Raw genomic sequence first — 57,368 nt, forward strand, 5'->3', positions numbered from 1 at the left:
GCCGGTCAGCGCCACGTACGAGGTCAGCGGCGGTTCGGCCAAGCTCGTCGTCGCCAACAACGGGACGGCCGCGCTCAACGGCTGGACGATCGTGTTCGACCTGCCTGCCGGGGTCACCGCGAGCAACGCGCAGAACGGCTCGCTGACCCAGAGCGGCCGTACGGTGACGCTGACGCCCGCCCACTACAACACCACCGTGAACGCGGGCGCGACCACCGAGCCGTACAGCCCGTCCTTCACGCTCAGCACCGCGAACGCCGAGCCGACGAGTTGCCGGATCAACGACGTCAACTGCGACGGCTCCCCCGACGCCCCGCCGGGCGCGCCGGGCAAGCTGCGCTCCCCCGCCAGGACCACGAAGACCGTCTCGCTCGCCTGGGACGCGGCCGCTCCCGGCAGCCTCCCCATCATCGGGTACGAGGTCTACAACGGCTCCTCACTCGCCGCCTCCGTGACAGGCACCTCGGCCACCGTGCAGGGTCTGACGCCGTCGACCGAGTACACGTTCACCGTCAAGGCCAAGGACCGCAAGGGCACGTCGTCACCCGCCTCCACGGCACTGAAGGTCACCACCCGCAACCCGGCCGACGACACCCAGCCCCCGACGACGCCGGCCGATGCGCGCAGCACGGCGAAGACCTCCTCCAGCGTCACACTGGCGTGGGCGGCCAGCTCCGACAACTCCGGCATCGCCAACTACGACGTATATATCGGCTCTTCCCTTGCCACGACCGTCACAGGCACCACAGCGGTCGTCTCCGGCCTGTCCCCTTCGACCGAATATTCGTTCACCGTCAAGGCGCGGGACCTGTACGACAACGTCTCGGCCGCCAGCGCCATCGTCAAGGCGACCACGGCGGACATCGTCGAGACCGGCTACGCCCGCGTCGGATATTTCGTGCAATGGGGCATCTACGGCCGCCAGTACTTCGTCCGCAACCTCGACACCACCGGCGCCGCCGCGAAGCTCACCCACATCAACTACGCCTTCGCCAACATCGACCCGCAGAACCTGACCTGCCTGCAGGGTGTCACCAAGGGCACCACGGCCAACCCCCAGGACCCGAACCAGGGCGACGGGGCCGGCGACGCCGAGGCCGACTACAGCCGGCCGTTCAGCGCCGCGCAGTCGGTGGACGGGGTGGCCGACACGGGCTGGGAGAAGCTGCGCGGCAACTACAACCAGCTCAGGAAGCTCAAGGCCAAGCACCCGCACCTCAAGGTGCTGATCTCGCTGGGCGGCTGGACGTACTCCAAGTACTTCTCCGACGTGGCCGCCACGGACGCGGCGCGCAAGAAGTTCGTCTCGTCGTGCATCGACGTCTACATCAAGGGCAACCTGCCCGCCTACAACGCCGCGGGCGGGCCGGGGACGGCGGCGGGCATCTTCGACGGCATCGACCTCGACTGGGAGTGGCCGGGGGCCGAGGGGCACGCGGGCAACCACGTCAGCCCGGCGGACAAGGCGAACAACACGCTGCTGATCGCCGAGTTCCGCCGCCAGCTCGACGCGCTCACGACCACGACGGGCAAGCGTTACCAGCTCACGGCGTTCACCCCGGCCGACCCGGCCAAGATCGCCGCCGGCTGGGATCTTCCCCAGGCCACGAAATATCTGGACATCTTTAATGTTCAGGGGTACGACTTCCACGGCGCCGGCAGCGACAACTCCTGGGAGCCGAACCGTACCGGCCACCAGGGCAATCTCTACCTCGACACCGACAGCCCGTACAACTCGGACTTCAGCGTCGAGAAGGCCGTGGACGTCTACCTCCAGGCCGGGGTGAACCCCCGCAAGATCACCATCGGCCTGGCCTACTACGGCCGCGGCTGGCAGCAGGTCACGGACGGCGGCAAGTACGGCGAGTGGCAACCTGCCGTCGGCGCCGCCCCCGGCCAGTTCCAGGAGGAGGCCGGCACCCGCGGCTACAGCAACCTGCTGGCCATGGTGCCCGGCTGCACGGTCAGGCACGACGAACAGTCGGTGGCCACCTCCTGCTACACCGGCAACGGCGGGCAGTGGTGGACGTTCGACGACGCCTGGTCGATCGGCAAGAAGACGGCCTGGCTACGGGGCAAGGGCCTGCTCGGGGCGATGATCTGGGAGATGTCCGGCGACACCGGCACCCTGACCACCGCACTCGACGCGGGACTGCGCTGACACGGGGCGCTGGGGCGCGCGTTTCGCGCCCCAGCGCCTCCGCCCGGCCCCGGTACGCCCGCCCGCCGCCCCGGACCGCTGACACCTGAACTCATCGGTACGCCCGCCTGCCACCCCGGACAGCTGACACCTGAACTCATCCGCGCGTGTCGAATGCTCATCTGCGCGGCATCGCTGGGTTACTCTTCTCTCAACTTCAGGTCATGAGAGGTTGTCATCGTCGAGTCGTTGTCTCTCCCCCGCTGAGGAGACCCATTGTTCAGGCGACTCGCCGTCATCGTAGCGACCTCCCTCACCTTCCTATCCACCCCCGCCCACGCCGACACCATCACCATCGTCGCCCACCGGGGCGCCTCCGCGTACGCCCCGGAGAACACGATCGCCGCCTTCGAGCTGGCCGCCTCGCAAGGGGCCGACATGTTCGAGCTCGACGTCCAGGAGACCAAGGACCACCAGCTGGTCCTGATGCACGACACGACCCTGGCCCGGACGACCGACGCCGAGCAGGTCTTCCCGACCCTGTCCCCATGGAACGTCCGCGATCTGACGCTCTCCCAGATCCGCAAGCTGGACGCCGGCTCGTGGCGGTCCGGCGAGTACAAGGGTGAGCCCGTGCCCACCCTCGACGAGACGCTGAGCGCGATGAGCGGATCGGAGCTGGGCCTGCTGCTGGAGGTCAAGGATCCGGCGCTCTACCCCGGCATCGAGTCCCGGATCGCCGGTGAACTGCGGCGTCACTCCTCCTGGCTCGCTCCTGGGCGGGTGGTGGTGCAGTCGTTCGACTGGGGTTCGATGCGGAGGTTCGACCGGGTGCTGCCGCAGGTGCCGATCGGGCTGCTCGGCACGCCGACGACCGCCGAACTGCCCGGGCTGGCGAAGTTCGCCGACCAGGTCAATCCGCCGTACACCACGCTCACGGCCGCGTACGTACAGCGCGCGCACTCCCTCGGCATGAACGTGTTCGCCTGGACCGTGGACGACCCGGACGCCATGCTCCGCATGCTCACCTACCGGGTGGACGGCATCATCACCAACAAACCCGACGTCCTACGCGACGTGCTCAGCACGTGAGGCCGGCACGGCCCGCTCGGTGCGGGTCGCGCGCGCGTACGGCCCGATCCCACGCCCTGAGCAACGCCAGCCAGAACACCAGCGCATATCCGGCGAACAACCCCAGCATCGACACCACCAGGGCCTGCTCGGGCAGCCCGGTCGCGACCCACGTGTAGTCGATCACCGCCACATAGTCCCGCTCGGCCCAGTGCCACACCACGTACACGATGAGCTGCAACAACGGGCTCACCACGAACGCGGTCCCGGCGAGCGTCGCCAGCGTCCGCGCCGGCCCGCGCCCGGCCGCCAGCAGCCCGATGGCCACCCACGCCACCACCTGCGTGACGAGGACCCCGGACACGGCCACCAGCACGTTGCTCCAGGGGTCCTGCGTGTTCCTGTTGTAGTCGATGCAGCAGTCCAGCCCGACGATCATCTCCTTGTTCCCGAGCAGCCAGGCGACCACCACCATCCCCAGCCTGTGCACCCCGTACAGCAACGCCCCGAACACCACGGCCTGAACCGCGACTCGCCTCATGTTCCGGAGCATGACCGACCCGGCCCGCCCGATCCACGCCCTGTCCGCTACTGGACAAGGCTCCGGAAGTGCCGGGCGGTCTCGTCGTCAGCAGGGAAGTACGCCTCCACCGCGATCTCCTCCAGCGTGACGTCGAAGGCCGCGCCGAACGTCGTGATCGTGTTGAACAGGCACAACTCCCGCCCCCGGTGATGGAGCCGGATGGGCAGGACGATGTCGGTCGGCTCCGCCGCCACCGGTTCCCCCTCGCCCCCGTACCCCTGCAACTCCTCCAGCAGCGCGCTCAACCGCGGATCTCCGGTCCGCGCGACCTGCCTGGCCAGCCGCGGCAGCAGGAACCCGCGCACCTGCGGCAGATTCCGCAACCGCGGCGCGAACCCGCCGGGATGCAGCCCCAGCCGCATCATGTTGACCGGCGGCTCCAGCAGCACCGGATCCACGCCGTCCAGGAAGACCTCGAACGCCGGGTTCGCGAGCAGCAGATTCCACCGGTTGTCGACCGCCAGCGCGGGGAACGGCTCATGCGCCCGCAACACCTGCTCCAGCGCCGCCCGCGCCTTGTCCAGGTCGGGGTCGTCCAGCGGCCGCTCCCTGTAGACGGGCGCGTGCCCGGCCGCGACGAGCAGCCGGTTCCGCTCACGCAGCGGCACACCGAGATGCTCGGCCAGGTGCACGACCATCGAACTGCTCGGAACCGTCCGGCCCGTCTCCACGAAACTGATGTGGCGGGTGGACACCTCCGCCTGAATGGCCAGGTCGAGCTGGCTCAGCCCCCGACGGCGCCGCCACTCGCGCAGCAGCTCACCAACTCCCATCCCGCCGTTCTAGCCCATCCCGCCCGGCCGCCGCCATTACATCCCGTGTAATGGACAGCCCAGGACGCCCCCTGCGACGGTTCCCCCATGACGAGCAACAAGGACATCATCCTCACCGGATTCCGGGAGTTCGCCTCGGGGAACGTCGACATCCTGCGTACGCTCCTGCGCGAGGACTTCATCGAGCACAGCCCTGGCAACCCCTCGGGGCGGGACACCTGGATCGAGTTCACCAGGAACGCCCCCGTGGCCGCCTCCCGCCTGGAACTCAAGCGAGCCATCGCCGACGGCGACCACGTGGTGCTGCACTACCTCATGATCCCGCCGGACGGCGGGCGCGGAACGGCGGTCGTGGACATCTGGCGGCTGGTGGACGGCCAGGTCGCCGAGCACTGGGACGTCGTGCAACCCGTTCCCGAGCCCGCAGAAACCCCGAACGGCATGTTCTGAGCGACGGGGCCGGTCTCCCGGCCCCGTCACCTCTTGCGGAACCTCAGCTGCAACCGCTGGTCGAGCCGCACCCCTCGCAGACGTAGCAACTGCCGGCGGGGCGCATCTTCGTACCGCAGGTCATGCACAGCGGCGCGTCGGCCGTGAAGCGCTGGTGGCTCTCCAGCGTCAGCTCCGCCTTGCCCGACTGCTCCTTCGGCTGGGCGGGCTCGATGGGCGCCGACTGCGCCAGCGCCTCCCGGTCCACCGTCTCCTGCAGCGCCGCCGGGTCCTCGCCGCGCTGCTGCGCGGTCCGCTCGGCCGCCGAGAAGATGCCCAGCGCCGCCCGCTCGTCGTAGGGCAGGTGGTCCAGGGCCAGGCGGCGGAAGATGTAGTCCATCACCGACGTGGCCATCCGGATGTCCGGGTCGTCCGTCATCCCAGCCGGCTCGAACCGCATGTTGACGAACTTGCTCATGTACGTCTCCAGCGGCACGCCGTACTGGAGCCCGATGGAGATCGCCACCGAGAACGCGTCCATGACGCCCGCCAGGGTCGAACCCTGCTTGGACATCTTGAGGAAGACCTCGCCGAGCCCGTCGTCAGGGTAGGACGAAGCGGTCATGTAGCCCTTGGCCCCGCCCACCGTGAAGCGGGTGGTCATGCTCGGCCGCTGGTTCGGCATGCGCCGCCGGGTCGGCCGGTTGACCTCGATGACCTTGACCTCGGGCTCCTTGGGCTCCTCGCTCTTGGAGGCGTCCTTCTTGGAGCCGTCGCCCACCGACAGCGGCTGGCCCACCTTGCAGTTGTCGCGGTAGACCGCCAGCGCCTTGAGGCCGAGCTTCCAGCCCTCCAGGTAGACCTGCTCGATGTCGTCGATCGTGGCCGACTCGGGCAGGTTGACCGTCTTGGAGATGGCCCCGGACAGGAACGGCTGCGTGGCCGCCATCATCCGCACGTGCCCCATCGGCGCGATCGCCCGCTCGCCCATCGCGCAGTCGAACACCTCGTAGTGCTCCTGACGCAGGCCGGGGGCGTCGACGATGTGGCCGTGCTCGGCGATGTACTCGACGATGGCCTCGACCTGCTCCTGCTGGTAGCCGAGCTGCTTGAGCGCCCGCGGGATCGTCTGGTTGACGATCTGCATGGAGCCGCCGCCGACGAGCTTCTTGAACTTGACCAGCGCCAGGTCCGGCTCGATGCCGGTCGTGTCGCAGTCCATCATGAGCCCGATCGTCCCGGTGGGCGCGAGCAGGCTGGCCTGGGCGTTGCGGTAGCCGTTCTTCTCGCCCAGCTTCAGGCACTCCGACCACTGACGCGACGCCTCGGTGTGGATCTTCACGTCCATCGACCCGGCCGTGCGCAGGTCGTCGTTCGCCGCGGCGTGCTTGCGCATGACCCGCTTGTGCGGCTCCGCGTTCCTCGCATACCCGTCGTACGGCCCCACGACCCCGGCCAGCTCGGCGCTGCGCCGGTAGGACACACCGGTCATCAGCGACGTGATCGCTCCGGCCACCGCCCGGCCGCCCTCGGAGTCGTAGGCGTGACCCGTCGCCATGAGCAGCGCGCCCAGGTTGGCGTAGCCGATGCCGAGCTGCCGGTAGGCCCGCGTCGTCTCACCGATCTTCTCCGTCGGGAAGTCGGCGAACGTGATCGAGATGTCCATCGCGGTGATGATCAGCTCGGTCAGCTTGACGAAGTCGGCGACGTTGAAGGTGTTGTCGTCCTTGAGGAACTTCAGCAGGTTGATGCTGGCCAGGTTGCAGGACGAGTTGTCCAGATGGACGTATTCACTGCACGGGTTGCTCGCAGTGATCCGCCCGGTCTCCGGGGTGGTGTGCCAGTCGTTGATCGTGTCGTCGTACTGCACGCCGGGGTCCGCGCACTCCCACGCGGCCTTGGCCATCTTGCGGAACAGGCCCTTCGCTTCCACCTTCTCGATGACCTCACCGGTCAGGCGGGCTCGCAGGCCGAACTCCTCGCCCTTCTCCACCGCGCGCATGAACTCCTCGGAGACGCGCACGGAGTTGTTGGCGTTCTGGTACTGGACGCTGACGATGTCCTTGCCGCCCAGGTCCATGTCGTAGCCGGCGTCCCGCAGCGCGCGGATCTTGTCCTCCTCGCGCGCCTTGGTCTCGATGAACTCCTCGATGTCGGGGTGGTCGACGTCGAGCACGACCATCTTGGCCGCCCGCCGCGTGGCGCCACCGGACTTGATCGTCCCCGCGGACGCGTCGGCGCCCCGCATGAACGACACCGGCCCGCTGGCCGTGCCACCGCTGCTCAGCAACTCCTTGGAGGAACGGATCCTGGACAGGTTCACACCCGAGCCGGAGCCGCCCTTGAAGATCACGCCCTCTTCCTTGTACCACTCCAGGATCGACTCCATCTCGTCGTCCACGGAGAGGATGAAGCAGTTGTGAACCCGGAGGTTGCCCGAGAGGTATTCGCCGCTCTCGGTCTGGATGTCGTAGACCTCCATGGGACCGAGGTCCTCGATCCGGTCGATCTCAAGACGCTTGGTGGACCGCGTCGGATGACCCGGCTTGTCGAAGCCTCGCTCAAGCTTCCCGGCCTTGACGGGGTCGATGAAGCCGATCTCGTCGGCGAACGCGCGCCGGTCTCCGGCGGACTGGATCCGCAACGTCCAGCAGCCCTTGCGGTCCTCGCGCGCGTCCTTCTTGAACCCCACCCGCGCGTAGATGCCGAAGCGCAGGAGCAGTCGTTGCATGCCGCGGATCAGGTTCTCCGAGATCATGTCGACCTCGACGATCGTGGACTTGTCCCTGTCCGCGACGAACCCCTCGGCTTGGAAGACGCTCCGCAGATATGCGGCGACCGTCGGAAGCGGCGCGGTGAAGAGTTGCGCGGGCACCTCCATCTCCGTGCCACGCCGGCGAAGGTCCCACTTGTCCACGAAGCTCTCGAGGACCTTGCCGTACAGCCTGGTGCGACGGCAGTCGAGCGAGGTGTCCTGCGTCTCGACCGCGCTCTCCTTGCGGTGCACCTCGGGGAAGACGCTGTCGAGCGCCTTCGTCACCCATGCCAGCTCGGCGGGGGTCACGGTCATCGCCTCGATGGTGAGCGACTTGTTCGTGCCGTCGTACTGGCCGACGAATCCGTCCGACTGCAGCCAGCCGGCGAGCGCCGCCTCGGACACCTCGGCGAAGTCGATCTCGCCCTCGCCGAACGCCTCGCGCCGATGCCACTCGAGTTGGTCCCCAGACCGCAGCGTGCCTGCCTCGACGAAGTGCCCCGTGCCGTCACCGGTGGCCTTCCACACCAGGTGATCGGCGGTGACGTCGAGGGTGTAACCCGCCTTGGTGTGCAGACGCAGAACGTCCTTCACCCCGTTGGCCTTCGTGGCGAGGACACGCGTGAGCCCATGAGCGTCATAGACCTTCGCGCCCACAGCGTCGTCCTCGACCAGCTTCCCGATCGGAACAAGCCCGCCGGGGGTGCTGACCAGCGCGTCATACGGCTGGCAGGCGCTCACTTGCTGAGGTGACTGGGTGCCGACGTTGAACCAGACCGGCGAGTTGAACGCGAACACCTGGTGCGCCAGCGCGTGCTTCAACTCGTGGTCGAAGATCTCGGCGTCCTCGTCACTGGCGAAGTAGCCGTGCTCGATGCCCGTCTTCGTGTAGACCCCGACGACCCGGTCGATCAGCTCCTTGAGGCTCCACTCGCGCTGCGGCGTGCCCACCGCGCCGCGGAAGTATTTGGTCGTCACGATGTTGGCCGCGTTGATCGACCAGAACACGGGGAACTCGACACCCCGCTGCTCGAAGTTGACCGACCCGTCGCGCCAGTTCGTCATGACGACGTCGCGACGCTCCCACTGGATCTCGTCATACGGGTGCACGCCAGGCTTGGTGAAGATCCGCTTCATCTTCAGTCCCTTGCGCGGACGCTTGCCTCCACGCGCCACCGAACCGCTGGCCGTCTCCGTCATGACTCCCCCTTCTCCGCCTTCAACTGTGTGATCTCGGCCTCGAAGTCCGCCAGGCTCTCGAAACCGCGATATACCGATGCGAACCGCAGGTAGGCCACCTCGTCGAGCTCTCGCAACGGGCCGAGGATGGCCAGGCCGACCTCGTTGGACGGGAGCTCTGCCGCGCCCTTCGCCCTGATCGCCTCCTCCACCTGCTGCCCGAGCTGCGCCAGCGAGTCCTCGCTGACCGGCCTGCCCTGGCACGCCCGCCGCACGCCCGCGACGACCTTGTCCCGCGAGAACGGTTCCGTGACTCCGCTGCGCTTGCTCACCATCAGCAGTACGGTCTCCTGCGTGGTGAACCTGCGCCCGCACTCGGGACAGGTGCGACGCCGCCTGATGGCCGCGCCGTCTTCCGTGGAGCGGCTGTCGATGACCCTGGTGTCAGGGTGGCGACAGAACGGACAGTGCACGCTTTCGCCTCCAAGACCTGCGGCCACCACACGCGCCCAACCGCCCGTCGTGACGGGACGCTCGCGCACACTCCACAGATCTCCATGGAGCGGTCGCAGAAACACAAGGTGTGGTGAACTACATCGGTGTAACTACTAGATGTTGTGGTCCAACCGTAGAAGCGTGCGACCATGAACGCAAGTTGGGCGGGCCCATCCTGACGAAGTCGCTGATCAGCCCGCCGTCCCCATCAGCCCCGGGCGTGTCGCCCGGTCCCACGTGATCTTCTCGCAGGTGGAGACGTCACATCGGGTACGCGAGGCCCCTATGGCGAACAAACCTCACAAAGGTACCGGAGCCCACACACCCCACTCGCACCCCTCCCATCAGCTCTCATGCACACCGCGCGCCCAGGACTCGTTCCCATACCCTCCGGCCAGTCCCCGACCGCCAACCTGGAGGGTTTCATCGTCAGCCAAAGACGCCCCTTGAGCCCACTCCCAGAGAGTCCTCTGCCCGCCCACAGCCCTTCGCCCGAACGGCCTTCCCACTTGCTTCCAGAGGCCGTCGCCCTCAGCGGAACATCTTGCCGCGCGCCCAGCGCACCCGCCTGCACGCTGCCATTCGCCGGATCCCAGGCCACCCGCTTGCACGCTGTCATTCGCCGGATCCCAGGCCACCCGCCAAGGCTCTTGCCAGCGCCCTCGCCGTACCCTCGCCGTACCCCCGCCAAGGCTCTTGTCGGCACCCCCGCGCAAGGCACGTGCTGCACCTTCGCGAACGCTCTTGTCGGCACCCCGCCAAGGCTCTTGCCGCGTTCTTGCCCAGGCTGTTGCAAGCGGCCCTCACCAAGGCTCTTGCCGCGCCCCGACGAGGCACGTCCCCTCAACTTCTAGGGACGGTTGCCCGAAGCCCGGCAAGACAGCCTTTCATCGAGGGCCACGGCATGACAGCAGCGCCTCTGTGATGCGGCGATCAGCGTAAGGCGGCGGTGTCCCCCGGCACGTAGAGGCGGGTATCGGGCCGGATGAGGGAGTCGGGCAGGCCGTTCAGCCGCTTGATCTCCTCCACCAGAACTCCCGGGTCATCACCCTCGGACAGCACGTCGGCGATCTCCCACAACGTGTCACCCTCGTGAACCTCGACCCACGGCAGACCGGCATGGCTCGGCACCACGACCTTCACCGCCGCGTGCCCGACCGCCCGCGTACCCAGCCAGAACCCACCCAGCGACAGCAACGCCACGACCACCACCAGCACGATCCGCCCTCGCCGGGTCAACCGCACGGGAGTCCCGCCCCGCCGCACCGAAGAGCCACCCTGCCGCACAGAAGCACCAGGAGCACCAGCCCGCCGCACCGAAGACCCGCCCCTCCGCGCGGAAGAACCACCCCTGCGCATGAAACCACCGGCCCGCCGCCCGGAAGCACCATCTCTCCGCACGAGAGCACTGTCTCTCCGTGCGACAACACCGGCTTGCCGCCCGGATGCACCGTCCCTCTGCGCCAAAGCCCCTGCCCCTTGCGCGGGCGCAGCACGCCGCCACAGGGGGAAGCGGCTTCGCCGCGTGGACGCACCTGTCCACCGTTCGGCAGAACCGGCCCGCCTTGCGGAAGCGCTGTCCCGCTGCGCGAAAGCACCTTCCCCTTGCGGGGGAGCACCTGTCTCTTGCGGGGAAGCAGCGCGCCGCCACAGAGGGAAGCCACCTCGCCGCGTGGACGCACCTGTCCGCCGTTCGGCAGAACCGGCCCGCCGTGCGGAAGGAGCGATAACGGCCCGCCACCGAGCACCGATCTTGCGCCGCCCGCCCATAGCCGGCGATCGCCCCGCCATTGGGGACGATGGTCGCCTCCCCGTAGCCGACTGGTGGGCCGCAGCAGATGACTTGCTCCCGGCAGCCGATGCGCCGAGCCTGGCAGTCGCCGGTCGTCCCGGAGGTTCCGCCGCAGTTCCCGGCTGCCCCGGAACCGAGGGGATGCCTCTGGCTGTCCCGGAACCCGAGAGGAAGCCTCTAGCCCTGGTACCCGAGGGGAAGCCCCCTTCCGTCCTGGAACCCGAGGGGAAGCCCCTTTCTGTCCCGGAACCCGAGGAGAGGTACCGGGACGTCCCGAAACCCAAGGGGGAGCCCCGAGCCGTTCCGGACTCTCCTTGGCGGTCGCCGATCGCCCTGAAATCGCCGCAGGCCCTGAAATCGCCGCAGGCCCTGGAGCCGCCGCAGGCCCTGGAGCCGCCGCAGTGCTTCCCGGAGCAGCGTCCGGGCGGGCCGCCGTGGCATCACCCGGGTGGACCGGAGTTGCGGCGGGCGCCGGTGGGTGTGGTCTCTCTCTTCTTCCCCTGTCCCTCGGCTCGGTTCTGCGGCCCGTCACGGTGTCGTCGCCGTCCACCGAAGCGCCGCCCCCCTTCCCCCTACGCGGATTGCCCCTTCCCGGTGGCATGGTGTTGTCGGTGTCGCCGTCTGCGCGTGGTGGCGGGACGAGACGCAAATGGGATCTTCCCCCACTACTCGAACGGGGCCCCAACCTCTTGCCGGAATTCCCTCGGATCCCGGCGCCCGTCCGCGTATTGTCTCCCCGTCGTTCCTTACTCTGCGTGGCATCGGCGATCAGTGTGAGTCGCTTGGCATCTTCGCTGGTCATGTCCGTATTTGTGGGTGTTCGCATGGATGACCTCCTGCCGTGTGGCCCGAGGAAAGGCCAAATAAAGATCAGCGAATCGAACACGGTGTCGATCGAACTCCCGTACGATGTTCTACACCACACCGGCGATAATTTCGAGGAAGACTCGAACAATTGTTTGAAGATGATCTTCATCCGAGATACCGTCGCTGTGTGCGACATCAAGACCACGGACCGGGAGGTTCGCCGGTGAGGCGGGCCGCCAGGCGAGGAGGAAGAGCATGACCGAGCGGGATGACGCAAACGGGGTCAGCGACCTCGCGGTGCGCCGGCGAGACTCCCTGGGGTTGACCCCCAGGCAGCGCAAGATCCTTGAAGTGATCCGCGACTCGGTGCAACAGCGCGGATATCCGCCCTCCATGCGTGAGATCGGCGAGGCGGTCCAGCTGACCAGCACGTCCAGCGTGTCGCATCAGCTCACGGCGCTGCAGCGCAAGGGCTACCTGCGGCGCGACCCGCACCGGCCGCGCGCGCTCGAGGTGCGCCTCCCGGGCGAGCCCGTGCTGTGGGTCGACCCCGACTCGGCCAACGATGAGCCGGCCATCAACCGGCCCACTGCCGCTTATGTCCCGCTTGTGGGTCGTATCGCCGCCGGTGGCCCGATCCTGGCCGAGGAGAGCGTCGAAGACGTCTTCGCGCTGCCCAAGCAGCTCGTCGGCGAGGGCACGCTGTTCCTCCTGCAGGTCGCCGGTGACTCGATGATCGAGGCGGCCATCGCCGACGGTGACTGGGTGGTCGTGCGCCAGCAGCCCGTGGCGGAGAGCGGCGACATCGTGGCCGCCATGATCGAGGGCGAGGCCACGGTCAAGACCTTCAAGCGCAAGGATGGCCACGTCTGGCTCGTCCCTCACAACCCCAACTACGAGCCGATCCCGGGCGACGAGGCCAGCGTCCTGGGCAAGGTCGTAGCGGTCCTGCGTCGGTTGTAGCAACCAACCGTCGGTCCTGTCCCTGGCTTGGGCTTGGGTACGCGCTTAGCGATCCCCTGCGCCGCCAGGTCGTGGCCGACGGTTCCCTGCGAGGACATGGTCGGTCCTACGAAACGCTGTAGTGGTCTTGGTCAAGGTCGTATGTTGTGGCGACCCCGGGCAGGTCGTAACCGTCCCGCCCGGGGTCGTTGCCGTCCAACCCGGGCCGTAGCCGTCCGGCTCGGGGTGTTGCCGTCCGGCTCATGGCGGAGATGTCCTGCTCGGGGTCGCAGCCGTCCCGGGCGTAGCAAGGGGATGGCGTCGGCCGTGGGGTCGCACGCGAATAGGGCGCAGGAAGTCGTGGCTGGGCTCGTGAATGAGGTCTCCGTGCTGGTCAAGGTCGCCATGGTCCCGAGCGGGGCGCGCCGGAGCTCATGCCTCCCGGCCGAATACCCGCCGCACCCCTGAGATGTCGAGTGCCGTCTCACTCCAGGATGAAGCTCGCACTCCCCCGGAACCCGCTGGTCCCATCGTTCTGCTCCACCCACACCTGCCCCGCTCGATGCCGCACGAAGTATCCGGGGAAGTTCGCGGACTCCAGCGACACCGTCCCGCTCCCGGCCAGTCCGCTCCTCCGTACGAAACTGGCGTCCGTGTCGAACAGTCCGGACCCGTCCCGCTGCTGCACCCAGGCCTCGAAGTTGCGATGCCGCAGGTAGTACCCGGGGTAGTTGGTCGACTCCAGGGAAACGGTGCCGGAACCGGTCAACCCGGGAACGAGCCGGAACTGCGAGTCCGCCAGCGGGGTCACGTTGGCCTCCAGGCGCGCCCGGAAATTCCAGTGCCGTACCGCCGCCCCGGGCGTGTCGTACGACAGCAGCCGCACCGGCGTGAGCCCGTCGGGCACCGGGATGCCGAAGTCGGGGGTGCCATCGGCTCGCCAGTGCACCTTTTGTACGCGGGTTCGGCGGTTCGGGTCGTTCAGGGGGTCACCGGAGATGTCGCGGTAGCTGCGGTCGTGGTAGACGAGGATGTCGCTCTGCCCGTCCTCCGAGGTCGTGAAGGAGTTGTGCCCGGGTCCGTACTGGCTGGTCGCGGCGCTGGTGACGAAGACCGGGTTCGGGCTCTTCGTCCACGATGACGCCTGCGACGGGTCGGCGGAAGCGGCGGCGGTCAGCAGGCCGAGGCAGTAGTTGGCGTCCGTGGCGCTGGCCGAGTACGTCAGGAAGAGCCGCCCGTTGCGCTGCAGCACCGAGGGGCCCTCGGCGACCTTGTAGCCACGTGTCTCCCAGGCCAGTGCGGGCACCGTCAGCCGGGTCGTCGTGCCGGTGATCGTCCACGGGTTGGCGCCCATCCGGGCGATGTACAGGTTGGAGTTGGTCGCGATGCCCGGCTCCTGCTGGGCCCAGAGCAGGTAGCGCACGCCGTTCGCGACGAACGTGCTGGCGTCCAGGGAGAAGGTGTCCCAGGGCGTGGTGATGCGGCCGCGCTCGGTCCAGGCGCCGGTCAGGGGGTTGGCGCTGGAACTCTCCAGTACGTACATGCGGATGCGCCACACGTCGTCGGCCCGCCCGGCGGCGAAGTAGACGTACCACTTGCCATTGATGAAGTGGATCTCCGGCGCCCAGATGTGGGCGCCCATCTCGCCGGTGGCGTGCTTGCGCCAGATGACGCTCTCAGGGGCGGTCGCCAGGCCCTGGATGGTGGTCGCCCGGCGCAGCACGATGCGGTCGTACTCGGGGGCGGTCGCGGTGAAGTAGTAGTAGCCGTCGGTGTGGCGGAAGATGTGCGGGTCGGCGCGCTGGGCGGCCAGCGGGTTGGTGTACTGCACCGCCGGGGAGGCGTGCGCGGCCCCCGGCCAGAGCAGGTGGACGGTCACGGTGAGCAGCGTGACCAGGACGGTGAGGACCGCCGTCCGACGGAGTGGGCGTACGAGCATGAACGTCCTTCCCAGAGGCTGGTGCGCGGGGTCCGAACGCCTTCAGAACGTCCTCTGGATCACGCCAGCGGCGAGGTGACCGTGTACGAGGCGTCCGAGGCGAACACCGATCCCGACTCCCGCAGGTCCATCCGCAGCTCGTAGTTGTAGTGCCGCAGGTAGCGCCCTGGCAGGTTGTACGACTCCAGCGAGATCGTCCCCCCGCCCGCCAGCCCGGCCCGCCCGCAGAACGTGGCGTCGCTCTTGAAGATCGCCGAGCCGTCGTCGGCCTGCAGGGTCAGCCGCAGGTTGTAGTGCCGCAGGTAGGAGTTGCCCGAGCGGAAGGAGTAGCAGCCGGAGTTGGCCAGGCCGGCGGTGACGGTGAACGTGGCGGACTGGCGGTCGGCGAGCGGGCTGGAGGCCGACAGAGGTTCGACGTAGGCCAGACCGCTGCGGTGGCGTACGTACCGGTCGGGGAAGTTCGCCGAGCGCAGCGACCGGTTGCCGGTGGGCAGCGCGGTCGTGTCGCCGGAGTCCTCGCGCAGCACGGTGAAGTGCCTGGCTGTGCCGGACAGACCGGACAACTCGACCTTGGCCCCGAACGACGACAGGTTGGAGCTGTCGGTGTAGTAGTAGCGCCCGCCGGTGTAGTTGTCGAAGTAGAGCCGCCACCGGCCGTCGGGCAGCCGCGTCAGCGCCGGCCCTTCGAGCCCGGACCCCCAGCCCGCCCAGTTCCCGGTGCCGGCGAACGTCCACGGCCCGGTGAGCGAGGTGGCGGTGGCGTGCTCGATGTACTTGGTCGTCTCGTTCTTGAGGAAGTTGTGGTAGGTCGAGCCGACCTTGACCACGAAGCTGTCGATGTAGTTCGCCGGGATCCCGAGGGCCGCGGGGGCGCTCCAGGCCGACAGCGCGCTGTTGGTCGCGGTGATCCGGTACGGCCTGAACTGTCCCGCCGTTCCCGCCGTGGACGCGGAGTAGATCACGTGGACGCTGCCGTCGGAGTCCTTGAACCACTCCGGCGCCCAGGTGCTGCCGGTGGCCCCGTTCAGCCCGACGGTCACATTGCGGAGGAACGTCCAGGTCACGGCGTCGGCGCTGCGGGCGAAGCCGATGGTGTCGCCGGTCCAGTTCGTGGTGTAGACGAGGTAGTAGTAGCCGTCGGTGTGCCGGATCACGCTCGGGTCGCGGATCAGCCCGGACGGCGGTGTGTAGGCGTTGGCCCGGATGAGAGTGAATGCGGTGGCGTTGGCCGAGTCGTACACGTACATGTTGGACTGACTGGCGTTGGTGAAGGCCGTCATCAGGTAGTGCGGCGCGGGGCCGGCGGCGTGCGCGGCCGTGGCGGGCGCCATCAGGGCGGCCGCGATGGCGATGAGCAGCGCCGCGCATAACCTCGAAACGCTCGAACGTGTACGCATCCAGCGACCCTCCGGCGTGTTAGCGTTAACAGTTCACCGCGCCCGAAAGAGGAACGGTGAGAGCGTTCGTACCCCGGCGAGGAACGGCCCGTCAATCCCCGGTTGCCGCGTTTGCAGCCTGCGTGCAGCGATTCAGCCGTGCAGGGCGTGCCCCGCCGTGATCGCCTGGTCGGCGAAGTCGAGCACGTCCCGCTTGCGCTCGAACGGCGAGCCGTACAACGAGCGTCGTGGCGTACCGAAGTGGTCGCCGAGTCCCGACACGGCGCTCGCCAGCGTCGGCAGGGCGGCGTCCTCCTCGCGCAGCCGCAGCGCCTCGTTCACCACGCGATGCCAGCGCTCGGGGAAGGTCACCAGCGCGTGCCGCCCCGCCCCCGTCTTGGAGGTGATCTCGCCGGTCGCCAGCGTGTAGTGCAGCCGCGCGACACCGGTGACCACCCACACCGCACCGTAGCCGCCCAGGCACGTCAGCCCCCAAGGGGAGGCCAGGTTCGAGGCGCGGGTGACCAGACGGCGCCAGTAGCCGTCGAGGTTACGATCGGTCCAGGCGGCCAGGACACTGGGATCGTTCCAGATCTCCAGCTCCTCCGGTTTGGGTCCGCGGCAGGTCAGGCCGTGGCGGGCGAGGGTGTGCCAGGTGACCGGGTTGACCGCGCCGTGCCGGTTGAGCCGCCCGGCGCGCGCATGGGGGCGCTCGCCCAACTCGGCGGGGTCGCGGCCGAGGTCGTCCCAGGTGAGGTAGACGCCCTCGAAGGGGTGGGCGCCGAGTTTGGTGTGGATACGTTCGAGCACCCCGGCCGCCGGGGGCCTGGCGGTCACCGCCACGAAGTCGACGTCGCTCGTGCCGGGACGGTAGTCGCCCAGCGCCGCGGAACCCTCCAGGTAGAGCCCCTCCACCAGTCCGGGGGCCTCCGCGTCGGCCAAGGAGAGGTACGTCTCGACAATCGCGTCGATCTTCGGATGGGGCGTCATGGCCGCCCAGCCTGCCACAATCCGCGCCACCGCCTCTTCATATTCAACAATCCTAGAATGGCCGAGTGAACGACGCATATCCCCCTTTAGATCTTAAATCCCTACATGATGGGCTCAAGTGGGCAGCAGTCGAACCCGGAGTGATCCCCGCCTGGGTCGCCGACATGGACCTGCCCACCGCACCCGAGATCACCGAAGCCCTGCGCCGCCGCGCCGCCGGCGACCTCGGCTACCCCGCCTGGCTGCTGGACCCGAACGCCGGCCCGCTGGCCGAGGCGTTCGCCGAGCGCATGTCCGGCAGGTACGGCTGGCGCCCCGACCCCGCCCTGGTGCGCTCGTTCAACGACCTCAACCAGGCGCTCCAGGTGCTCCTCCAGATCTGGACCAGACCGGGTGACGGGGTGGCCGTGCACACCCCCGCCTATCACCCGTTCCTGACGACGCTGGACGTCATGGAGCGCCCCCTCCGCCCCATCCAGCTCGAACCGGACGGCGACACCTGGCGCTTCGAGGTGCCCGACCTGTCTGGCTGCCGGGTGTTGCTGCTGGTCAACCCGCACAACCCGACCGGCCGCGTCTTCACCCGCGCAGAGCTGACCGAGCTGGCCGAGCACGCCGAACGCCACGACCTCCTGGTCATCGCCGACGAGATCCACGCCGACCTGGTGTACGAGCCGCACCGGCACATCCCGTTCGCCACGATCCTCCCCGAACGCACGGTCACGCTCACGTCGGCGACGAAGGCGTTCAACCTGGGCGGCATCCGCTGCTCGGTCGCCCACTTCGGCCACGAGGGCGCCCGCAAGGCCCTGGAGGCACAACCCCCCTTCGTGTACGGCTCCGCGAACGTGTTCGGCGTCGAGGCCACGGTGGCGGCCTGGCGGCACGGTGACGCCTGGCTGGCCGAGACCGTGGCCATGCTCGACCGCCACCGGCACACGATCGCCGCCCGCCTGCCCGCCTGGGTCCGTTACCGGGTTCCGGAGGCGACGTACCTGGCCTGGCTGGAGGTGGGGCGGCCGGGGATGGCGGAGGTGTTCGAGCGCGAGGCCAGGGTCCGGCTGAACGACGGGGCGCACTTCGGTCCCGGTGGCGAGCACCACGTACGGCTCAACTTCGCCACCACCGAGGCCATCCTCACCGAGATCCTCGACCGCCTGACCCAAACCCACCCCACCTGACCCCCCGACGCTTCCCGACCGCACTTCGGCTGAGGTCCCTGAGGGAGAGCCCCCGCGAAGGACGGTCCCCGCGGAGACAGGCGACCCCGCGAAACGAGCCGCCACCACGGTGAGAAGCCATCACCGCAGAGCGGAACGTCCCAGCGGAGGCGGAGTCCCGAGGCGGGCATCCCGAGGCGGGCATCCCGAGGCGGGTGTCCCGAGGACGGAGGGTTCTCTGGCCGGTGGGGGGTGGGCCGGGGCGCCAGGCCGGAGGGGCAGGGGCTAGAGGGGTGGCAGGTCGGGCGGGGTGGCGGCGGGGTGCTCGTCGAGGGCGGCGAGCGCGAGCTCGATCGCCTTGTCGATCTGCGGATCCCGCCCCGCCACCCGATCCTGCGGCGTGATCACCACCTCGATGTCCGGGTCGACACCGTAGTTCTCCACCCCCCACCCGGGCCCGTCGAGCCAGAAGGAGAACCGGGGCTGCGTGACCCGGGTCCCGTCCACGAGCGAGTACCGGGAGTCGATCCCGATCACCCCGCCCCACGTCCGCGTCCCCACCAGCGGCCCGATCCCGCGGTTCTTGATCCCCGCGCTCACGATGTCACCGTCGGAGCCCGCGAACTCGTCCGTCACGGTCACCACGGGCCCGCGGGGCGAGTCGTCGGGGTAGCGCGACGGCTGGTACCAGCGGGCCCGCGCCCACCCGGTGACCTTGCGGGACAACTTCTCCAGCACCAGCTCCGACAGGTGCCCGCCGCCGTTCTCCCGCACGTCCACGACCAGCCCGTCGTAGCCCATCTCGGTACGCAGGTCCCGGTGGAACTGCGCCCACCCGGAGGCCACCATGTCGGGCACGTGCAGGTAGCCGAGCCGTCCGCCCGACGCCTCCCTGACGTAGGCCCGGCGGCCCTCCACCCAGTCGTGGTAGCGCAGTTGCGTCTCGTCGGCGATCGGGCTGACCACGACCCGGCGAACGTCCCCGCCGGAGGAGTGCCGCACGGTCAGCTCGATGGGCTGGTTGGCGGTGCCGGCCAGGAGGGGCAGCGGGCCGCGTACCGGATCGACCGGGCGTCCGCCGACGGCGAGGATCGCGTCGCCGGGGCGGACCGCGACGCCGGGGGCGAGCAGCGGCGAGCGGGCGGAGTGGTCGGAGGACTCGCCGGGCAGGATGCGCTCGACGCGCCACACCCCGTCGCCGTCGCGGGTGAGGTCGGCGCCGAGCAGGCCCTGACGGCGGCGGGGGTCGCCGCCGGAGCCGTTGGGCACGGCGTAGGCGTGCGAGGTGCCGAGCTCGCCCTGCGTCTCCCAGAGCAGGTCGATCAGCTCGGAGTAGGCGCCGATGCGCGCGACCAGTGGCTCGTAGCGGTCGAGCACGCCCTGCCAGTCCACGCCGTTCATGTCCTCGCGCCAGAAGTGGTCGCGCATGAGACGGCCGGCCTCGCGGAAGCCCTGCCGCCATTCGGCGACCGGGTCGACGTGCACGGTGATGCGGTAGAGGTCGATGGTGACGACCTCGTCGCCCTCGCTCGCGGCGCGGGTCTGCAGGCCGTTCTTGCCGTTGGTAACGATCCTGGAGCCGTCGCCGCTGACCTCGAACGCCCGCACCTCCTTGCCCAGTTCGGCCTTGGCGCGCTTCTTGAGGTCGTAGCGTTCGAGCACGGTCTCGGAGCTCTGCTCGGTGCCGTCGCCGAGTTGCCCGGCGAGCGGGTAGCGCAGCCAGAGCAGGGCGTCCTTGGCGGTACGCAGGTTGCCGTAGCGGCCCGCGGGCACCGGCACGGGCACCACGCGCGCGGCCATGCCCTCGGGGTCGACCTCGGTGCGCGGCGGCGCGTCGTCCTTCTTGTCCTCCTTGGCGGCCTTGTCCTCCTCGCCGTTGAACCCGCGCCCCTGGAGCGAGGGGTCGAACGGTGAGGGTGTGGTGGCTTGCAGGGGCACGATGTACGGCTTGCACCCGTTGGGGAAGGACAGGTCGAAGACGTGCACGTCGTACACGGGGTCGAACGTCCGCACCGACAGGAACGCCAGATGTTTGCCGTCCACGGTGAAGGCGGGATCGTAGTCCACGAAGCGCGGCGGCGTGACCTCGATGACCGAGGTGCCGTCCACCCGTCCCATCTTGATCTGCGTCAGCCGCCGGTGGTGCGGGTATTCCCAGGCCAGCCAGCCGGAGTCGGGCGAGAACGCCAGCCCGCTCACGTCCCCCTGGTCGGTCCGGTCGAGCTCGCGGATGTTCTCGCTCTGGAGGTCGATGACCAGCAGCCGCCCGTCGTGGGTGGCGGCGGCCACGTGTTTGCCGTCGGGCGCGGCGGTCAGTTCCAGCACGCGCCCCAACTGGCCGGTGGCCAGCGTCCTGACCTCGCCGCCTGGGGTGCCGATCTCCAGCCCGTCCTCCCCGTCGGCGTCGGACACCCACACGGCCTTGCCGTTGGCGTCGAGCACCTGCGGCAGCCGTACGCGGACGCCTGGCTCCTCCCGCAGCGCGCCCGCGGGCCCGTCGCGGTGGGTCACCCAGTGCGCGGTGCCGCGGATCTCGACCGCGCTGGCCCGCCCGGTGGCGTCCGGCGCGAACGCCCCTGCCCGCAGCGGCGCCGGCCGCCTGGTCCGCCCGGGCCGCGGCCCGCCGAGACGCACGTCCAGCCGGTACGGCTCCGCCTCCAGGCTCTCCAGCAGCCACAGGTCTCCCGCGTGGCTGTAGACCACCCGCTCCCCGTCACTGGCGGCGTGCCTGGCGTAGAACTCCTCGTGCGCGCTGTGCTTGCGCAGGTCGGACCCGTCGGGCAGGGCGGAGTAAAGGTTGCCGGCGCCGTCGATGTCGGCCAGGAACACGATCCGGTCCCCGACCCAGCTCACCGACCAGTACTGCGCCGCGCTGTCGGCGAACAGCCGGGTGAACTCCCCGTCCCCCTCGGCGTCCACCCAGATCTTGCCCGCCGTGCCACCCCGGTAGCGCTTCCACTGCGAGGGCTCGCGCCACATCGACGAGACGGTGACGACCTTCTCGCCGCTGACGGCCGCCTCGCTGACCCACCCGTACGGCAGCCGTGTGGCCGGCCCTCCGTCGAGCGGCACCGCGTACGCCCAGCGCCGGTTGTCCGAGCCCTGCCCGGCCGCGCTGACGGCGAGCACGTCACCGTCGGCGGTCCATCCGCGCGCCCTGGTCGTGCCGCTGCCCCAGTGGGTCAGCCGCTCGCCCTCGGGGCCGTCGATCCCGGCCGCGAACACCTCGGGCGCGCCCTCCCTGCTGCCGGTCCACGCGATGCGCGTGCCGTCGGGGGAGAACATCGGGTACGCGACAGGTACCCGATCGGCGGTGAACCGCCAGGCCCTTCCTCCCCCCAGCGGAGCGAGCCAGACATCGTCGTCGGCGACGAAGGTGACCAGGTCACCGTGCAGATGTGGGTATCTCAGGTATGCGCCAGTTGTCACAGCTGCACACTAATGCGCGAGGCCAAGTGCAGCCCACGAATTCTTCCGCCAGCGGACGCCCGGCGCCCCAGAACAGGCAAAGTCCGGGATGTGATGATATGCACGGGGAAGGTGTTGAACGCCCGACTCCGTGACGAACCGGCCTGGCGATCGAGGAACTACGTGCCCGCGGCCATCATTGATCTTCGATCCTTGGCAGCTAGCGTGGACAAAGTCGGGTAGCCCCGACGCATGGTACAAATCGGCTACACCTTGATGTCCGAGCAGACCCCGGCCCGCGAGCTGGTCGACTACGCCGCCACGGCCGAGCGGATCGGCTTCGACTACGCCGTCATCTCCGACCACTATTTCCCGTGGGTGGAGGAGATGGGGCATTCGCCCTACTGCTGGTCGGTGCTCGGCGCCGCGGCCCAGGTCACCGAACGACTGCCGCTCATGACGTACGTGACCTGCCCCATCATGCGTTACCACCCGGCCGTGGTAGCGCAGAAGGCCGCCACGATGGGTGTGCTCAGCGAAGGCAGGTTCACCTTGGGTCTCGGCGCGGGCGAGAACCTCAACGAGCACGTCATCGGCGAGGGCTGGCCACCCGTGGACACCAGGCACCAGATGTTCGCCGAGGCCGTACAGATCATCAAGAAGCTTTTCAGCGGCGAGTACGTCACCCACCAGGGCCAGTTCTACGACGTGGACTCGGCCAAGTTGTACGACCTGCCGGAGCGGCCCGTCCCCATCGGCATCGCCGCCTCGGGCGGGCAGTCGGCCGAACTGGCCGCCGAATACGGCGACGTGCTGGTCATCAACGACGCGATGCCGGAGGTGGTGCAGCAGTTCAACGCCGCCGGCGGGCAGGGCAGGCCGGTCTACGGGCAGCTCGCCCTCTCCTACGACACCGACCCCGAGGCCGCCAAGCAGCGCGCGCACACGTTGTGGCGCTGGGCGAGCGTGGGCGGCTGGAAGGTCATGGCCGAGCTGCCTGGCCCGGTGAACTTCGCCGCCGCCGCGGGCACGGTGCGCCCGGACGACGTGGCCAGGAGCGTGCCGTGCGGCAACGACGTGGACGCCGTCGTGGCGGGCGTCAGGAAGTACGCCGACGCCGGGTACACCCACGTGGCGCTCGTCCAGATCGGGCACGACCAGCAGCAGCCGTTCTTCGACTGGGCGGAGAAGGAGCTGCTGCCGGCCCTGCGCGCGCTCTGACTAGGGGACGATGTTGACCAGCTTGGGCGCCCGCACGATCACCTTGCGCGGCATGCCCTGCAAGTAGGGGGCGACCTTCTCCGAGGCCAGCGCCAGCACCCGCAGGTCGTCCTCGCCGATGCCGGGCGGGACCTCCAGGCGGTCGCGCACCTTGCCCGCGACCTGCACCACGCAGGTGACCGACTCCTGCACCAGCAGCGCCGGGTCGGCCACCGGCCATCCGGCGAACGAGACGGACCCGGTGCGGCCCAGCCGCTCCCAGCCCTCCTCGGCGGTGTAGGGGGCCACCAGCGACAGCAGGACCGCCAGCGTCTCGGCGGCCTCGCGCACCGCCGGGTCGGCGGGGCCGGGGCCGGAGTCGATGGCCTTGCGCGCGGCGGAGGTCAGCTCCATCATGCGCGCCACCGCCACGTTGAACCGCTGGGACTCCACCAGCTTGGTGGCCTCGTCGATGGTGTGATGGGTGACCTTGCGCAGCTCGACGTCACCGCCCTCGAACGGCACGCCCGGCTCGCTGGTCACCTCCGACATCACGCGCAGCGCGCGGGCCAGGTATTTCTGCGAGGCGGCGGGCGAGACGTCCGCCCAGTCGATGTCGTCCTCGGGCGGCCCGGCGAACACCATGGTCAGGCGGACGGCGTCGACCCCGAAGTCGTCGATCTGCCGGCCCAGGTCCACGCCGTTGCCCAGGGTCTTCGACATGGCCTTGCCCTCGTTGATCACCTGGCCCTGGTTCAGCATGCGCAGGAACGGCTCGGTGAAGTCGACCATGCCCATGTCGTGCAGGACCTTGGTGAAGAAGCGGGAGTACAGCAGGTGCAGGACCGCGTGCTCGATGCCGCCGACGTACTGGTCGATCGGGCCCCACTTGCGCACCTGCTCGACGTCGAACGGGCCGTCGTTGTAGCCCGGCGAGCAGTAGCGCAGGAAATACCACGACGAGTCGACGAAGGTGTCCATCGTGTCGGTGTCGCGCTTGGCCGGCCCGGAGCACTTGGGGCACTCGACGTTGACCCACTCCTCGGCGCTGGCCAGCGGGGAGACCCCCTTGGGCGCCAGCGCCTCGCCACGCAGGTCGGGCAGCGTGACGGGCAGCTGCTCGTCGGGTACGGGGACCTCGCCGCAGTCGGGGCAGTGGATGATCGGGATCGGCGTGCCCCAGTAACGCTGGCGGGACAGCAGCCAGTCGCGCAGCCGGAAGTTGACCGCGCCCGTGCCCCTGCCGTCGACCTCCAGGACCTCGATGATCTTGGCGATGGCCTCGACCTTGCTCAGCCCGTCCAGCGGCCCCGAGTTGACCAGCGTGCCCTCGCCGGGCGTCGCCTCGCCGGTCTCGCCCGGGTCGGCCAGGCCGGTGTGCACGACCACCTTCACCGGCAGGTCGAACTTGCGGGCGAAGTCCAGGTCGCGCTGGTCGTGGGCGGGCACGGCCATGATGGCGCCGTGGCCGTAGTCGGACAGCACGTAGTCGGCCGCCCAGACCGGGATGCGCTCGCCGTTGACCGGGTTGATCGCGTGGCGGCCCAGGAAGACGCCGCTCTTCTCCTTGTCGGTGGCCAGCCGCTCGATGTCGCTCAGCTTGGCGGTCTCGGCGCGGTAGGCCTCGAACGCCGGGCGCTGCTCGTCGGTGACGATCTCCCCGGCCAGCGCGGCGTCGACGGCGACCACGAAGAACGTGGCCCCGAACAGCGTGTCGGGCCGCGTGGTGTAGACGTGGACCGGCTCCTCGCGGCCCTCGATCTCGAACAGCACGTCGGCGCCCTCGGAGCGGCCGATCCAGTTGCGCTGCATGGTCAGCAGCCGCTCGGGCCAGCCGTCCAGCTGCCGCATGTCGTCCAGCAGGCGCTGCGCGTAGTCAGTGATCTTGAAGTACCACTGCGTCAGCTCGCGGCGGATGACGTCGGCGCCGCAGCGCTCGCACTTGCCCGCCACGACCTGCTCGTTGGCCAGCACCGTCTGGTCATTGGGGCACCAGTTGACCAGGCCGCCCTTGCGATAGGCCAGGCCGCGCTCGAAGAAGCGGATGAACAGCCACTGGTTCCAGCGGTAGTAGTCGGGGTCGCTGGTGTGCAGTCGGCGCGACCAGTCGAAGGCGATGCCGTAGCGGCGGAACGAGTTGGCCTGCGTCTCGATGTTGGCGTAGGTCCACTCCGCGGGGTGGGCGTTGCGCTTGATCGCGGCGTTCTCGGCGGGCAGGCCGAAGGAGTCCCAGCCGATGGGGTGCAGGACGTTGTAGCCCCGCTGCATCCAGTAGCGCGCGACGACGTCGCCGATGGCGAACACCTCGGCGTGGCCCATGTGCAGGTCGCCGGACGGGTAGGGGAACATGTCGAGCATGTAGCGGCGCTCGCGGGGGTCCGCGGCGTCCTCGCTCGCCCGATAGGTTTCCTGCTCCTCCCATCGCTGCTGCCACTTGGCCTGCAGCGCCTGCGGGTCGTACTCACTCACGGCTAGTGTCCTTCTGGCTTGACTCGGACCCATAAGAAAACCCCTCGTGCACACAACGAGGGGTGGAGCTGCAACGGCGAGATCTTCTCAGGGCCGTCGCGGCCCGCTAAGAAGCAGGGTCGCGGAACGCACGCTGTCAAGCGTAGCGCACCTCTTCGGCTGAATGCAGATACTCGATCAGGGTCCATGGGCACAATGGATCCTTCGGGTCCGGCGAGACCTGATGGTGATGTATCCGTTGTGACCCATTCGTCCCAGAAGAATAGCCTTGTCACCGTGGTGTACCCAGCTGAGCCAGATCGACCAGAGGGTGACCTGCCGCTGCAGGATCCGCCCACTGATCCTCATGGCTTCGCTCGTTTCGCTGCGGAACCACCTGCGTCTCCTGGAAAATCCCATGAGATCATGCGTGAGACGTCAAATCCGGATATAACGGGACATCCGGACACAACCTCGGGAGGGCCGGCAGCAATGGCAACGGAGAATTCCGGACCACACCTGCCATCGTCCTGGCCAGAGGCACCCCGCCGCGACGCGGCGCCGTCCTGGCAGGACTCCCCCTCGGCCGAGGTCCCCACCGCCTGGCCGGAGACCCCTGGAGCGGCCCATCCCGAGCCGTCCTGGCCGGAACCGCCGCGCAAGGACGCCTCCTGGCCCGACCTGCCCGGCTCTGACCCTCTCGGCGGACCTCCGCCCGCCCGCCAGGACCCCCTCGGCGGCCCGGCCCCGTGGTCGGGCGCGCCCGCACCGGGAGCCTCCTGGCCGGAGCCGACCCGTCAGGACGCCGGCTGGCCGGACTCCGCACGCCAGGACGCTCCCCGCCATGACACCGGCCGGCACGATCCTCTCGGCCAGGACATCTCCCGTCACGACCCCCTCGGCCAGGACACCGGCCGGCACGACATCCCGCGCCACGACCCCCTGGGCCAGGGCGCCTCGCGCGCCGACGTGCCGATGTCGTGGCCGGAGTCCGGGCCGCGCGACGTACCGGCCACCTGGTCCGACAGCTCCCCACAGGGCGTGCCGACCTCGTGGCCGGACGCGCCCCCACCGCCGCAGAGCACCGCCGCTCCCACCTCCTGGCCTGACGTGTCCTCGAAGGGCAGCCCGGCGCCGGGGCGGCCGGCCGATCCGGTCCCGGCCTGGGAGCAGCCGCCCACCCCGTCCCCCGACGCCTGGTCCAACCTGGCCAGCCCGGCCCCGTGGCCGCCGGGAGACACGGCGGCGGAGCGCACGATGATGTACTCCAACCAGAGCGCCCCGCCCCAGGACCTCCCGCCTCCGCCGCCGCCGCAGCAGGCTCATCCGGCCGACGAACGTACGGTCACCTACGGCCAGCACACCGAGAACGTCCTGAACGATCGCGCCGTCCCCTCCGCCCCCGCGGACTCCGCCCACGTCGGCGCGCCGCCCCCCGCCGAGGAGCAGGCCGGCCGTCGCGGCTCCAACCTGAGCCGCGACCCCTCCGACCCGGAGAACCGGTTCGTGACGGCCGGGCAGATCAGCGGCTCCCGCACACCGCCGCCCGAGCGCCAGCAGGAGCTCTGGAACACCGTCTTCGGCGACGACTACCACACCATGGGCGACCAGGACGACCTGGACGAGGACGCGGGCAGGCCCATCTGGATCTACGCGCTCGGCGGCTCCGTGGTGGTCGCGCTGGTCGTCGCGCTGCTGTGGGCGTTCCTGTGGGGTCCGCTGGCCGGCGGGGAGGACCCGACGAGCGCCAGTGCGTCCAGCGAGAGCACGGCCCCGCCCGCGGAGAAGCCGTCGGCCACCAAGACCTCGACCACCATCGGCCCGCTGCCGAAGTACCCGGGCAAGGCGGCCGCCGTCATCGGCCGCGTTCCCGACGCCGGGGCGCGGATCTCGGTCCCGCGTCTGGGCGGCACCTGGCGGCTCGACCAGCGCGCCACGGTCAAGGCCACGTGGGGCTTCGACACCCGCCAGTACGTCCAGGTGGCGCCGGAGCGGTACGCCGAGATCATGTCGGGCCCGCTGTCGCCGAAGTTGTCCTCGTACTACGAGCAGGACAACCTGGAGCCGACCATCAAGCAGGTGGTCCTGAACGCCCGCAGGAACTACTTCCCCGCCGACAACAAGGTGCGCAAGATCGCCCAGCAGGCGATCAAGGTGGGCGACCAGACGGGGCGGCTGATCGCGTACTCGCTGACCTCGGAGACGGAGAAGGCGACGATCGTGACGATCGCCGTCAACACCGGCGCGAACGTCCCGGCGATCATCTACATGTCGATCCCGTCGGAGAGCAAGCAACTCCTCCCCGACGTCCGCACGGTGATGAACCAGATCAGGATAGGCTGACCCGCCCCTGAGGGACCCCCGCCGTAGTACGGCGGGGGTACGAGGTCAGAAGCTGCACTCCATGTGCTTGATGCCGTTGATGAAGCTGGAGTGCAGGCGATCCGGCTTGCCGCCCTCGATGCCCGGCACCCGGCGCAACAACTCGCGGAACATCACCGTGATCTCCCGCCTGGCCAGATGGGCGCCGAGGCAGAAGTGCGGGCCGGGGCCGCCGTAGCCGACGTGCGGGTTGGGGTGGCGGGTGATGTCCAGGCGCAGCGGGTCGGTGAACACGGCCTCGTCCCTGTTCGCCGCCCAGTAGTACAGGACGGCCTTCTGCCCCGCGCGATAGAGCTGCCCGTTCATCTCGAAGTCCCTGGTGACCTTGCGGCGCATGAAGTTCACCGGGGAGGCGAGCCGGACGATCTCCTCCACGGCCCCGGGGGCGTGGCCGTCGATGTCCTCCAGCCAGAGCGCGCGCTGATCGGGGTTCTTGGTGAGCAGGCGCAGCCCGTACGAGATGGCGTTCCTGGTGGTCTCGTTGCCGGCCACGACGAGCAGGATGAAGAACGAGCCGAGTTCCTGCATCGTCAGCCGCTCGCCGTCGATGTTGGCGTTGACCAGGGACGAGGTCAGGTCGTTCGTGGGGTTGTCGGCGCGGTGGGCGGCCAGGTCCTGGACGAGTTGCTGCAGCTCCATGCCGGCGTTGAGCAGGCGCTCGGCGAGCTGGTCGAGGTCGCCGCCGGTGTATTCGGGGTCGAAGCCGCCGAGGATGACGTTGGAGCGGTCGAAGACGTACTGGTAGTCGCGCTCGGGGATGCCCATCATGTCGCAGATGATCTTCAGGGGCAGGCGGGCGGCGACCTCGGTGACGAAGTCGCAGCCGGAGCCCTTGGCCAGCAGGTCGTCCACGATGTCGACGGCCGCCGTCTCGACGTCCGCCTCGAACTGTTTGATCATCTTGGGGGTGAAGGCACGGGAGACGATTCTGCGCAGCCTGGCGTGGCGGGGGTCGTCCATGTTGATCATGGAGCCGAAATACTCGGTGAACTCGGCGGGCATGTCCGGAATGTTGGTCGCGCCGCCGTCGCCGGAGCAGAAGACCTCGGGGTTGCGGCTGGCCTCGAGGATGTCGGCGTGCTTGACGAGCGCGTAGTAGCCCGGGCCCTTGGGCGCGTACGAGATCTCCATCTCCTCGAAGAAGGCGGGGGTCTCACGCCGGCGCAGCCGCTCGAACGCGTCCTCGCGCTCGGTCATGGGCTTGGCCCAGAAGTCGGGATCCGACAGGTCGAAGTCCAGGACACTCATGAGGCAATCATTGGAAAAGTGGCCACTTACGTCAATGGGCGGGGATGTGCGGCGTACAAATGCGGCCGAAATCCCGTGGTTCCCGCTGCTAGGGTGAGCACATGAAGTTCTTCTTCCGACGTTAGCGACCCGCCGGCGGGTTGTGGATGACCCACCGCCGGCGATGCGGGACGGCTGAGCAACCGCCGTCCCGGGTCGCGACGTGGGAGAAGGACAGTTGCATAGTTTTGCCGTGGCCAGGGCCGTAAGTGGCATCGAGCCCCTGGTGGCCATGGAAATTCGACGTTCAGGGCTCGGTGTGGTGCGTGGGCTGCGCCATCGCGAGGTGTGGTTCGAGGCGCCGTCGCAGGCCGATCTGCTGAGCCTGCGCACCGCGGACGACGTGCTGCTGGCCGCCGCCGTGGTGGACGGGATCGGCCACGGCCGCTCCGCGCTGCGGCGGCTGGCCAGGGCGGCACGCGAGCTGGACGTGGGGCGGCTGACGCCCTCCGGTCTCGGGGTGGAGGTGTCGGCCTCGTTCGTGGGGCGGCGCAACTACACCAGGTTCGAGATCGAGGACGCGGTGGGGGCCGAGCTGGCGCGGCCGTTGCGGGTGCCGTACCACTCCAGGCGGGAGGGCGGGCGGCCGCCGCGCGCGGCGCGGTCGTGGCGGGTCACGATCGAGGGCGACCAGGCCGTCATCGCGGTGCGGGTGGCGGATCGGCCGTTGCATCGCCGGGCGTACAAGACGGCCTCGATCCGGGGCACGCTGCATCCCCCCGTGGCCGCCGCCATGGCGCAGCTCGCGCGGCTGGGCGAGGCGCGGACGGTGCTCGACCCGTGTTGCGGGGCGGGCACGACGCTGATCGAGGCCGGGGCCCTGGCAGGAGCGCCTGGGGTGCGGCTGGCCGGCTTCGACCACGACCCGGCCGCGCTCGCCGCCGCCACCGCCAACGCCGCCACGGACGCCGGGAAGCCGTTCGCGTGGGCCGTGGCGGACGCCGGGCGGATCCCGATGGCCGGCGGCAGCGTGGATCGGGTGCTGGTGAATCCGCCGTGGGGGCGCCAGGTGCCGCCACGGGGGTCGCTGACCCGGGACCTCGGGCCGTTGTGGCGGGAGGTCCGGCGGGTGCTGGCGCCGGACGGGCTGGCCGTGGCGCTGGTCCACGACGGGATTCCCCGCGGGTTCGCGGTGGAGGAGGCGGTCCAGGTGAGCCTGATGGGGCAACACCCGGTGATCACGGTCCTCAGCCCCAGATGATCAGGTGGCCGGGCCGAGCCAGTCCAGGATCAGCCGGTTGACCTCGGCCGGCCGTTCCAGGTGCAGGAAGTGCCCGGCCCCGGCCACCTGCTCGGCCCGCGAGCCCTCCGGCAGGTGGGCGAGCGCGTCCTTGGCCACGTCGGCGCCCATGCAGCCGTCGTCGAGGCCGTGCAGGTACAGGACGGGGCCCGCCGCCGACGGCTCGGCGGGAGGGTAGCGGCCGGAGGGCGGCGTGGTGCCGAGCGCGGCGCGGTAGTAGCCGATGGCCGCGCTCAGGTTGGCGGGGTCGCCGATGCTGCGCCGGACGAATTCCAGGTCCTCGCTCGCGTCGTACCCCGGCGACCAGTCCCGCCAGAGGCCCTCGATGAAGCCGGGGCTCGCGGCGGCGGCCTCGGCTACCGCCGTCTGGAAGAGGAAGACGTAGAACGAGCGCTTGATCTGCTCGTACCCGAAGAACGCGCCCGCCATCGCGCCCGGCGGCGGCACCGCGAGCGTCACGGCCCGCCGGAAGCGGCCGGCCGTGGCGTAGGCGGGGAAGGCTCCCCAGTCATGCCCGATGATGACGGCGTCCTCGCCCCCGCCCAGCTCCTCGTGCAGGGCGCGCACGTCGGCGACCAACGCCGCATCCTCGTACGCGCCGTCGGCGGGGACCTCGGTGGGCGCGTAGCCGCGCATGAAGGGCGCGACCGCTCGGTAGCCGCGCTCGGCCAGCGCGGGCATCAGGTGCCGCCAGGTGTGCGCGGTGTCGGGGAAGCCGTGCAGGCAGAGGGCCAGCGGCCCCTCCCCCAACGTCAGATACGCGAACTCCACCCCATTGGCGTAGATGGTCCTGATCTCCATGACTGCGAAACCTAGCACGCCGACCCGGGAGCGCCTCAGAACGTGTACCGCACGTGTTTGACGCCGTTGATGAAGTTGGACAGCAGGAAGTCCGGCTCCCCCACCGCCCTTATGCCCGGCAGACGGGTGAACAACTCGCGGAACATCACGGTCATCTCCCTTCGCGCCAGGTGGGCGCCCAGGCAGTAGTGCGGGCCCGGACCGCCGAAGCCGACGTGCGGGTTGGGGTCGCGGGTGATGTCGAACGCCTCCGGCTCCGCGAACACCGCCTCGTCGCGGTTGGCCGAGTTGTAGAAGAGCAGCACCTTGTCGCCCTTCCGGTAGGCGGTGCCGTTCATCTCGTGGTCCCGCGTCAGCGTACGGCGGAACTGGATGACCGGCGTGGCGTAGCGGACGATCTCGTCGCAGGCCCCGACGATGCGCCCGTCGAAGTCCGCCAGCAGCAACTCGCGCTGGCCGGGGTGGTCGGTGAAGAGCTTGAGCCCGTGGGCGACCGCGTTCCTGGTGGTCTCGCTGCCCGCCACCACCAGCAGGATGAAGAACGAGCCCAGCTCCTGCGAGGTGAGCCGTTCCTCGCCGTTGACCAGCAGGCTGACCAGGTCGCCCGTGGGCCGTTGGCGCCGCTCGTCGCCCAGGCGGGCGGCCAGGCGGTTGAGCGAGAAGCCGGCGTGCAGCAGCTTGGCCAGGCCGCGGGCGACGTTGAGGCGGCTGAAGTCCGGGGAGATGCCGGTGTACTCGGTGTCGGCGTTGCCGAGGACGACGTTGGTCCGCCGCAACACCATGTCATGAAATTTCGCGGGAATGCCCATCATGTCGCAGATGACCCGTACGGGGAGCTTGGCGGCCACCTGCGCGACGAAGTCGCCCGGGCCCTCCTCGATCGCCCGGTCGACGATCTCCGCGGCGGCCCGCGCCAGATCCTCCTCCATCTTCGCCAGGATGCGCGGCGTGAACGCGCGCGAGACGATCCGGCGCAGCCTCGCGTGCTTCGGGTCGTCCATGTTGATCATCGAGCCGAAGTACACGCTCAGCCAGCGCGGCATGTCGGGGATGCTGTTGGAGCACGGCTCGCTGCTGAACACGGCCGCGTTCCTGCTGGCCTCGGTGACGTCGGCGTGGCGCACCAGGGCGTAGTAGCCGGGCCCGCCGCCGACGAACGGCACAGCCCGCTCCGGCACGAACGCCGGCCGGTCCAGCTCGCGCAGCTTGCGGAAGGCCTCCATGCGCTCGGCCTGCGGCCGTCCCCAGAACGGGATCTGCGACAGGTCGAGGTCCGCGGGCAGCGTCATACAGACGAGCCTACGCAAGTGACCACTTACGTCAAGTCTTGTTCTCCCTGATCAGGTCGGCCCCCTTCTCGCCGATCATGATGGCGGGGGCGTGCGTGTGGCCGCGGTTCAGGGTCGGCATGACGGACACGTCGACGACCCTGAGCCCCTCGACGCCGCGCACGCGCAGGGCCGGGTCCACCACGGAGGCGTCGTCGGTGCCCATCCGGCAGGTGCCGACCGGGTGGTAGAGGGTCTCGCCGCGCTCGCGTACCCACTGGGCCAGCTCGTCGTCGCTCTCCGGCGCCCAGTAGGGCGCCATCGGCCCGCCCGCGTAGGCCTTCATCGCGGTGGTCGCGAACACCTGCTTGGCCGTCTTCAGCCCCGCGACCATCCGCTTGACGTCGGCCTCCGCGCTCAGGTAGCCGGGGTCGATCACGACGTCCCTGCCGCTCAGCCCGACCTTGCCGCGGCTCTCCGGCTGCAGCAGCACGACCCCGACGGTGAGCCCGTGGCCGGTCGGCGGGGTGAGGCCGTGGTCGATGAACGGGCCCGGCGCGAAGACCAGCTCGACGTCGGGCGCCGGCTCCTCGGCCGAGGTCCTGATGAACGCGACGGCCTCGCCCACGTTCGTGGTGAGCATGCCGGAGCGCAGGACGATGTAGCGCAGCAGGTTGACGATCGACTCGGCCTTGGTCAGCGTCACCGGCTGCTTGCACTCGACGAACACGCCGGAGGAGAGGTGGTCCTGCAGGTTCTTGCCCACCTCGGGCAGATCGTGCACGATCGGGACCCCCGCGTCGCGCAACTCGTCGGCCGCGCCCACGCCCGAGCGCATGAGCAGGTACGGCGAGCCGATCGAGCCCGCGGCCAGCACGACCTCGATCCGCGCCCTGACCTGGGCGCCGCCGCTGTGCTCGATGCCCGTCGCCCGCCTGCCGTCGAACACCACCCGGTCCACCGTGGCGCCGGTGATCACGTCGAGGTTGGGCCGCGAGAGCGCCGGGCGCAGGTAGGCGTCGGCGGAGCTCCACCTCCTGCCCCTGTTCTGGGTGACGGGGGTGGGGCAGTAGCCCTCGTTGGATCGGCCGTTCAGCTCGCCGAGCCGGGTGAGGCCGAGCTCCCCGCACGCCTTGAGGAAGGCGGCGGTGGTGACGTTGGGGCTGCGCAGCTCGGAGATGTAGAGAGGGCCGGAGGTGCCGTACACGCCGCCGTGGTTGCTGCCGACGCGGCGCTCGGCTCTGAGGAAGTACGGCAGGACGTTGTCGTACGCCCACCCGGGAATCCCCCACTGGTCGTAGTCCTGCTGGCAGCCGCGCACCCACATCTGGGCGTTGAGCGAGGACGAGCCGCCGAGCACGCGGCCCCTCGGCCAGTAGAGCTCGCGGCCGGACATCTCGCCCTGTTTGGCCGTGGTGTAGTTCCAGTCGTAGTCGGTCTTGAAGAGCTTGGCGAAGCCCGCGGGCATGCGGATCTCAAGCTTGTCGTCCTTGCCGCCCGCCTCGACCAGCGCCACCGACACGCCGGGGTCGGCGGACAGCCGGTTGGCCAGGACACACCCCGCGGAGCCTGCCCCGACGATCACATAGTCGTATTCCATGGCTTCCTCCACGGGCCCTGAGTAACTTGCTACTTGCTTACTCGACGTGGGCGGGCACGTCCATATCCACTTGTGACCTCAGTTACCTACCAGTCGGTATGGACGGTCCTGCAGGATGGCATCGAAGCCGTTCTAGAGGGAGGAAGGCGTCATGCTCAACCTGTCGATCGTCCTGGAGGACAGCGCCAGGAACAACCCCGATGGCACCGCGATCGTCTTCGGCGACATGCGGCTGCCATACTCCATGATCGACACCGTGGCCAACCAGGTCGCGAACCTCCTGGTGGCGCGCGGGATCGGCAAGGGCGACAAGGTCGCGCTCGCCTGTCCCAACCTGCCGTACTTCCCGTTCGTCTACTACGGCATCCTCAAGGCCGGGGCGACGGTGGTGCCGCTCAACGTGCTGCTGCAGTCGCGCGAGATCGCCTACCACCTCGACGACAGCGACACCAAGGCGCTGTTCTGCTTCGAGGGAACCCCCGAACTGCCGCTGGGCGAGCGCGGCAAGGCGGGCTTCGAGGCGGCTCCTGACTGCGAGCACTTCTTCGTGCTGCCCGCGACCGCGCTGGCCACGGAGTCGGTGCACGGGGAGTCGATCTGGGCCGCGCTCGGCGGGATGGCGGCCGAGTTCGAGACCGTGCAGACGGCGCCCGACGACACCGCCGTGATCCTCTACACCTCCGGCACCACGGGCCAGCCCAAGGGCGCCGAGCTCAGCCACCAGAACATGCTGATGAACGCCATGGTCAGCGACAAGATGTTCCCCCGGACAGAGGGCGGGGACACCTACCTGGCCGTGCTGCCGCTCTTCCACTCCTTCGGCCAGACCACCGTCCTGAACCTCGGCTTCCTCCGCGGCGCCACCGTCGTGCTGATGCCGCGCTTCGAGCCGGGCGAGGCCCTGGCGCTCATGGCGAAGGAGAGCGTGACGGTTTTCGCCGGGGTGCCCACCATGTACTGGGCCATGCTCGCGAAGATCCACGCCGAGGGCGCCGAGGTGCCCCGCTCACTGCGCGTCGCGGTCGCGGGCGGCGCGTCGTCGCCGGTGGAGGTGCTCAAGGACTTCGAGCGCACCTTCGGCATCGGCATCCTGGAGGGGTACGGCCTGTCGGAGACCGCCCCGGTGGCCAGCTTCAACCAGCCCGGCCGGCCCACCAAGCCCGGCACGGTCGGCACCCCGATCTGGGGCGTAGAGATGAAGCTGGTGGACAGCGACTGGAAGACCATCGAGGGCGAAGGCCCCGGCGAGATCGCCATCCGCGGCCACAACATCATGAAGGGCTACTACGGTCGCGCGGAGGCGACGGCTGAGGTCATGAACGACGGCTGGTTCCGTACCGGCGACATCGCGACCCGCGACGCCGACGGCTTCTACGCGATCGTCGACCGGTCCAAGGACATGATCATCCGGGGCGGCTTCAACGTCTACCCGCGCGAGCTCGAAGAGGTCCTCATGACCCACGAGGCCGTCTCACTGGCCGCCGTCGTGGGCATCAAGCACGAGTCGCACGGCGAGGAGATCAAGGCCTACATCATCCGCACCCCCGGATCCACGATCGCGGAGGACGAGCTGATCGCCTGGGGCCGCGAGAACATGGCCGCCTACAAGTACCCCCGGATCATCGAGTTCCGCGACGCCCTGCCCATGACGGCCACGGGCAAGATCCTCAAGCGCGAACTGCGCTGACCGGCCGATCGTCCGAGGCGCGGGCCCTGCCCGCGCCTCTTTCATGGGCGCGGGGCGCTGTCCGGGACGAACCTGAAGGACATGGCCTCCAGGAGCGGCCTGCGCTTGGTGTTGTGGAAAGAGGCGATGCGCCAGCGGCCGCCGGCCTCGCGGACGAGGGTGTAGGTCTGCACCTTGGCGAGCCTGCCCGGCCGCTTCCTGGACACCTCGCCCCTGCCGGTGACCACGGCCACGCCCGGGCCGTAGAAGTGGATCCCGGTGACCTCGTTGAACATCCTGGTGCCCTTGAGCACGCTGCCGAACAGCGCCCGGTGGCCCGAGATGAGGTCGGCGCGGCCGCGGTAGACGGTGCCGACGAACGTGGTGTAGCCGGCGTCCTCGGTGAAGCAGGCGCCGTAGGCGTCGCCGTCGCCCCTGTTCCAGGCGTCTTCGAGGTCGGCGAACAGTGCGCGGATCTCCTGCTCGGCATCGATGGTGATCATGGCTGCTCCTTCTGGTAGCTTTCTCAGCGCAGCTTCTGCATTGAGCATTTATCTGCTTGCTTGCAGATATTAGATTAGGGAAGAGGAGTTGGGGTGTCAACAGATCTGAGCGCGCTGTTCCGGCGCTATCTGAGCACGATGGTCCTCAACAGCCTGGCCACCGCCGAGGCCGCCGGGCTCAACGCCACCGACTACTACGCGCTCAACCTGCTCGACCTGTCCGGCCCGCTCACCTCCGGCGAGCTGGCCGTGCGCACGGGGCTGACCACCGGCGCCACCACGCGGCTCATCGACCGGCTGGAGCAGGCGGGGTACGTACGGCGCGCGCCCGACCCCGCGGACCGGCGCAAGGTCATGGTGGAGTCGGTCGCCGAGCCGGCGGGGCTCGACAAGGTGCTGAAGGGCACGCGGTCGCGCCTGGGCGCGGTGTTCCAGGGCTACTCGGCCGAGGAGCTGGCCACGCTGCGCGACTACTTCGAGCGCGCCTCGGCGGCCTACGGCGAGGCCACCGACGAGCTCATCGCCTCGCGGGACGCCTGATGCTGGCCCTCTTCGACCTGGACAACACGCTGATCGACCGGCTGGGGGCGTTCGAGCGGTGGGCGGCCGAGTTCGCCGCCGAGCGCGGGCTGGGCCAGGAGGCGGTGCCGTGGCTGGTGGCGGCGGACGCGGACGGGTCGGTGCCGATGGGGACCTTCTTCGCCCTCGTTCGCGAGCGGTTCGGGCTGGCCGAGCCCGCGGAGGAGTTGTGGCGGGCCTTCCGGGAGCGGCTGCCGCACCTGGTCCGGTGCCCGGCCGAGGTGCTGGAGGGCCTGGACCGGCTAAGGGCGGCCGGTTGGACGGTGGGGATCGTGACGAACGGGATGGCCGACAACCAGGCGGGCAAGATCCGGCGCAGCGGGCTGGCCGCGCGGGTGGACGGGTGGGCGATCTCGGAGGCGGAGGGTGTGCGGAAGCCGGACATCCGCCTGTTCGAGATCGGCGCCGCGCGCTGCGGGAGGTCCCTGCGCGACGGCGGGTGGATGGTCGGGGACGACCCGGTGGCGGACGTCGGGGGCGGGCTCGGCGCGGGGCTGCGGACGATCTGGATCGACCGCGGCCGGGCACCGGAACCCGCCGGGGCCGACCACGTGGTGAGCGACGTGCTCACCGCCATGGAGCTGCTCAACCGGCTGCGTTGACCCCGATGGGCCGATAGTTTGGCTCGTTATGCGAGATCGACCCGACGACTTCGACGAAGGACTGCTGCGGCCCGCGCTGAGCGAGTGGGGGATCGAGGCCGGCACGCTGGACTACGCGCCGGTCGGGTTCGGGGACTTCCACTGGGTCGCGGGCGAGCGGGGCGGGCGGCGCTGGTTCGTGACCGTGGCGGATGTGCGCCGGCAGACCTTCGACGGGCTCGGGCTGGCCATGGAGACGGCCGCGACGTTGCGTGTGGACGCCGGGCTCGGGTTCGTCGTCGCCCCGCTGCGCGCCTCCGACGGTGCCACGCTGCGCCGCCTCGACCGGCACCAGTACGCCATGAGCGTGTTCCCGTACGAGGAGGGGACCCCCGGCGACTTCGGCGACGAACTTCCCGCCACCGAGCGAGCCCTCGTCATCGACCTGCTCGCCGAGCTGCACGCGACCCCTCCCCCGCTCTCGACCCCCGACCGGCCGCTGGAGCTGTCCCTGCGCGCCGCCCTTGAGCAGGCCCTGCGCGACACCTCGCTGCCCTGGCTGGGCGGACCCTACTCGGCGCCCGCCCAGGAGCTGCTCGCCGATCGGGCCGGGGTGGTGCGGCGCAGGCTGGAGGAGTTCGACCGGCTGGCGGACAAGCCGCGGGAGCCGGTGGTGACGCATGGCGAGCCGCACCCCGGCAACCTGCTGCGGGCCGGCGGGGAGCGGCGGCTGCTGGTGGACTGGGACACGGTCGGGATGGCGGCGCCGGAGCGGGACCTGTGGCTGGTGGCCAGGGACGACACCGACCTGGCCCGGTACGCGGACGCGACCGGCCGCCGGCCCGACCGCGACACTCTGGCGCTCTATCGGCTGCGGTGGGCCCTCGATGACGTGGCGGAGTTCGTGGAGTGGTTCCGGGCGCCGCATGGGCGTACACCGGACGCGGAATCGGCCTGGGAGGGCCTCACCGGCACGCTCGCGCAACTGGCCGAAGGCGCGTGACGGCCTCGCAGTCCTTCACGCATGAGGTCGAGCTGCGCGAAGAGACCGTCGTCAAGCGGTATCGCTCCTGGGACAGGCAGGAGCCCCGGTGTGAGTGGGCCGCGCTCAAGCTGCTCGCCGAGCACGCCCCCGGCCTCGCGCCCGCACCCGTCACCGCCGACCTCGACGGCGCGCCACCGACCGTGGTGATGAGCCGCCTGCCCGGTGTCCCGGTGCGCGGCCTGGACGCCGGGCCCGAGGTGGTCGCCGCGATGGCCGCCGCGCTGACGCGCCTGCATCGGCGCGTTCCCGTCGGCGGCGGGCTCGCGGAGGCCGCGTGGAACCCGGCCTCGGCGCTGGCGCACGTACGGGCCTGGGCCGGCAAGAGGCCGGATCTCGGCGACGACCCGGACGTGCGGCGAGCCTTCACCGAGGGGACGTCCTGGCTGGCCCGGCAGACCCTCGACCGGCTGCGCGCCCACGCCGCCCCACCCGTGCTCGGCCTGGCCGACGGCAACCTCGCCAACTACCTCTGGGACTCCGCCGCCGCCCGGGTGCGCCTGGTCGACTGGGAGGACTCGGGCCGGGCCGACCGGGCGTTCGAGCTGGCCGAGGTGAGCGAGCACATCTCGCACATCGACGGCCGCCTCGACCGCGACCTGCTCCTGCGACACCTGGAGCTGGGGCCGGACGAGGCCGCCCGGGTGCGGGAGTTCCGGCGGCTGCTGGCCCTCGGCTGGCTCCTCGTCCTCGGCCCCGGCGGCCCCGCCTCCTCGCGTAACCCGCCGGGCGCCCTCGCCTGGCAGGCTGAGCGCGTGCTCGCTCTCCTCTGACCGAAACTTTCATCGGCCGCCGCACCTCAGTCGGGCCTCTTGGCAGCTCAGTGCCTTCCCGAGGCTCCTCCCGCACCTGGCATATTGCCATGCCGAAATTTTCTGTGGACACTCGCAATATTTCGGCTGCAGAGCGAGAGGACCTCGATGAAGCTGAAAGCTCGCATAGTCAGCGCCATGATCGCCGCCGCGGCGCTCGTGACCGCCGGCCTGATCACCGCACCCCCTGCCGCGTCGGCCCAGCTCACGGAGGTGACCGGCTTCGGCACGAACCCCAGCAGCCTCCGCATGCACCTGTACGTCCCCGACGGCGTGCCGGCGCGGCCGGCGGTGCTGGTGGCCGTGCACTACTGCACCGGATCCGGCCCGGCGTTCTACTCGGGCACGGAGTTCGCCTCGCTCGCCGACCGGTACAAGTTCGTGGTCATCTACCCGTCCGCGACCAGGAGCGGCTCCTGCTTCGACGTCTCCTCGCCGCAGGCGCTGCGGCACGACGGCGGCAGCGACCCCGTCGGCATCGTCTCCATGGTCAGGTACGTCCAGCAGCGCTACAACGCCGACCCCGCCCGTACCTTCGTCACAGGCGCGTCGTCGGGCGGCATGATGACCAACGTCCTGCTGGGCGACTACCCCGACGTGTTCAAGGCGGGGGCGGCGTTCATGGGCGTGCCGTTCGCCTGCTTCGCCACCACCGACGGCTCCAGCTGGAACAGCGCCTGCGCCAACGGCCAGGTCACCAAGACCCCGCAGCAGTGGGGCGACCTCGTACGCGGGGCCTACCCCGGCTACAGCGGCGCCAGGCCGCGCATGCAGACCTGGCACGGCACCGAGGACGCCACGCTGCGCTACCCGAACTTCCAGGAGCAGATCAAGCAGTGGACCAACGTCCACGGCCTGAGCCAGACCCCCAGCCTCACCGACCAGCCCAGGTCCGGCTGGACCAGGACCCGGTACGGAAGCACAGGCACCATGGCGCCGGTCGAGGCGATCAGCATCCAGGGCGTGGGCCACAGCCTGCCGCAGAGCGGGATGGCCGCCGCGGTGATCGACTTCTTCGGCCTGTCGGAAGGCGGAGGCCCCGGCCCGACCACCTCACCCACACCGCCGCCGACCGGGGCGTGCCGGGTGACGTACACCATGAGCACCTGGAACACCGGCTTCACGGCCGCCGTCACGATCGCCAACACCAGCACGACCCAGCTCTCCTCCTGGAGCCTGGCCTTCACCCTGCCCGCCGGCCAGACGGTCACCTCCGCCTGGAACGCCACGCTCTCCCCCACCACCGGCCAGGTGACGGCACGCAACGTCACCTACAACGGCACGGTCGCGCCCGGAGCGTCGGCCTCGTTCGGCTTCCAGGCCACCCACGGCGGCAACACCTCCCCGCCCTCCGCCTTCACCCTGAACGGGACCGCCTGCTCCTGACCCGTTCCCCGTCCATCGGCCCGGCGACAGGTCAGGGGTTGCCGGGCCGATCTCTCCCTCGTGGAAACTGCTTCATCTTCACCCGGAACCGGCTTGCCCCGATGCCGACTGTAGCCATACGGTCACTTTAAGCAGTTGGGAGAGTTGAAGGAGAGGCACGTGGGCAGGCACGCGAAGCCCCGCAATCCCAAGGAGCAGCCGCAGGAGTCCCGTGAGGACTCCGCCGCGGCGGATGATCATCCCAGTAAGGGACGACATGCCAAGGACAGGCACTACTGCACGGGGTCGAAAGCGTCCAACGGAGAGCAGGCCGAGTCAGTAGAACTTGCGTAACTTGCAAGCTACCTTTCAGTTTATGAAACGACCGCCGCCCACTTTGCTGCCCTTGTTGCGCTCAGCCTTCCAGGGCGAGCTCCTGGCCTGGTTGTTCCTGCATCCGGGTGGGGAGTACGCCCAGGTCGATCTGGCGAGGAGGTTCGGGGTCTCACCTTCGGCCGTGACCCGCGAGGTCGACCGCTTGGCCGCCGCGGGGCTGCTCGTCACGCGGAAGTTCGGCAACATGCGCATGATCCGCGCGGACACCGACGTGGTCGTCGCCCGGCCTCTGACCGAGTTGCTCGCGTTGACCTATGGTCCGGTGGCCGTGCTCGGCGAGCAACTGGCCGGCGTCGGCGGGGTTGAGGAGGCGTTCATCTACGGCTCGTGGGCCGCACGATACTCGGGCGAGGCCGGGAGGGTGCCCAACGATGTGGACGTCCTTGTCGTGGGCGCCGCGGATGAAGATGATCTTTACGAGGCCGCCAGGGCGGCGGAGCGACAACTCGGCAGAGAGGTGAACATCCGTCGGCTGAGCCGCGGCGAGTGGGAATCTCCGGAGGGTGATCCCTTTCTGGAAACGGTCAAGGCCCGGCCGCTCGTACGCGTCGAGATCGACAAGGATGAAGGTCAATGAGGTGGGAACAGGGCCGCGCCGCCCTCGAGGGCATGCTGGGCCGCGGCGAGCTCGAGAAGGTCAGTGCCAGTCGCGCACAGGCCGACGATCTACTCAATCAGGCCGAAAGGCACGTGGCGACGGCCCGTCTGGCGATGGAATCGGATCCGATCGGCGCCTATCAGCTGTTGTATGACGCGGCGCGCAAGTCGCTGGGCGCCATCCTGGAGAACCAGGGTCTCAGGGCGAGCAGCCGCGGTGGTCACATCGCGGTGTACGAAGCGGTCGTATCGCAACTCGACCCGCCGTTGGGCAAGAGCCTGAGGCCGTTCGACCGGATGCGGCGGCGGCGGAATGAGGCCGAGTATCCGCGGCTGGGTTCTCCACGGTTCAGTGCGGACGACGTCCGGGCCGACATACCCAAGGTGGAGGCGATCATCGGGATCGCGGCCAGGGTGATCGATCAGATGCAACCCTTCTGAATGGCCGCTGTCCGCGCCCGCAGCCATTCGGCCGCCCGCTCGTGCCTGACCAGGACCGGCCACTTCTCCTCCAGCCTGGCTCACGCCTACGAAGCCATGATCGGTCTCATGACCCCGCCGCCCCACCGGCGAAGCTCCCCACCTGGCGCGGCATGACCAACCGCCCTCATTCGGGGTCCCGCCGGCCCTCCCGGAACCCGGGCAACGAACACGGGAATCCGGGGGATCGAGGCGCAGCCTCGATCCCCCGGATGAGTACGCCCGAGCGAAGCGAGGACCGCGCCCTTAGGGGTCGAAGGGGCGCAGCCCCTGGGGGGCAGGGTCCGAGCCAATCGCTATGGCGCGAAAGCGCCCCCCAATGCGAGGTCCTCGCTGTCAGGGCCAGTCGACAGCCGGGCGGAGCGGGACGCCGGAGCGGCCCTGCTGGTCCAGCTTGACGCCCAGCACCTGGTGGAGCTGGACCTTGTTGCGTTCGAAGCCGACGATGCAGCCCGCCATGTACAGGGCCCACACCCTGGCCGTGCCCATGCCGACCTCCTGGACCGCGTCGTCCCAGTTGGCGTCCAGGTTGTCGCACCAGTGGCGGAGCGTCTTGGCGTAGTGCTCGCGCAGGTTCTCCTCGTGGCGGATCTCGAAGCCGAGGTCCTCCATCTGCCTGATCAGCCAGCCCACCGATTCCAGCTCCCCGTCAGGGAAGACGTAGCGGTTGATGAAGCCGCCCTTGTTGAACGTCTTCTCCTTGCCGGTGGGGCGGGTGATGCAGTGGTTCAGGATGCGGCCGCCGGTCTTGAGCTTGCCGTACAGGAACTCGAAGTACGACGGCACGTTCCCCTTGCCGATGTGCTCCGTGAGGCCGATGGAGCTGACCGCGTCGAAGCCGGACTCCTTGACGTCCCGGTAGTCCATGAAGCGGACCTCGGCCAGGTCCTGCAGACCCGCGTCGGCGATCGCCTTCTGGGCCCATTCGGCCTGCTGGCGGCTCAGGGTGACGCCGAGGGCCTTGACGCCGTAGTGCTTGGCGGCGTGCATGACCATGCCGCCCCAGCCGCAGCCGACGTCCAGCAGCCGCATCCCCGGCTCCAGGCCGAGCTTGCGGGCCACCAGGTCGAACTTGGCGTACTGGGCCTCTTCCAGCGTCGAGTCCTCCGACGGGAAGCAGGCACAGGTGTAGGCCATGGACGGGCCCAGGACCCACTCGTAGAAGCGGTTGGAGACGTCGTAGTGGTGGTGGATGGCCTCCGCGTCACGCTGCTTGGCGTGCCGGGAGCCCAGCCTCGCCAGGGCGCTCTGACGCATCTCCTGCGGCGGCGGTGGAACGCGCATCAGGAGCGGCTTGACGCCCAGCGAGCGGACGGCGGCGAGCTTCTCGGACGTGGTCAGATCATTGGTGGTGATGTTCCACATCCGGTCCAGCAGCGCGTACAAGTCGCCGTGGACGTCCAGGTGACCGGAGATGTACGCCCTGGCCAGCCCGAGTTCACCCGGGGCGTGGGCCAGGTAGGCCACCGCGATCGGGGTTTTGACCTCGATTGCCAGGTCGGCGCCATCCGGCCCCGCCTTGCTGCCGTCGTAGGCCATGAACGCGAGGTTCGCGTCCGTGCCGACGATCTTTTCAAAGATGGTTGCCAGAGCCATCGACTCACCTTCCCCGTACACACTTTTCGTACAGGTCCAGCAGGCGACCGTTCGGGTCGTATTCCCGCTTGACCGGCCAATAGGCGTCGCCGTTGTACAGCCGCCAGAACTGCTCACGGGCATAGAACGAGGTCGAGTAGAGCGACTTGTGGCCATCGAGGTCGTGGACCGAACGCTCTATGAGCCGGTTGTAGTAACCGTCGAACTGCCCCCGTGGCAGCGGGACCATTCCCCAGAATCCGAAGTTGACGTAGACTTTGCCCGGTTCGAGCGGGTAGATCGGCCATCGCGACCCGGCCCGCAGCGGGCACATCCAGACCGGCGTCATGCCGACCTTCTCATGGAAGAACTCCAGGAACTCCGCCCCGCGCTCTATCGGGACCTCGACATCCTGGATGACCGACTCCTGCACAGGCTGGGCCCGCCACCTGTCGACGCGCGCGGTCACGCCGTGCTTCCTGTCGAGCGCCACCAGGCGCCGGTAGACGTCGGAGCGCATCCAGCGGCGCGGCATGAGCGAGCGGACGACCGGCTGCTGCACGCCGAAGGCGCGCGAGCACCAGAACCAGTCGGTGTCCCAGCGCCACAGGTAGTCGCGGATCGTCAGCCAGTCGCGGCTGCGCTGCCTGATCGACTGGTAGTAGATGCGCATCCCGGTGTAGTCGGAGATGTAGGGCGCGCGCTCGGCGAAGCGGCCGAGCGTGATGTACATCTCGCCGGGCTCGAAGAAGACGCCGTCCACGAAGTCGACGGCCTCGCCGTCGTGGACCATGCTGTCGCAGATCTCCTGCATGGCCAGCATGCACTTGCCCGCGTCGGTGAACTTGACGTGGGTGAGGTGCACGTACGGCTGGACCTTGCGAAGCTTGATCCTGATGCGCAGAGCGTAACCGAGCGTGCCGTAGGAGTTGGGGAACGAGCGGAACAGCTCGCTGTGCTCGTTGTCGTCGCGGGCCACGACGATGCGCCCGTCGCCGGTGAGGATCTCGAGTTCCTCGACCGACTCGTGCGGCAGCCCGTCCCTGAAGCTGGTGGACTCGATGCCGAGCCCGGTCACGGCGCCGCCGAGCGTGATGGTCTTGAGCTGCGGCACCACGTAGGGCATGAGCCCGTGCGGCAGCGTGGCGTCGACCAGGTGCTCGTACGTGGTCATGCCCTGGACCTCGGCCGTCATGGTCTCGGGGTCGACGCTGATGACCTGGTCGAGATCCCGGGCCGAGAGCTTGGCCGTCTTGCCGCCGTCGCGGAACCTGAAGAGGTTGGACGTGGCCTTGGCCAGCCGGGGAGTGGCGTCACCCGGCATCTCGGCGTACGACTGCCGGATCTGCTCTACTGCCCGCTCATGTGCCGACATCGTCGTCGTCACGGCCGCCCCTCCTTCGTCGGGGCCGCGACGAGGAAGTCGTGCCGCATCTGATTCATTCGCTCGTTCACGAGAGCACCCCCTTGAGCCGGTAGAGATCGTCCGTAAGACGGTATCTCCCACGGGCGACCTGGAACAGACCGGGGTCGTTAAAGACACGAAAACTGTTCATCGTGCCAGGTGGACCCCTTACGTGGTAGGCGATTGGGTAAACTTCCTGTTGATCACGGGTGCCACCCCGTTCACCACGTTGTCCACCTCTCGCCCCTCGACGGCGGCGGTGAGATTGTCCAGGGTGACGGCGAGCAGGCGGCCGGTGGCCTCCGGCGTGACGCCCGCGACGTGCGGGGAGAGCAGGACGTTCGGCAGGTCCCGCAGCGGGTCGCCGGCGGGCAGCGGCTCCACGTCGAAGACGTCGAGCGCGGCCCCGCCCAGGCGGCCCTCGCGCAGGGCGGTGACGAGCGAGCCCTGGTTCACCACGCCACCCCTGGCCGCGTTGACCAGCAGGGCGCCCTGTTTCATGTGCGCGGGGTCGACGAGGCCGCGGGTCTCCTCCGACAGCGCGATCACGACGATCAGTATGTCGGACGAGGTCACGAGCGTGTCCAGGTCTGTGTAGCCCGCGTCCTCACGTGGCGTGCGGGTCCAGTAGGACACCTCGCAGCCGAGCGCGCGGAACATCTGCGCGCAGGTGGCGCCGATCGCGCCGTAGCCGACGATGCCGACGTGGCGGCCGCGCAGCTCGTGCGGCTGCAGGCCCTGCTGGGGCCACTCGCCCGCGCGTACGGCGGCGTCGGCGGCGCCCAGCCTGCGCGACAGGGACAGCGCGGCGGCCAGGCACCACTCCGAGACCGCCACGGCGCTGACCCCGGGCGTGTTGGCCAGCGGCACGCCGGCCGCGGCCAGGGCGGCCTGGTCGTGGCCGTCCACGCCCACCGACGGCTGCTGCACGAAGGCCAGCCGGGGCGCCGCCGCGACCGCGCCGGCGTCCATGACGAGCGTGCCCGTCCAGTCGCCGAGCACGATCTCCGCCTCGGGCAGCGCCGCCAGGAGCGCTTTCCTGTCGCGGTCCGCGGGGACGCGTACGCTCACCCGGTCGCCGAGCGGGGCGAGCAGGCGGCGCATGAGCTCTTCGGGCAGCGGCGGAAGAGCGAGCAGGTTCCAGGGGCTCATGCCCCCACAGTAAAGCTGTTGATCACCTGCCGCATCAGGGTCCTGTTGCGCTGCCACTGAGGCTCGGTGACAGTCCAGGACAACAGGTACGAGGTGTCACCGATCGCGACGGCCCTCAGTACCTCGTGGTAGCGCACGCCCGGCCGGGCCCACGGCGCGGCGCCCGCTTCGCCCGCCGTCCAGGAGAACTCCCACTCCACCGCCCTGGTGCCCTGGTGCCTGACGGTCCTGCGGGCGCGGTTGACGACGTTCTGGGCGTTGTCCTGGAAGGCCGCTTCCGAGTCGCGGACGAGCTGGTCGATGTCGGTGCTGGAGTAAATGGACTCGACCCCGACGTGGGCGTTGCCGTCCCTGCGGGTCCACTCCGTGACGGCCTCGGCGCGTGCACCCCGCCAGCCGGTCGGCCGCATGATCGACCAGCCGTCGCGCGACTTCCACGCGCGTACCGCCGGGACGATCCTGCTCACGCTGGGGGTCGGCGTCGGGGACGGCGAGAGTGTCGCGCTGGGCTCCGCCGTCGGCGTGAGCGGGCTGGTCGCCGCGGCCGGCTGTGTGCTGGCGCGCGGGGCGCCCTCGGCCGGCGAGGCCATCCTGAAGTACGCGACCGCGCCGCCCGTGATCACCAGCACCACCGCCGCGACCACCGCGACCAGTGCCCTGCCAGGCCCTTCGCGCTTCTTCTCCCGGGGGGAGTCGAGGTCGGCGCTCGCGGGCTTGGCCGCCACGATGACGCCGAGCAGCCGGTCGGCCTCCTCGGCGCCCACCCGGTCCCTGGGCTCCTTCTGGAGCAGGCCCTTCAGGATCGGATGCATGATCGGCGGGATCCTGCGGTAGTCGGGCTCCTCGGTGAGCAGCGCGTTGAGCGTGGCCATGGGGTCGCCGCGCTCGAACGGCGAGCGGCCGACCATGCACGCGTACAACGTGGCGCCCAGCGACCACAGGTCCGATTCCGGTCCCGCGGTCTCGGCGCGGACCCGTTCTGGCGCCAGGAAGCTCGGCGAGCCCGTGACCATGCCGGTGCTGGTGAGCGACGCGTCACCCTCGACGGTGGCGATGCCGAAGTCCATGAGCACGGCGCGGCCGTCGTCGGCGAGCAGGATGTTGCTCGGCTTGACGTCGCGGTGCAGGATGCCCGCCTCGTGGGCCGCCCTGAGGGCGGACAACACCTGTCTGCCCAGGTTCGCCGCCTCCCGCACCGGGAGCGCGCCCGTGGTGAGCACGACCTGCTCGACCGACGGGTGACTGACCAGCTCCATCACGATCCACGGCCGGCCGCCCTCCTCGACCACGTCGTAGATCGCGACGACGGAGGGATGGTTCAGCTTGGCCGCCGTGCGCGCCTCGCGAGCGGTTCTTAAAAGCTGGCGCTCCTGGTCGCCCGGCGACAAGCCGTCGGGCAGAAGCACCTCTTTGATCGCCACCTGCCGGTTGAGAAGTGTGTCGCGGCCTTCCCAGACCACGCCCATTCCCCCGCGGCCCAGTTCGCGCAGCAACTGGTAACGCCCTGCGATGAGCCGGTTGCCATCCGAAACCATGTCCTACCCCTGTTGACCACCCGAACAGTGGGCAAGTTTCCCATATCTCCCCACACCTTCGCGGGCAGGTCGGAAAGGCCGCTTGCACCAGATCACCGAATGTTGTTCTACTGAGGTGGTTCACTGGGCGGGATCCACGACAAGGAGAGGTCGATGCCTGAGGTTCGCCGGGGTCCGCTGTCCGGAGTGCGTGTGCTGGAGCTCGCGGGGCTCGCCCCTGGGCCTTTCGCTGGGATGATGCTAGCCGATCACGGCGCGGAGGTCTTGCGGGTGGACCGGGTCAAGGCGGTTTCCGACCGGCCCCGTGCGGATGTGATGGACCGCGGCAAGCACACGATCGGGCTGGATCTCAAGACGCCCGAGGGCGTGGCGGCGTTCAAGGAGCTGGTCCGCCACGCGGACGTGGTGATCGAGGTGTTCCGTCCCGGCGTGGCGGAGCGGCTCGGCATCGGGCCCGACGACCTGCACCTGGTGAACGAACGGCTCGTCTACGGCCGGATGACCGGGTGGGGGCAGGACGGCCCCCTCGCCCCGACGGCCGGGCACGACATCGACTACATCGCGATCTCCGGTGTGCTGTCCATGCTGGGGCACGAGGGCGACCGGCCGACGCCGCCGATCAACATCCTGGGCGACTTCGCCGGGGGCGGGCTCATGCTGGCGTACGGGGTGCTGCTGGCCCTGTTCGAGCGGGAGCGCACCGGCCTCGGAAGGGTGATCGACGCGGCCATGGTGGACGGGGCGGCGATCCTGTTCTCGATGTTCTACCAGGCGGTCCAGGGCGGCCATTGGGGGCCGCGGGGCACCAACCTGCTCGACACCGGCGCCCCGCAGTACGACACGTACGAGACGGCCGACGGCGAGCACGTGGCCGTCGGCGCGCTGGAGCCGCGGTTCTGGGAGGAGCTGGTGACCCGCATGGGCCTCACGGACCTGCCCGACAGGAACGACAAGGCCCAGTGGCCCGCGCTCAAGGCCCGCCTGGCCGAGGAGTTCGGCAAGCGCACGCGAGCCGAGTGGGAGGCGGTCTTCGACGGCTCCGACGCCTGCGTCTCGCCGGTGTTGTCCATGGCCGAGGCCGCCGCCCACCCGCACAACGCCGCCCGGGGCTCGTTCGTCCAGGTCGGCGACGTCACCCACCCGGTCCCCGCGCCCCGCCTGCTCGGGGTGCCCGCCCAGGACCTCTCCCCCGCCACCCATCTGGCCGACCTGTCCGGCTGGGGCCTGTCGCGGGAGGAGGCGGACAAGCTACGCGGTCAAGGAGTGCTCGCATGATCGACTTACTCGACGGCGACCTGTACGCCGGTGACCCCTCCCCCGTCTACGCCTGGCTGCGCGAGAACGCCCCCGTCTACCACGACGCGGGCAACGGCCTGTGGGGCATCTCCCGCCACGCCGACATCTCGGCCGTCGAACGCGACCCCCGCCTGTGGACCAGCACCGTCGGCTACCGCCCCCAGTTGCCCTCTGAGCCGTCGATGATCGGCCTGGACGACCCCGAGCACGCCGAGCGCCGCCGGCTCGTCTACCGCCGTTTCACGCCCCGCCACGTACATGAGAGGTACGCCGCCCGCGTCCGCGAGGTCGTCGTCGAACTGCTCACCCGCGCCCTGGAGAAGGGCGCCGTGGACGTGGTGCCCGAACTGGCCGCGCCGCTGCCGGCCCGCATGATCGGCTGGCTGCTCGGGTTCCCCGACGAGGACTGGCCCAGGCTCAAGCACTGGTCCGAGACCACGATCGTGGCCGGGGGCGGGCTGCGGTACGTCACGCACGAGGCCGCCGTGGCCGCGGGCGAGTACGGGCAGGCCGTGCTGGACCTGGCCGCCGAGCGCCGGACGCGACCGCGCGACGACCTGCTGTCCCTGTGGTGCGCCACGCCCGGCTACGACGACGAGTCCCTTGCCAACGACGCGCTGCTGCTGCTCGACGGGGGCGCCGAGACCACCAGGACGGTCATCGCCACCGCGATCGACGCGCTGATCCGCCATCCGGACCAGTGGCGGCTGCTGCGCGCCGACCGGGGGCTGATGGAGGGGGCGGTGGAGGAGTTCATCAGGTGGACCACCCCGGTGCTCAACATGTGCCGCGCGGCCACCGGGGACACCTCCCTGCACGGGCAGCGGATCGGGGAGGGGCAGCAGGTGCTGCTCATGTACGGGTCGGCGAACCGGGACCCCGAGGTGTTCGCCGATCCGGACGTCTTCGACGTGACCAGGAAGCCGGGCGGGCACATCGCGTTCGGGCTGGGCACGCACTTCTGCCTGGGAGCGGCGCTGGCCAGGCTGGAGCTGCGGATCTTCTTCGAGGAGTGGCTGGACCGGGTGGGAGCGGCCACCTGGGCCGACGCGGAAGGGCCGCGGATCCTGCCGAACGCCTTCGTCAGGGGTGTGACGTCGTTCCCTGTCGTGCTGCGTAGTCCTTGAGCGCGATCGAGTCGTGCAGCCGCACGCCCTTGCTGCCCGTCTTGACCGCGGCCCTGGTCAGCGCGACGGGCAGGTGGTTCACCAGCCGCATGCCCTGGGTGAGCGCCCACAGGTCGAACCTGCTGCCCGGCACGATGCTCCTGGCCGCGCGGACGGCGAAGGCGCGGCTGCGGCGCACGTACTCGCCCAGCTCGGCCTCGTAGGCGGGGAAGGCCGTCGTGTGGTCGCCGCCGTGCGCGGCCAGCTCGCCCGCCAGCACGTACGCCCCCACGACCGCCAGGCTCGTGCTCCCCCCGACCGCGGGCCCCGGGCAGTAACCGGCGTCGCCGACCAGCGTCACCCGGCCGCGCGACCAGGTGTCCATGCGGAGCTGGGTGATCGAGTCGAAGTAGAACGCCTGCGTGCGCTCCACCTCCTCCAGGATCCGCGGCACCTGCCCGCCCATGCCCGCGAAGCGCTCGCGCAGCAGCGCCTTCTGCCCGGCGACGTCCCGGTGGTGGAGGTCGAGCGGCTCCGGCGTCCTGAAGAAGAAGCCTGCCCGCGCGTCGTCCATGTGGACCGCGCTGTACAGAGCGGCTATCCAGCCCACCCCCGCCACGCACTCCATCCGATCGTCGAGCCCGCGGAAGTTCGGCACCGAGGCCACGGCCAGGTGGGCGCCGATCCAGGTCGTGAACCGCGACTCGGGGCCGAAGACCAGGCGGCGCACGTTGGAGTGCAGGCCGTCGGCGCCGACCACGAGGTCGTAGACCCCGGTCCTGCCGCTGTCGAACGCCACCTCCCCGTCCTCGGAGATGGAGGCGATGGAGTCGCCGAAGACGTAGTCCACGTCGTGCCGGGTGGCGTCGTAGAGGATCTCGCTCAGGTCGTCGCGCATGATCTCGACGTGCCGGTCGGAGACGGCGGCCATCACGCGGCGCAACTCCAGCTCCACCGGCCGCGCCCGGCCCTGTCTGCGCATGGTGAGCCACTGCGTGCCGGTCTTGGCGGCCAGCACCGGCTCCAGGACGCCCATCCGCTCGACGATGTCCATCGCCGGCCTGAACAGGTCGACCGCGTGGCCGCCCGCCTTCCTGAGCGTCGGGGCCCGCTCGACGACGGTGACCTCGTAGCCGTACCTGCGCAGCCAGTACGCCAGCACCGGCCCCGCCACGCTCGCGCCCGAGATGAGGACTCTCATCACCCCTCCTTACCTATCGTTAAGTAAGTACGCTAGCACGGGCGCTAACTTAACGGTAGGTAAGGGATATTCTTGGACCCATGCCCAGTGACACCAAGGCCCGCATCCAGGCGGTGGCCCGCGAACTGTTCGTCGAGCAGGGCGTGCAGAACACCAGCCTGCGCCAGATCTCCGAGCGGCTGGGCATCACCAAGCCGGCGCTCTACTACCACTTCGCCTCACGCGACGACCTGGTGCGCAGCATCGTGCAGCCGATGGTGGAGGACATCGAGCGGTTCGTCGGCGACCGCGGGCCCGGCGACCCGCGCGCGCTGCTCGACGACTATTTCGAGCTGATCTGGCGGCACCGCGACGTGCTCGTCATGATGATCCGCGAGCTGTCCACGATGAGCTACCTGGACCTGGGCACGCGTATGTTCGACTGGCGGCGGCAGCTGATCGCCATGCTGCTCGGGCCCGAGCTGACGCAGGAGCAGCACATCCGCGCGACGGTGGCGCTGGGCGGCATGTCCGACTGCGCGGTGGAATACGCGCACCTGCCGCTGGAGGTGGTCAAGCCGACGGCCGTCGAGGCGGCGGCCGTCGTGCTCGGCGTTTGACTCAGATCCGACTCAGATCTGCCTCAGATCGCTATGTACAGGTCCACGCCGTCCCGGTGATGCACCTCGAGGTCCGTCGTGAACACCCGCGCCGGCGTGCCGCCCGACTCGCTGTGCTTCCACAACTGCTGCCACGCCTCGACCAGCGTCTGCGGCATCGGCCCGCGGGCCTCCAGCTTCAGCGACTGCCCGGCCGGCACGCGCACGGCCACCATGCTCTCCGGCAGCCGCGGCACGGTGCGCACACCGGTGCCGACGATCTGCGTGTAGGCACCGTGGTGATCGCTCTCGTAGTCGGTCAGCACGGCGTAGAGGTTCTCGTCGACGCGACCGGGAACGTGCGCGAAAGCCCCCGGCGCCCCCACTCGCTGCCAGAGCGCGGGCAATCTGGCCCGCGCCGGATCCATTTCATCGGCGTTGGTCGTGCGTACGGCGAAGCCGACCACGACCAACTCGGCCCGTTCGGTGACGTTCACAGGCCCTCCCCTCCCCCAAAGTGTCCCGGCCGATCATAAGCCCCCGTGAAAGGGGGAAACCCTTAGTTGACCTGTCCGCACATAAGATGGATGAACGTGAGATTTCTCAACGACCTAGAGCCGCATTACGACCTGACCTATAGCGACGTGTTCATGGTCCCGGGCCGTTCCTCGGTCGGTTCCCGGCTCGCAGTCGATCTTTCGACCAACGACGGCACGGGCACCACCATTCCCATCGTCGTGGCGAACATGACCGCGGTGGCCGGCCGCCGCATGGCCGAGACCGTCGCACGACGCGGCGGCATCACCGTGATCCCGCAGGACATACCCCTCGACGTCGTGGCGAACGTCGTGGACTGGGTCAAGAAGCGCGACCTCGTCCACGACACGCCCCTCACCCTGACCCCGCACGACACCGTCGGCGAGGCCCTGCAACTGCTGCCCAAGCGGGCCCACGGCGCGGTCGTCGTGGTCGACTGGGACAACCGCCCCGTCGGCGTCGTGACCGACGCCGACTGCCAGGGCGTGGACATGTACACCCAGCTCGCCCAGGTCATGTCCAGCGAGCTGCTCACGCTGCCCGCCGGGCTCGACCCGCGCGGCGCCTTCGACCGGCTTCACGGAGGCCGTCACCGGCTGGCGCCCATCGTGGACGCGGACGGGCGCCTGGTCGGCATCCTCACCCGTACGGGCGCCCTGCGCGCCACCCTCTACCAGCCGGCTCTGGACGCCGGCGGCCGGCTGCGCATCGCGGCCGCCGTGGGCGTGAACGGCGACGTGGCCGCCAAGGCCAAGGAACTCCTCGAAGCCGGCGTCGACTGCCTGGTCGTGGACACCGCACATGGCCACCAGGACAAGATGGTCTCGGCCCTGCGCGCCGTCACCGCCCTCGACCCCGGCGTGCCGGTCGCGGCGGGCAACGTGGTGACCGCCGCCGGCGTGCGCGACCTGGTCGAGGCCGGGGCCGACATCCTCAAGGTCGGGGTCGGGCCCGGCGCGATGTGCACCACCCGGATGATGACCGGCGTGGGGCGGCCGCAGTTCTCGGCCGTGCTGGAGTGCTCCGCCGAGGCCCGCCGGCTGGGCCGACACGTGTGGGCGGACGGAGGTGTGCGGCATCCGCGCGACGTGGCGCTGGCGCTGGCCGCCGGGGCCTCGAACGTGATGATCGGGTCGTGGTTCGCGGGCACGTACGAGTCGCCCGGCGACACCCATACCGATGCCAACGGGCGCAAGTACAAGGAGAACTTCGGCATGGCCTCCGCGCGGGCGGTGCGACTGCGGACGGCCGAGGACTCGGCGTTCGAGCGGGCCAGGAAGGCGTTGTTCGAGGAGGGCATCTCGACGTCCAGGATGTACCTGGACCCGAAGCGGCCCAGCGTGGAGGACCAGATCGACGCGATCGTGGCCGGGCTGCGGTCGTCGTGCACCTATGCGGGGGCTTCCACCTTGGAGGAGTTCCACGCGCAGGCGGTCGTGGGGATCCAGAGCTCGTCGGGGTACGCCGAGGGCATGCCGCTGCACCAGAGCTGGTGACCTTACCTGCGCCTCCAGCCGCCCGCCGCGCTGATCCCGCCGTCCACGTGCACGGTCGTGCCCGTCACGAACCTCGCCAGGTCGCCGGCCAGGAACACGGCCGCGCCCGCGGCGTCGCAGGGGTCGCCCATGTGGCCGAGCGGCGGGAGGCGTACCGGGTCGTAGGGCAGCGGGCGGGCCAGCATGCGCTCACGCACGCCCGCCTCGCCCTCGGTCTGGAGGGCGTCGGGGGCGATCGCGTTCACCCTGATGCCCCTGGGGGCCAGCTCCAGGGCCAGGGACTTCGTCAGGCTCTCCAGGGCCGCCTTCATGGCCGCGTACACCGCGAAGCCCGGCGCGGCCTGGTGCGCCTCGCTGGAGGTCACGTTGATGATCGACGCGCCCGGGGGCATCATCGGGAGCAGTCGCCTGATCATGCCGGTGACCTGGGTGAAATTCTCCTCGATGAGGATCTGCTCGCCGCGCGGCGAGGTGTCGGCGAAGCCGGCGTGGAAGGTGCCGCCCGCGTTGTTGACCAGGATGTCGACGCGGCCCCAGCGCTCGCGCACGGCCTGGGCGAACACCTCGACCGCCACGTGGTCGCGCACGTCGAGGGTCATGGCCAGCTTGCCGCTGCCGTGGGGCGGTTTGACGCGGTCGCAGACGGCGACGTGCGCCCCGAACGCGCCCAGCGCCTCGGCGACGGCCAGCCCGATGCCTCTCGCCGCCCCGGTGACGACGGCCACGCGGCCGGTGAGCAGGATCGTATCGGGAGAAACGGCGGCCATGAACGATGACGATATCCCGACCGCATAGAGTCGTCGGGTCCATTCTCATCGACAACGATCCTCAAACAGGAGCACTTTCGTGGCACTCGAGAAGCCCGAGATCGACTTCCCCGGGGGCAACCCGCCCGCCGAACTGGAGATCGAGGACCTGACCGTGGGAGACGGCCCCGAGGCCAAGCCGGGTCAGAGCGTACAAGTCCACTATGTTGGCGTTTCGTTCGCATCCGGGGAGGAGTTCGACGCGTCCTGGAACCGCGGTCAGCCGTTCGAGTTCCCGCTGGGCGGCGGGCGCGTCATCGCCGGCTGGGACCAGGGGGTCGCGGGCATGAAGGTCGGCGGCCGGCGCAAGCTGGTCATCCCGCCGCACCTCGGCTACGGCACCCGTGGCGCCCCTCCGCGCATCAAGCCCAACGAGACGCTCATCTTCGTCGTCGACCTGCTCGGCGTGAGCTGAGGCTTGCCTGCTCCGGCGCCGGTCACGTTCGCGGACCGGCGCCGCGGCGCGTCATCGGGACCGGCCGCTTACCAAGTGGGGAAATGTCGCCGCCGTAAGGCACCATAGGCGTGTGCTTCTGATCGACGTGGTCCGCGTGTCCGAGGTGGTGACGCGCACCTCCGCCAGGCTCGGCAAGGTCTCACACCTGGCCGAGCTGCTGGGCCGGGTGGGCCCGGACGAGGCGGAGATCGCCATCTCCTACCTCTCCGGCGAGCTGCCCCAGCGGCAGGTGGGCGTCGGCTGGCGCACGCTGGAGGACATCCCCCAGCCCAAGCTGGCCGCCACCGCCACGCTGACCGCCGTCGATGAGCTGCTGAGCCGCATCAAGGCCGTTTCCGGGCAGGGCTCGCAGGCGGCGCGCAAGGCGCTGGTGACCCAGCTGTTCGCGGGGCTGACCAGCCAGGAGCAGCAGTTCATGCGGCGGTTGCTGCACGGCGAGCTGCGGCAGGGGGCGCTCGACGGCGTCATGATCGAGGCGGTGGCCAAGGCCTCGGGCGCACCGTCGGCGGACGTGCGGCGCGCGCTCACGCTGCGCGGCTGGCTCCCGGCCGTCGGTGCGGGCGCGCTGAGCGGCGGCGTGGAGGCGTTGCACGCCTTCCACCTCGAGGTCGGGCGCGCGGTCTCGCCCATGCTGGCCGGCAGCGCGCCCAACGTGGCCGCCGCGCTGGAGAAGGCGGGCGCGCCGGCCGCACTGGAGTGGAAGCTCGACGGCGTGCGCGTGCAGGCTCACCGCTCCGGTTCTGTCGTGCGGGTCTTCACCCGCACGCTCGACGACATCACCCCCCAGGTTCCCGAGCTGGTCGAGGCCGTACTCAAGATGTCCTCCGACGACCTGGTCCTCGACGGCGAGGTGATCGCCCTGCGGCCCGACGGCCGGCCGCACCCGTTCCAGGTGACGGCCAGTCGCGTCTCCAGCAAGACCGACGTCGCGCGGTTGCGCGAGCAGACGCCGCTCAGCGCGTTCTTCTTCGACGCCCTGCGCGTGGACGGCGCCGACCTGCTCGACCTGCCCTACTCCCAGCGCCAGGAGGCCCTCGCCCGCACGGTCCAGCAGGGCCTGCTGACGCCGCGGCTGGTGACGGGCGAGGTGGCGGAGGCGGAGAAGTTCTTCACCGACGTGGTCAGGGCCGGGCACGAGGGCCTGGTGGTCAAGTCCCTCGCCTCCCCCTACGCGGCCGGGCGGCGGGGCGCCGGCTGGATCAAGGTCAAGCCGCGCCACACCCTTGACCTGGTCGTCCTGGCCGCCGAATGGGGCCACGGCCGCCGCGAGGGCAAACTGTCCAACCTTCACCTGGGCGCCCGCGACCCTGAGGGCGGCTTCGTGATGCTCGGCAAGACCTTCAAGGGCCTGACGGACGAGCTGCTGTCCTGGCAGACCGAGCGCTTCCTGGAGCTGGCCGAGGGCCCGACGGACGAGTGGACGGTCGTCCTGCGGCCCGAGCTGGTCGTGGAGATCGCCTTCGACGGGGTGCAACGATCGCCCCGCTATCCCGGGGGCATGGCCCTGCGCTTCGCCCGCGTGCTCCGCTACCGGCCGGACAAACGGGTCGAGGACGCCGACACGGTCGACACGGTCCGCTCCCTGATGGTGTAACGGTCACTGACAGAAGATGTCAGGGAGGCCGTTCTAGCGTGCCGCGCATGACGAGAGAGATTGTCGAGGAGTTCCTGCGCCGCACCGGGCAGGGCGATCCCGCGCGCATCGCCGAACTGTACGCGGCCGAGGTGGACTGGCACGTCAGCTGGCCCGTCGCCGGCCATCCGGCGGTGCCGTGGATCCGGCCGCGCTCCACGCGAGCCGACGTCGAAGACCACTACCGGACTTTTCCGCGCCATTGCCCGCCTGGGGAGGCGGCGGTGTCGGTGGAGCGGGTGCTGGTCGATGGGGCGGACGCGGTGGTGATGGGGCGCAGCTCCCAGCTGGTGCGGGCCACGGGCCGGCGCTTCACGATGACGTTCGCGCTCCACCTGACGGTCAGGGACGGGCTGCTGGTCCGGCATCACATGTACGAGGACAGCCTGTCGGTCCTGGCCGCCTACGAGCCCGACCTCACGAGCTGAGCCTTCGCCGGGCACGAATGCCCTCCGTATCGATCGCCGGCGGCACGAATGTCTCCATGCCGATCGCTGGGCACGAA

Annotated in this window: 46 protein-coding genes; 24 read left to right on the forward strand and 22 right to left on the reverse strand. The window is 69.7% G+C overall.

Features of this window, described 5'->3' with window-relative positions:
* The coding region (locus tag ACFPZ3_RS68085) for a glycosyl hydrolase family 18 protein (RefSeq protein WP_379524977.1) at window positions 1-2,161 on the forward strand (2,161 nt) is incomplete at its 5' end.
* Window positions 2,162-2,416: 255 nt separating this feature from the next.
* Complete coding sequence (locus ACFPZ3_RS68090; RefSeq protein WP_379524978.1) at window positions 2,417-3,232, forward strand: glycerophosphodiester phosphodiesterase; 816 nt, start codon at window positions 2,417-2,419, stop codon at window positions 3,230-3,232.
* Here ACFPZ3_RS68090 and ACFPZ3_RS68095 read toward each other — a convergent pair.
* Window positions 3,222-3,752 (reverse strand): hypothetical protein, encoded by a 531-nt coding sequence (locus tag ACFPZ3_RS68095; protein WP_379524979.1) that lies wholly within the window; start codon window positions 3,750-3,752, stop codon window positions 3,222-3,224. The genes ACFPZ3_RS68090 and ACFPZ3_RS68095 overlap by 11 nt on opposite strands.
* Before the next feature lie 47 nt (window positions 3,753-3,799).
* Entirely contained in the window at window positions 3,800-4,567 is a 768-nt protein-coding gene (locus tag ACFPZ3_RS68100; protein WP_379524980.1) for a helix-turn-helix domain-containing protein, read from the reverse strand.
* Window positions 4,568-4,654: 87 nt separating this feature from the next.
* Between ACFPZ3_RS68100 and ACFPZ3_RS68105 the strand changes: the two genes are divergently transcribed.
* Window positions 4,655-5,017 carry a nuclear transport factor 2 family protein gene (locus tag ACFPZ3_RS68105; protein ID WP_379524981.1) on the forward strand — a complete coding sequence of 121 codons (363 nt, stop codon included), beginning with the start codon at window positions 4,655-4,657 and terminating at the stop codon, window positions 5,015-5,017.
* A gap of 43 nt (window positions 5,018-5,060) precedes the next feature.
* Here ACFPZ3_RS68105 and ACFPZ3_RS68110 read toward each other — a convergent pair whose 3' ends face one another.
* From ACFPZ3_RS68110 to ACFPZ3_RS68120, 3 genes are all read right to left on the reverse strand, one after another.
* Entirely contained in the window at window positions 5,061-8,951 is a 3,891-nt protein-coding gene (locus tag ACFPZ3_RS68110; protein ID WP_379524982.1) for a vitamin B12-dependent ribonucleotide reductase, read from the reverse strand.
* Window positions 8,948-9,403, reverse strand: a complete 456-nt coding sequence (gene nrdR / locus ACFPZ3_RS68115) for a transcriptional regulator NrdR (protein ID WP_379524983.1) — start codon at window positions 9,401-9,403, stop codon at window positions 8,948-8,950. Before nrdR ends, ACFPZ3_RS68110 begins: the two co-directional genes overlap by 4 nt.
* A gap of 955 nt (window positions 9,404-10,358) precedes the next feature.
* Entirely contained in the window at window positions 10,359-10,670 is a 312-nt protein-coding gene (locus tag ACFPZ3_RS68120; protein ID WP_379524984.1) for a LysM peptidoglycan-binding domain-containing protein, read from the reverse strand.
* A gap of 1,371 nt (window positions 10,671-12,041) precedes the next feature.
* Between ACFPZ3_RS68120 and ACFPZ3_RS68125 the strand changes: the two genes are divergently transcribed.
* Window positions 12,042-12,251: a hypothetical protein gene (locus tag ACFPZ3_RS68125; protein WP_379524985.1), complete on the forward strand. Its 210-nt coding sequence runs from the start codon at window positions 12,042-12,044 to the stop codon at window positions 12,249-12,251.
* A 28-nt stretch (window positions 12,252-12,279) separates the two neighbouring features.
* Entirely contained in the window at window positions 12,280-12,987 is a 708-nt protein-coding gene (gene lexA, locus ACFPZ3_RS68130) for a transcriptional repressor LexA (protein ID WP_379524986.1), read from the forward strand.
* A gap of 463 nt (window positions 12,988-13,450) precedes the next feature.
* Here the strand turns inward: lexA and ACFPZ3_RS68135 are convergent, their stop codons facing one another.
* The 3 genes from ACFPZ3_RS68135 to ACFPZ3_RS68145 form a co-directional block, all read right to left on the reverse strand.
* Window positions 13,451-14,905 carry a family 43 glycosylhydrolase gene (locus ACFPZ3_RS68135; RefSeq protein WP_379524987.1) on the reverse strand — a complete coding sequence of 485 codons (1,455 nt, stop codon included), beginning with the start codon at window positions 14,903-14,905 and terminating at the stop codon, window positions 13,451-13,453.
* A 59-nt stretch (window positions 14,906-14,964) separates the two neighbouring features.
* Window positions 14,965-16,302: a glycoside hydrolase family 43 protein gene (locus tag ACFPZ3_RS68140; RefSeq protein WP_379524988.1), complete on the reverse strand. Its 1,338-nt coding sequence runs from the start codon at window positions 16,300-16,302 to the stop codon at window positions 14,965-14,967.
* A 132-nt stretch (window positions 16,303-16,434) separates the two neighbouring features.
* Window positions 16,435-17,271, reverse strand: coding sequence for a nucleotidyltransferase domain-containing protein (locus ACFPZ3_RS68145; protein WP_379524989.1), 837 nt, complete (start codon window positions 17,269-17,271; stop codon window positions 16,435-16,437).
* A 140-nt stretch (window positions 17,272-17,411) separates the two neighbouring features.
* Between ACFPZ3_RS68145 and ACFPZ3_RS68150 the strand changes: the two genes are divergently transcribed.
* Window positions 17,412-18,452 (forward strand): MalY/PatB family protein, encoded by a 1,041-nt coding sequence (locus tag ACFPZ3_RS68150; RefSeq protein ID WP_379524990.1) that lies wholly within the window; start codon window positions 17,412-17,414, stop codon window positions 18,450-18,452.
* A 264-nt stretch (window positions 18,453-18,716) separates the two neighbouring features.
* Here ACFPZ3_RS68150 and ACFPZ3_RS68155 read toward each other — a convergent pair whose 3' ends face one another.
* Window positions 18,717-21,860, reverse strand: coding sequence for a S41 family peptidase (locus ACFPZ3_RS68155; RefSeq protein ID WP_379524991.1), 3,144 nt, complete (start codon window positions 21,858-21,860; stop codon window positions 18,717-18,719).
* Window positions 21,861-22,091: 231 nt separating this feature from the next.
* Here ACFPZ3_RS68155 and ACFPZ3_RS68160 point away from each other — a divergent pair, with 231 nt between their 5' ends.
* Entirely contained in the window at window positions 22,092-23,060 is a 969-nt protein-coding gene (locus tag ACFPZ3_RS68160) for a TIGR03557 family F420-dependent LLM class oxidoreductase (protein WP_379524992.1), read from the forward strand.
* Here the strand turns inward: ACFPZ3_RS68160 and leuS are convergent, their stop codons facing one another.
* The gene (gene leuS / locus ACFPZ3_RS68165; RefSeq protein ID WP_379524993.1) at window positions 23,061-25,541 is read right to left on the reverse strand and encodes a leucine--tRNA ligase; all 2,481 of its coding nucleotides are present in this window, start codon (window positions 25,539-25,541) and stop codon (window positions 23,061-23,063) included.
* A gap of 438 nt (window positions 25,542-25,979) precedes the next feature.
* Here leuS and ACFPZ3_RS68170 point away from each other — a divergent pair, with 438 nt between their 5' ends.
* Complete coding sequence (locus ACFPZ3_RS68170; protein WP_379524994.1) at window positions 25,980-27,830, forward strand: hypothetical protein; 1,851 nt, start codon at window positions 25,980-25,982, stop codon at window positions 27,828-27,830.
* A gap of 45 nt (window positions 27,831-27,875) precedes the next feature.
* Here the strand turns inward: ACFPZ3_RS68170 and ACFPZ3_RS68175 are convergent, their stop codons facing one another.
* Window positions 27,876-29,117 (reverse strand): cytochrome P450, encoded by a 1,242-nt coding sequence (locus ACFPZ3_RS68175; protein ID WP_379524995.1) that lies wholly within the window; start codon window positions 29,115-29,117, stop codon window positions 27,876-27,878.
* A 232-nt stretch (window positions 29,118-29,349) separates the two neighbouring features.
* Between ACFPZ3_RS68175 and ACFPZ3_RS68180 the strand changes: the two genes are divergently transcribed.
* On the forward strand, window positions 29,350-30,357 hold the full coding sequence (locus tag ACFPZ3_RS68180; RefSeq protein WP_379524996.1) for a methyltransferase domain-containing protein: 1,008 nt from the start codon (window positions 29,350-29,352) through the stop codon (window positions 30,355-30,357).
* Here the strand turns inward: ACFPZ3_RS68180 and ACFPZ3_RS68185 are convergent, their stop codons facing one another.
* From ACFPZ3_RS68185 to ACFPZ3_RS68195, 3 genes are read right to left on the reverse strand one after another with little or no spacing between them, the layout of a single operon-like run.
* Window positions 30,358-31,197, reverse strand: coding sequence for an alpha/beta fold hydrolase (locus tag ACFPZ3_RS68185; protein ID WP_379524997.1), 840 nt, complete (start codon window positions 31,195-31,197; stop codon window positions 30,358-30,360).
* Window positions 31,198-31,232: 35 nt separating this feature from the next.
* Complete coding sequence (locus ACFPZ3_RS68190) at window positions 31,233-32,486, reverse strand: cytochrome P450 (protein WP_379524998.1); 1,254 nt, start codon at window positions 32,484-32,486, stop codon at window positions 31,233-31,235.
* 31 nt (window positions 32,487-32,517) lie between these two features.
* Window positions 32,518-34,065: a GMC family oxidoreductase gene (locus ACFPZ3_RS68195; protein WP_379524999.1), complete on the reverse strand. Its 1,548-nt coding sequence runs from the start codon at window positions 34,063-34,065 to the stop codon at window positions 32,518-32,520.
* A gap of 151 nt (window positions 34,066-34,216) precedes the next feature.
* Here ACFPZ3_RS68195 and ACFPZ3_RS68200 point away from each other — a divergent pair, with 151 nt between their 5' ends.
* Window positions 34,217-35,752 (forward strand): long-chain-fatty-acid--CoA ligase, encoded by a 1,536-nt coding sequence (locus tag ACFPZ3_RS68200; RefSeq protein ID WP_379525000.1) that lies wholly within the window; start codon window positions 34,217-34,219, stop codon window positions 35,750-35,752.
* 41 nt (window positions 35,753-35,793) lie between these two features.
* On the opposite strand, the gene ACFPZ3_RS68205 is transcribed toward ACFPZ3_RS68200, so the two are convergent.
* Entirely contained in the window at window positions 35,794-36,234 is a 441-nt protein-coding gene (locus ACFPZ3_RS68205) for an SgcJ/EcaC family oxidoreductase (RefSeq protein ID WP_379525001.1), read from the reverse strand.
* A gap of 93 nt (window positions 36,235-36,327) precedes the next feature.
* Between ACFPZ3_RS68205 and ACFPZ3_RS68210 the strand changes: the two genes are divergently transcribed.
* From ACFPZ3_RS68210 to ACFPZ3_RS68240, 7 genes are all read left to right on the forward strand, one after another.
* Complete coding sequence (locus ACFPZ3_RS68210) at window positions 36,328-36,774, forward strand: MarR family winged helix-turn-helix transcriptional regulator (protein ID WP_379525002.1); 447 nt, start codon at window positions 36,328-36,330, stop codon at window positions 36,772-36,774.
* Window positions 36,774-37,415, forward strand: coding sequence for an HAD family hydrolase (locus ACFPZ3_RS68215; RefSeq protein ID WP_379525003.1), 642 nt, complete (start codon window positions 36,774-36,776; stop codon window positions 37,413-37,415). Before ACFPZ3_RS68210 ends, ACFPZ3_RS68215 begins: the two co-directional genes overlap by 1 nt.
* Before the next feature lie 28 nt (window positions 37,416-37,443).
* On the forward strand, window positions 37,444-38,397 hold the full coding sequence (locus tag ACFPZ3_RS68220) for a phosphotransferase (protein WP_379525004.1): 954 nt from the start codon (window positions 37,444-37,446) through the stop codon (window positions 38,395-38,397).
* Window positions 38,394-39,209 carry a phosphotransferase family protein gene (locus tag ACFPZ3_RS68225; RefSeq protein ID WP_379525005.1) on the forward strand — a complete coding sequence of 272 codons (816 nt, stop codon included), beginning with the start codon at window positions 38,394-38,396 and terminating at the stop codon, window positions 39,207-39,209. Before ACFPZ3_RS68220 ends, ACFPZ3_RS68225 begins: the two co-directional genes overlap by 4 nt.
* Before the next feature lie 147 nt (window positions 39,210-39,356).
* Entirely contained in the window at window positions 39,357-40,634 is a 1,278-nt protein-coding gene (locus ACFPZ3_RS68230; protein ID WP_379525006.1) for an extracellular catalytic domain type 1 short-chain-length polyhydroxyalkanoate depolymerase, read from the forward strand.
* Window positions 40,635-40,989: 355 nt separating this feature from the next.
* Window positions 40,990-41,586 (forward strand): MarR family transcriptional regulator, encoded by a 597-nt coding sequence (locus tag ACFPZ3_RS68235; RefSeq protein WP_379525007.1) that lies wholly within the window; start codon window positions 40,990-40,992, stop codon window positions 41,584-41,586.
* Window positions 41,583-42,047: a HEPN domain-containing protein gene (locus ACFPZ3_RS68240; protein WP_379525008.1), complete on the forward strand. Its 465-nt coding sequence runs from the start codon at window positions 41,583-41,585 to the stop codon at window positions 42,045-42,047. Before ACFPZ3_RS68235 ends, ACFPZ3_RS68240 begins: the two co-directional genes overlap by 4 nt.
* Before the next feature lie 375 nt (window positions 42,048-42,422).
* On the opposite strand, the gene ACFPZ3_RS68245 is transcribed toward ACFPZ3_RS68240, so the two are convergent.
* From ACFPZ3_RS68245 to ACFPZ3_RS68260, 4 genes are all read right to left on the reverse strand, one after another.
* Entirely contained in the window at window positions 42,423-43,682 is a 1,260-nt protein-coding gene (locus tag ACFPZ3_RS68245) for a class I SAM-dependent methyltransferase (protein WP_379525009.1), read from the reverse strand.
* 4 nt (window positions 43,683-43,686) lie between these two features.
* A complete protein-coding gene (locus ACFPZ3_RS68250) occupies window positions 43,687-45,036 on the reverse strand; it encodes an FAD-binding oxidoreductase (RefSeq protein ID WP_379525143.1) in 1,350 nt (449 codons plus the stop codon).
* A 198-nt stretch (window positions 45,037-45,234) separates the two neighbouring features.
* Window positions 45,235-46,218: an NAD(P)-dependent oxidoreductase gene (locus tag ACFPZ3_RS68255; protein ID WP_379525010.1), complete on the reverse strand. Its 984-nt coding sequence runs from the start codon at window positions 46,216-46,218 to the stop codon at window positions 45,235-45,237.
* Window positions 46,215-47,753: a serine/threonine-protein kinase gene (locus ACFPZ3_RS68260; protein ID WP_379525011.1), complete on the reverse strand. Its 1,539-nt coding sequence runs from the start codon at window positions 47,751-47,753 to the stop codon at window positions 46,215-46,217. The genes ACFPZ3_RS68255 and ACFPZ3_RS68260 overlap by 4 nt, the downstream gene beginning before the upstream one ends.
* Window positions 47,754-47,906: 153 nt before the next feature.
* Between ACFPZ3_RS68260 and ACFPZ3_RS68265 the strand changes: the two genes are divergently transcribed.
* Together ACFPZ3_RS68265 and ACFPZ3_RS68270 are read left to right on the forward strand one after the other, a co-directional pair.
* A complete protein-coding gene (locus ACFPZ3_RS68265) occupies window positions 47,907-49,028 on the forward strand; it encodes a CaiB/BaiF CoA transferase family protein (protein ID WP_379525012.1) in 1,122 nt (373 codons plus the stop codon).
* On the forward strand, window positions 49,025-50,176 hold the full coding sequence (locus ACFPZ3_RS68270) for a cytochrome P450 (protein ID WP_379525013.1): 1,152 nt from the start codon (window positions 49,025-49,027) through the stop codon (window positions 50,174-50,176). Before ACFPZ3_RS68265 ends, ACFPZ3_RS68270 begins: the two co-directional genes overlap by 4 nt.
* Here ACFPZ3_RS68270 and ACFPZ3_RS68275 read toward each other — a convergent pair.
* A complete protein-coding gene (locus ACFPZ3_RS68275) occupies window positions 50,133-51,356 on the reverse strand; it encodes an FAD-dependent monooxygenase (RefSeq protein WP_379525014.1) in 1,224 nt (407 codons plus the stop codon). The two genes, ACFPZ3_RS68270 and ACFPZ3_RS68275, sit on opposite strands and share 44 nt — an antisense overlap.
* An 80-nt stretch (window positions 51,357-51,436) precedes the next feature.
* Between ACFPZ3_RS68275 and ACFPZ3_RS68280 the strand changes: the two genes are divergently transcribed.
* Window positions 51,437-51,955, forward strand: coding sequence for a TetR/AcrR family transcriptional regulator (locus tag ACFPZ3_RS68280; protein ID WP_379525015.1), 519 nt, complete (start codon window positions 51,437-51,439; stop codon window positions 51,953-51,955).
* A 23-nt stretch (window positions 51,956-51,978) separates the two neighbouring features.
* On the opposite strand, the gene ACFPZ3_RS68285 is transcribed toward ACFPZ3_RS68280, so the two are convergent.
* Window positions 51,979-52,431, reverse strand: coding sequence for a GyrI-like domain-containing protein (locus tag ACFPZ3_RS68285; RefSeq protein WP_379525016.1), 453 nt, complete (start codon window positions 52,429-52,431; stop codon window positions 51,979-51,981).
* A gap of 96 nt (window positions 52,432-52,527) precedes the next feature.
* Here ACFPZ3_RS68285 and ACFPZ3_RS68290 point away from each other — a divergent pair, with 96 nt between their 5' ends.
* Window positions 52,528-53,967, forward strand: coding sequence for a GuaB1 family IMP dehydrogenase-related protein (locus ACFPZ3_RS68290; protein WP_379525017.1), 1,440 nt, complete (start codon window positions 52,528-52,530; stop codon window positions 53,965-53,967).
* Window positions 53,968-53,969: 2 nt separating this feature from the next.
* Here the strand turns inward: ACFPZ3_RS68290 and ACFPZ3_RS68295 are convergent, their stop codons facing one another.
* Window positions 53,970-54,734: an SDR family NAD(P)-dependent oxidoreductase gene (locus ACFPZ3_RS68295; protein WP_379525018.1), complete on the reverse strand. Its 765-nt coding sequence runs from the start codon at window positions 54,732-54,734 to the stop codon at window positions 53,970-53,972.
* Between the two features lie 79 nt (window positions 54,735-54,813).
* On the opposite strand from ACFPZ3_RS68295, the gene ACFPZ3_RS68300 reads away from it, so the two are divergent.
* The 3 genes from ACFPZ3_RS68300 to ACFPZ3_RS68310 all read left to right on the forward strand — a co-directional run bounded on the left by ACFPZ3_RS68300 (window position 54,814) and on the right by ACFPZ3_RS68310 (window position 57,291).
* Window positions 54,814-55,188: an FKBP-type peptidyl-prolyl cis-trans isomerase gene (locus ACFPZ3_RS68300; protein ID WP_379525019.1), complete on the forward strand. Its 375-nt coding sequence runs from the start codon at window positions 54,814-54,816 to the stop codon at window positions 55,186-55,188.
* A gap of 112 nt (window positions 55,189-55,300) precedes the next feature.
* Window positions 55,301-56,824, forward strand: coding sequence for an ATP-dependent DNA ligase (locus tag ACFPZ3_RS68305; protein ID WP_379525020.1), 1,524 nt, complete (start codon window positions 55,301-55,303; stop codon window positions 56,822-56,824).
* Window positions 56,825-56,871: 47 nt separating this feature from the next.
* On the forward strand, window positions 56,872-57,291 hold the full coding sequence (locus tag ACFPZ3_RS68310; RefSeq protein WP_379525021.1) for a nuclear transport factor 2 family protein: 420 nt from the start codon (window positions 56,872-56,874) through the stop codon (window positions 57,289-57,291).
* The last annotated feature ends 77 nt before the right edge of the window (window positions 57,292-57,368 follow it).

It is taken from the genome of Nonomuraea insulae, from assembly GCF_042656245.1.

What these genes read in the sequence shown, in the direction of transcription:
- ACFPZ3_RS68095 (WP_379524979.1), bottom strand. Translation starts at nt 3,752, where the DNA reads ATGAGGCGAGTCGCGGTTCAGGCCGTGGTGTTCGGGGCGTTGCTGTAC.
- ACFPZ3_RS68100 (WP_379524980.1), bottom strand. Translation starts at nt 4,567, where the DNA reads ATGGGAGTTGGTGAGCTGCTGCGCGAGTGGCGGCGCCGTCGGGGGCTG.
- ACFPZ3_RS68105 (WP_379524981.1), top strand. Translation starts at nt 4,655, where the DNA reads ATGACGAGCAACAAGGACATCATCCTCACCGGATTCCGGGAGTTCGCC.
- ACFPZ3_RS68110 (WP_379524982.1), bottom strand. Translation starts at nt 8,951, where the DNA reads ATGACGGAGACGGCCAGCGGTTCGGTGGCGCGTGGAGGCAAGCGTCCG.
- ACFPZ3_RS68125 (WP_379524985.1), top strand. Translation starts at nt 12,042, where the DNA reads ATGGATGACCTCCTGCCGTGTGGCCCGAGGAAAGGCCAAATAAAGATC.
- lexA (WP_379524986.1), top strand. Translation starts at nt 12,280, where the DNA reads ATGACCGAGCGGGATGACGCAAACGGGGTCAGCGACCTCGCGGTGCGC.
- ACFPZ3_RS68135 (WP_379524987.1), bottom strand. Translation starts at nt 14,905, where the DNA reads ATGCTCGTACGCCCACTCCGTCGGACGGCGGTCCTCACCGTCCTGGTC.
- ACFPZ3_RS68140 (WP_379524988.1), bottom strand. Translation starts at nt 16,302, where the DNA reads ATGCGTACACGTTCGAGCGTTTCGAGGTTATGCGCGGCGCTGCTCATC.
- ACFPZ3_RS68145 (WP_379524989.1), bottom strand. Translation starts at nt 17,271, where the DNA reads ATGACGCCCCATCCGAAGATCGACGCGATTGTCGAGACGTACCTCTCC.
- ACFPZ3_RS68160 (WP_379524992.1), top strand. Translation starts at nt 22,092, where the DNA reads ATGGTACAAATCGGCTACACCTTGATGTCCGAGCAGACCCCGGCCCGC.
- leuS (WP_379524993.1), bottom strand. Translation starts at nt 25,541, where the DNA reads ATGGGTCCGAGTCAAGCCAGAAGGACACTAGCCGTGAGTGAGTACGAC.
- ACFPZ3_RS68170 (WP_379524994.1), top strand. Translation starts at nt 25,980, where the DNA reads ATGGCAACGGAGAATTCCGGACCACACCTGCCATCGTCCTGGCCAGAG.
- ACFPZ3_RS68175 (WP_379524995.1), bottom strand. Translation starts at nt 29,117, where the DNA reads ATGAGTGTCCTGGACTTCGACCTGTCGGATCCCGACTTCTGGGCCAAG.
- ACFPZ3_RS68185 (WP_379524997.1), bottom strand. Translation starts at nt 31,197, where the DNA reads ATGGAGATCAGGACCATCTACGCCAATGGGGTGGAGTTCGCGTATCTG.
- ACFPZ3_RS68190 (WP_379524998.1), bottom strand. Translation starts at nt 32,486, where the DNA reads ATGACGCTGCCCGCGGACCTCGACCTGTCGCAGATCCCGTTCTGGGGA.
- ACFPZ3_RS68195 (WP_379524999.1), bottom strand. Translation starts at nt 34,065, where the DNA reads ATGGAATACGACTATGTGATCGTCGGGGCAGGCTCCGCGGGGTGTGTC.
- ACFPZ3_RS68200 (WP_379525000.1), top strand. Translation starts at nt 34,217, where the DNA reads ATGCTCAACCTGTCGATCGTCCTGGAGGACAGCGCCAGGAACAACCCC.
- ACFPZ3_RS68205 (WP_379525001.1), bottom strand. Translation starts at nt 36,234, where the DNA reads ATGATCACCATCGATGCCGAGCAGGAGATCCGCGCACTGTTCGCCGAC.
- ACFPZ3_RS68215 (WP_379525003.1), top strand. Translation starts at nt 36,774, where the DNA reads ATGCTGGCCCTCTTCGACCTGGACAACACGCTGATCGACCGGCTGGGG.
- ACFPZ3_RS68220 (WP_379525004.1), top strand. Translation starts at nt 37,444, where the DNA reads ATGCGAGATCGACCCGACGACTTCGACGAAGGACTGCTGCGGCCCGCG.
- ACFPZ3_RS68230 (WP_379525006.1), top strand. Translation starts at nt 39,357, where the DNA reads ATGAAGCTGAAAGCTCGCATAGTCAGCGCCATGATCGCCGCCGCGGCG.
- ACFPZ3_RS68235 (WP_379525007.1), top strand. Translation starts at nt 40,990, where the DNA reads ATGAAACGACCGCCGCCCACTTTGCTGCCCTTGTTGCGCTCAGCCTTC.
- ACFPZ3_RS68240 (WP_379525008.1), top strand. Translation starts at nt 41,583, where the DNA reads ATGAGGTGGGAACAGGGCCGCGCCGCCCTCGAGGGCATGCTGGGCCGC.
- ACFPZ3_RS68245 (WP_379525009.1), bottom strand. Translation starts at nt 43,682, where the DNA reads ATGGCTCTGGCAACCATCTTTGAAAAGATCGTCGGCACGGACGCGAAC.
- ACFPZ3_RS68250 (WP_379525143.1), bottom strand. Translation starts at nt 45,036, where the DNA reads ATGTCGGCACATGAGCGGGCAGTAGAGCAGATCCGGCAGTCGTACGCC.
- ACFPZ3_RS68255 (WP_379525010.1), bottom strand. Translation starts at nt 46,218, where the DNA reads ATGAGCCCCTGGAACCTGCTCGCTCTTCCGCCGCTGCCCGAAGAGCTC.
- ACFPZ3_RS68260 (WP_379525011.1), bottom strand. Translation starts at nt 47,753, where the DNA reads ATGGTTTCGGATGGCAACCGGCTCATCGCAGGGCGTTACCAGTTGCTG.
- ACFPZ3_RS68265 (WP_379525012.1), top strand. Translation starts at nt 47,907, where the DNA reads ATGCCTGAGGTTCGCCGGGGTCCGCTGTCCGGAGTGCGTGTGCTGGAG.
- ACFPZ3_RS68270 (WP_379525013.1), top strand. Translation starts at nt 49,025, where the DNA reads ATGATCGACTTACTCGACGGCGACCTGTACGCCGGTGACCCCTCCCCC.
- ACFPZ3_RS68275 (WP_379525014.1), bottom strand. Translation starts at nt 51,356, where the DNA reads ATGAGAGTCCTCATCTCGGGCGCGAGCGTGGCGGGGCCGGTGCTGGCG.
- ACFPZ3_RS68280 (WP_379525015.1), top strand. Translation starts at nt 51,437, where the DNA reads ATGCCCAGTGACACCAAGGCCCGCATCCAGGCGGTGGCCCGCGAACTG.
- ACFPZ3_RS68295 (WP_379525018.1), bottom strand. Translation starts at nt 54,734, where the DNA reads ATGGCCGCCGTTTCTCCCGATACGATCCTGCTCACCGGCCGCGTGGCC.
- ACFPZ3_RS68310 (WP_379525021.1), top strand. Translation starts at nt 56,872, where the DNA reads ATGACGAGAGAGATTGTCGAGGAGTTCCTGCGCCGCACCGGGCAGGGC.